The following is a 57,671-nucleotide window of genomic DNA, read 5'->3' as shown; positions in this document are numbered from 1 at the left end:
GCATTCGCTGTTTACCTTGTAGTTGCTCTGCATCTTCATAGCTTCAATCACTACTACGATATCACCAGCCTGCAGACGGTCGCCTGCTTTCACCGGAATCTTGACTACCTTACCCGGCATCGGAGAAACAATCTTATCCTGCTGTTTCTCGTCACCACCCTTGCGCATGCGCAGGTATTTAGCCTGTGAATCGATGATGTCAATGTTATATGACTGATAATGTGCATTTACAGTATAGCTTTTTCCACCTTCCTTACGAATCAGTTCGGCATTGTACGACTTTCCTTCGTGCAGAATGGAGCAGCTACCATTTTCGGCCATCACGATGTCTACATCGTATGGAACACCGTCAATGGTCAACTGTACCTTGTTGCCTTCTTTGCTGACCAATGTCACATCCGCAACTCTGTCTCCTATATGTATTTCCATAATCTTCTACTTTAATTCAAAATACTTAGATTCTCAGCACACCTTTTTTCAGGCCAAACTCACGCCAGCGGCTGATAGGACGGTTGTCGCTTGATGCCGACTTGTTTTCTTCCAGGTTCATCAGGTAGTCAATGTAAGCCGCAATCATGGCGATGTTTTCAGTTTCCTCTTCTTTCTGTCCGGCCCACTCACGCAGCATGTCCTGATGTTTCGGGATGAACAATGTGTTGTAATGTCCTTCTACAAAATCGGGCACGTTCATGATGTGACGCAGGTAACCGATATTGGTCTTCAAACCGGTAATCTTGTATTCGTACAACACGCGACGCATACGTTCGATAGCAAACTCACGAGTAGTAGCCCATACAATCAGCTTACCAATCATCGGGTCATAATAGATAGGAATTTCGTAGCTTTCATACACATAACTATCGATACGCACACCGATACCGTTCGGTTCCATCAGCTGACGGATGACACCCGGTGAAGGCATGAAGTTGTTTTCTGAATCTTCTGCACAGATACGGCATTCGATGGCATGTCCGCGCTGTTTCAAATCTTCCTGCTTGAAGTGCAACGGCTCGTTATTGGCAACACGAAGCTGTTCTTTTACCAGGTCGACACCTACCACTTCTTCTGTAATAGGATGTTCTACCTGCAAACGGGTATTCATTTCCAGGAAGTAGAAATTGCGGTGCTTATCGACCAGGAATTCAATTGTACCAGCTCCTTTATAGTGTACAGCCTTGGCTGCTGCTACAGCTGCCTCACCCATTTTCTGACGCAATTCAGGAGTTACAAAAGGAGAAGGAGTTTCTTCTACGATTTTCTGGTTACGGCGCTGGATAGAACATTCACGCTCGAACAGGTGTACGGCATTTCCGAAATTATCTCCCAGAATCTGGAATTCGATATGATGCGGTTCTTCCACAAATTTTTCCAGATAAACGGTGTCGTCACCAAATGAAGACATAGATTCTGAACGGGCAGTATTATATGCTTCTTCTACTTCATCTTCGCTGTGAATCAGACGCATACCCTTACCACCGCCTCCCATAGAAGCTTTCAGCATGACCGGATAACCGATTTTATTACAGATTTCCTTTGCCTCTTCTACACTCTGCAACGGCTGTTCTGTACCCGGAACGACCGGCACTCCAGCTGCAATCATGTGTTTACGGGCAGAAATCTTGTCACCCATCGCATCCATCGTCTCAGGATCCGGACCAATGAAGATAATACCTTCCTGACGGCAACGGCGTGCAAATTCTGAATTTTCAGACAAGAAGCCATATCCCGGATGAATAGCATCTACTCCATGACGTTTTGCAGCCATGATAATTTTATCTATGTTCAGATAACTTTCGCGAGATGCTGCCGGACCTATCAGGCAAGCCTCATCTGCATAAAGTACGTGGCGAGCCGTTCTGTCGGCTTCGGAAAAAACTGCTACGGTACGGATACCCATTTCACGGCAAGAACGCATCACGCGCACAGCAATTTCACCACGGTTAGCGATTAATACTTTGTGTATCATGCTTTATGTTTTAATAATGATTTCTTTTGATGCAGGACTATTCTCATATAGTCCAATAAATAGAGCATCTGTATGCCCCTCATAGTCAGTTCGGCACAGATGCCCCAAAAACTGTGCAAAAATAGCAAAAAAAGAGACACCGTTCCAACGAATGTCTCTTTTTTTGCCAAATTGCTACTCTTTCCCTCAAAAATACCTAAAAATGAGGAGAGGATTATCTATTTAAAAACAATAACGCAAAGTCGAGTTTGCGAAACAATGAAAACAAACAGAAAGCCGCATTAACGGGCCTGTCTTACTGTATGCAACACTTTGCCTTCCTTATTAATCATATACAGGCACAATTCTTTCTTATCGGCAGAAATCAAAGAGAAACCTGTCTCTCCGCTACAGAACACAGTGCCTTCTACAGCTTTTACCTTGCGGCTTAAAGATGCGGAAGTGTTCACTACATAATCGATCTTGCTTCCTGCTTTGCGAATATGCTGGAAGTTATGGATATGTCCGCACAAGTACATGTTTACATTGTTATGCTTGCGCAAAATGCTGTCTACTCGTTTTTCCATATCCAAGCGTTCCGAATCATTCTTGTCTGTATCCGCATAAATAGGATGATGACCTACGACCAGCACCCAGTCTTCTTTGGCAGATGTCAGTACAGAATCCAGCCATGCCAATTGCTTGTCCATATCTTGCTTGCATGCATCCGGATATTTCTCCGTATCCTCACGGTATTTATCCAACAGAGGAGCTGTGTCAATCATTACCAGGCGCACTGTAATATCATCGTTCTCCAGCACCTTTGTGTAATAACGTGCCGGCATCTCCCAACGGGCACTCACCTGACTATAGTCCAATACTGCCTGCGTATTACCACGATATTCATGATTACCCAATATAGGATACCATGGAATCATCAGTTCCGGATGGCTGTACACCAATTCGTAGTTGGTCATCCACAACGGGTCGTTTACACTGCGTACGCCTTCAAAGTGATGCACATCGCCAGCAGCTACTACAACTTCAATATCTACATTCTCTGCCATCTGACCCATCAATTCGGCAATAGGTTTCTGGTCGTAATATCCATTACGGCCCAAATCATTTGCCAGATAAAAATTCAAGGGTTTCTCCAATGCCTTCCACTCAGAAGGACCTTGTGCAAAAACTGCCCATACCGATAAAAGCAGACAACATGTACAGAAAATTCTTTTTAATGAGATCATAATCATTTTAGTTTTATCAATTATTTATTTGTTGTTGCAAAGGTAAATCCCAATTCTGAATAAAATCAGGAAAACTCTTCTGCAGAAAATTTTCAAAAAATAAGTCCGAAACACAACTGTCCGGACTTATTCGTCTAAGGAAAAATGCAGTTTCACAACTGCCTTAACAAAACCTAGAAAAGGATGTTATTATTTTGTACCGTATGCTCCGAAGCGAGCTTCCACTTTCGGAGAGGTATAAGTCACTCCATTTACTTCCAGACCTGCTGCGAAATAAGGCTGCATAGCTTCATCATTACCATTGTAAGCACCAGTCAGTACCGGTGAACCAGCCTGTACATGGAAGTCCCATGCATCCTGATATACATAATCAGTCAAACCAACTTCATTAATCGGATAGTTTACAAATTTCGGATCATTAGTAGCGCATGCCTCCTGTGTCTTTGTAATTATACTGTGTGCATCTACCACTCCTTCATTATAATCTTCATGCGCATAAGCATATCCTTCCCAAGAGTAAGCCACACCTGACTCATCAGCAAACACTACGTCACTTTTCTGTGTACCTGAAGCATAGTAGTTATAGTCAATAACCGACTTATCATTGTATCCTTCTTCCGGATCATTCGGAATGTCGAAGCTAGGAGTCATGGCTCTGAACTTACAGTTCACCATCAGGTTATTGAACACATTAGCCAATGCATTCTTTTCTACATACACGCCACCACCTTTTTCACCGTCACGACGCCATCCTGCATTAATAATGGTATTGTTGTATGCCTGGATTTTTGCCATATCACGTGTTTCACTCTGACCTGAGCTGGAAAGTTTCAAGCCGTTGGTGTTCGGGCTAAACATTACGTTTCCAGCTACATCGACCACACATCCTGCTTTTACGTTTACAGCTTCTGCACCATCATATCCGTTTGCAGCAAACACATTGTTAGCAATAATGGCATTTCCACCCATCAGATAAATACCATCTGACCATCCGTTGCGCAATACAGAGTTGGTAATGACATAATGTCCATTGATGTTATTGGTTGTAATCTGCGGATATGCATCATCTCCAGCGGTATATACTTCAGTTGCAGCAGCAGGAGAACCTTCTACAACCTGACCTCCTGTATACTCAATGATTGTATGGTCAATCAACATTTCCTCACAAGTAGATGAAGCCACAATACCTCCCCAAAGACCTGCGAAAATATTTTCTTCTGTACGTTCATCTTCCGGAACAGAGAACAAGATAGGCTTTTCAGCAGTACCTTCACAATACAAGTTCCCGTTTACGGTAAATTCTACCGGAACATGATTAGCTCCTACTCCCGCTGTACTTACAATAATTTTCACACCTTCTTTGATTACAAGGCTTTTACCTTCGGGTACTGTGTAATGGTTAGTCAGATTTACTGTAGTATCTGCAGGCCAGACAATGATGTCGCCAGTTGTCTCTCCATTTCCACCATCGGTATTTTCATCGTTATTTCCATCATCATCGTTTCCGGGAGTCTCAGTTCCATCCCCATTTGCAATCGGGTCTTCTTCTGTACAAGCAGCCATAAAAGACAATGCTATCAGAGCCGTTCCGGCCAACAAATAATTCTTCAGTTTCATTTTGTAATAATTTAGAAATGTTAGTCAATATAGTTCTTTATCTCTTTATTATAGTTTGTATCTGATTCCCAGCATAAATGACTGTCCGTGCCATTCCTTACGTTCTATCACATTGCCATTATTACGTTCGGAATTGACATTCTCCGTACGAGGGCCACTCTGAATAAAGCGAAGCAAAGGAGTATCCAGCAAGTTAGATGCCTTGGCAAAAAGGCTGATACCGTTCTTAAAACTTTTCTCTACAGAAGCATCCAACTGCATATAGCCATCTTCCCAAATATCATCATCATACCAGTTAGAAATATCGCTCAAGCGCTTTCCGGTATAACTTCCGGCAATCTGTCCTTCCCAGCCATATTTGGTGCTTTTGAACAGCAATGACAGGTTAGCTACATGGGCAGCCTGACCAAACAACGGACGTGTCTGAGTGCATGCCTTCACATCATTTCCATCCATAATTCGCTTTTCGGTCGTAATGGAAGAATGCGTGTAAGTATAATTGGCTTTTATTCCAAACCAGTTAAAATATTTCATTACATCCACTTCTACTCCCAAGTTGGTAGCATTACCAAAATTCATCGGCTTATAATAGGTATCCTGTCCTTCGTTCAGCAATCCGTATTCAATCGGATTCTTCAGTTTCTTGTAAAACATACCCACCATGAACTGCTCGGATGATTTCGGGAAGAATTCATAACGCAAATCGAGGTTATCGGCTACCGTATGCTTCAAATCCGGATTTCCTTTTTCTTTATAATCTTCATTGATAATGCTGTAAGGAACAATCTCAAAGAAGCTGGGACGATTGATGGAACGGGCATACGAGAAACGCAGGTTCGCATTTTTATGTACTCCATATTTTGCATGGAAGCTCGGCAATACATCCGTATATTTCTGGTATCCTTCAGGATCTGTATTTTCTGTAGGGAACTTCAAAGTGTAACCTTGATTGGTATGTTCCACACGAACTCCGACAATAAATTCCCATTTCTGGTATGTGTATTTCACCATTCCATATCCTGCACCAATCTTTTCAGTGGCATCATAGTTTAACGGGTCACTGATGTTACCGTATTTAAGCGGGGTAAACAAGATTTCATCGTAGTTATTCCAGTCCTCTCCCTGATACTGCGGATCTTTCACTCCCGTTGCAGAATTGAAAGTATATTCATTGAAAAAGCTGTCACGTTTCTTATCACGGTACATACCTCCTACCGAGAAGTCGAATACAGAACCTCCATCCAGTTTCAACTTATACATCAAATCAAGGTATCCTGCCTTGTCCTTATCGGAGTTATGTTCCCAACGGCGGATTGCTGCTCCAGAAGTCTGTACATGATTACCCAGAAAAAAGATTTCCGCATTATCCGGTGTTTCACTGTATGCCTTTGAAAGTACAGCCGACCAATTCAAACGAAGCACACCGCCTTCCAGAAAGGCATGCTCACCTTTCAGCGTGGAATTGATAATATACTGATGATTCCACTTCATACGTACAGCTCCTTCCTTATCGTCATGCCCGTCACGTACTTCTGCTTCTCTCATATCCATATATCCATTGTACCAGGTCAGTTTATGATTGGCATTGATATGATAATCCAGCTTGGCATGTGCCCCGATACGAGTCTGTTGCGAAGAATAATTTCGGTATTCGATACCATTGTGGGTTGTTCCCGGCTGATAATACAGCTGGCTTTCTTTTCCTCTATACGTATTCAGGTAACTACCTGCCAGCATCACACCCAATTTATTGTTAAAGAAGCGGTCACCGTAAGATAATCCGGCAGTCAAATCGGGCAACGGCTTGTTCCATTTCATCCGCAAATTATCTGTCGTAAAGTTATCCATTGTCACACGGCTGTCTTCCGGCATGCCCATCTGCTCGTAAGGAGATTTCTTCACAATCGCTCCATGATTGAACGACTGGAAATCGCGGTCAAAATACATTGCATTGTAACCGGTTGACAGATTCGCTGTAAACTGACGTTCAGAAGGCGCATCCTTCATAATCAGATTAACAGCTCCACCGATTCCGTCACCCTCCATGTTGGCAGTCAAAGATTTGGTCACTTCCAAACGGTCCAGCATTTCTGACGGGAAAATATCCAGCGGTACAAAACGGTTCTTGTTGTCCGGACTCGGAATTTTTACTCCGTTTACCAAGGTATAGTTGTAACGCTTATCCATACCACGAAGAATCGCATACTGTCCTTCACCGCTACTGTTACGTTCAATTGTCACACCAGACATTCGCTGAATCACGTTGGCTACCGTAATATCCGGAGAAAGCTCTATCGCCTTCGCACTCATCACATTCACCACGTTCATAGCCTGACGTTCGATACCTCTTGCACCAGCTTCCGTTCTTCCCGGATTAGAAGCTACCACCACCACTTCATCCAAAGCGACGTCGTCACTTTTCAAAGGAATTACAATTTCTTTCTTATCTGCTGCTATGCTAACTTCATATTTTTTATAGCCCACATAAGAACAGACCAGCGTATATTTGTCTCTGTTCACCGACAGATTAAAACTTCCGTCCAATCCGGTTACCGTTCCTTTTCCTGGGTCTTCCTTTACAATCACCGATGCACCTATAATCTCCTCTCCAGTCTGTGCATCCTTAATTTTACCTTTTATCACACCAGCTTGAACTCCAGCCGACATCAGTGATAACAATACCAATACAATCTTAGATTTCATTTGCTTTCCTTATTTGCCGCAAAAGTATCCCGTATGATTTTCATAGGTATTGCATAGAGATTTCTATTGTGTTACATTTACACCCAATATCCTTTACAATAAAAAAGAGGTACTTCCAGGTTCAACCCGCAAATACCTCTTTTTACAAACATATTACAAATACGATTATTTATCCTTACTCTCTGGAAGGGAAATTCCTTTTACAACCCGCTTCCAGTATTCCCTTACATCGTTCCAATGATAATAAGGTGAGACATCTGTCTGCAAAGGGAGTGCGACTTCACGCTCATTCAGCAGCAATTTCACCAAAATATCCTGACTACCTCGTTTTCGATAGAAAATAAGCTGAACATTACCACACATCGGAATCAGGCGATAAGTGCGATATGTATCCGCTATTTTATTCCAATCGGCAGTTTCCTTTTGCAGTGCATTTATCCCCATCAACGTAGCCAGCGGAGCCAGGTTCGTGTCATGCCCGTAACGTAATGTCACTGCATTTTTCCGGGAAGCAATTACCGTATCGGCTGTTTCTATGAAATTATTCAGTAGATTTCTTTCCAGCTTATACATGCACGCATCGCTCAACGGAGAAGGCCCTTTTTCGTAATACCATTCAAAATTATTCCGCTGCCACAAATCATATTGTTCTTCGGGAGTAAATAAAAAAGAAAGATCCGGTTGCTTGTAACTACTTTGACTGATGCCATGAAGTTCAAACAAGTCCATCATCAGTTTTGCGGCATCCACATGCTTTTCCACATAAACAGAGTCACGGAAAATCTGTTTCATCAATCGTTCCGGATGTACATAAACACTATCGGCAGCACGATACACAGAATCCACATTCTCCAAATGCTGTGCTTCATACAAAGGATTCTTATACTTTATATAATAAGCATCCGCTTCACTGGTCTGTGTCGTAACATTTAGTTTAGGGTTCAAACCTTTCAATTCCACGCATCCGGCAGCCATGGAAAGAAAAGCACGGGTCTTGTATGTGGAGCGTGCATCCACATGCGTACCGTCACTGAACACCTCAGGGTAACGGTGGAACATCCGGTCTATCAACTCCCGATGCTGCTGTGCTCCCTTCGGAGTCAACTCTCCATAACGTCCCTCTGCCTCCTGGGCCAGAGAAGCCACCACCTTCAGCACACGCTTTCCATCTGGGGTCAACACTCCCTCCTCGTCTGCCTCAAGAAGGAGTGACAACGGCGCAGCATATTTCTTCTCTTTTGTAAGATACCGGGAGCCATGCCGGGCAAACATGGATATATAAAAAGGTTCATATCCAGCAGGAGCCGGAGTCAACTTCTCCTCCGGAGCCTGATAAGCATAATATTTTCCTGCAGCCAATGCCGGATTCTTTCCAATCTCCTCACGTGCACTTTGTCCCTGCACCCACAAAGGAAAAGCCAGGAACAGCACAATCCATCCTCTTTTCTTCATATATTTTCCAAATTTTAGGCGTGAAGTTACACCATTACTCCACTTAATCCTCTCTTATGCAACTTGGAAAATCATGAAAACACTTCCCATGAAACAGAAATGAAATCCTCTTGTCATTACTTTGAGAAAACGGCTACTTTGCTTCTATGCTGACAATTTCCTGCAAGATGCTTACCGCACTCTTCACATCTGTCACTTTCGATACCACCATGCTGCGCCGTCCGTTCTGCTCTCTCAGATTGCAATAACGAGGATTCTTGGCCATGTAATCAATAAACTTGCCGAAAGCCATACTCTGATAATACGGACTATCCAAGTTGCTGACGAAGTAGAGCGTCATCCGTTCTGCCTTTAATACCACTTTTTCCACGCCCAAACGCTTAGCCAGACGTCTCAATGGAACAATACGCAACAACTCTTCCCCTTCTGGCGGTATTTTCCCGAAGCGGTCAACCAGCTTGGCCTTAAAGGTTTCCACATCCTTATCCAGTTCAAGTTTATCCAGTTCACGATACAGCAACATTCGCTCACTACTGCTTGGAATGTACTCATTCGGGAAGAGCAGCTCCAGGTCACTTTCCACCGTACATTCATCCACAAACTCCTCTCCGCTGATTTTTTCTTCGCCCGCTTTGATTTCCTCGGCATACAAATCGGCAAATTCCTCATTCTTCAGTTCTGTAACCGCTTCATTCAGAATCTTCTGATAAGTTTCATATCCCAAGTCAGCAATAAAACCACTCTGTTCTGCACCCAACATATTTCCAGCTCCACGGATGTCCAAATCCTGCATGGCAATGTGAATGCCACTACCCAAATCGCTGAAATTCTCAATGGCCTGCAAGCGACGTCTGGCTTCCGGTGTAAGCGACGACAAAGGTGGTGCCAGCAAATAACAGAATGCTTTCTTGTTGCCTCGTCCCACTCGTCCGCGCATCTGATGCAAGTCGCTCAATCCAAAATTCTGCGCCTGATTGATAATGATGGTGTTGGCATTAGGTATGTCAATTCCACTCTCAATAATCGTTGTGGCCAACAATACATCATAATCATAATTGACAAAGTCGAAGATAATCTTCTCCAGTTCTTCCGGCTGCATCTGTCCATGCCCGATACATACCCGACAATCCGGTATATTCCGCAGAATCATCGCCTTCAGCTCCACCAGATTCTGAATACGGTTGTTCACAAAGAAAACCTGCCCGTTGCGGCTCATTTCAAAATTGATGGCTTCGGATATAATTTCTTCATTGAATGTATGCACTTCTGTCTGAATAGGGTAACGGTTGGGAGGAGGCGTCTGGATGACAGACAAGTCTCTGGCCCCCATCAAAGAGAACTGAAGGGTACGCGGAATAGGAGTTGCCGTCAGTGTCAGCGTATCTACATTGACCTTCAACTGGCGAAGCTTTTCCTTCACGCTTACGCCAAACTTCTGCTCCTCGTCAATGATAAGCAGACCCAAATCCTTGAATTTGACACTTTTGCCAATAATCTTATGCGTACCGATAAGGATATTGATTTTACCGTCGGCCAGCTCTTTCAGAATACGGCTTGTATCCTTTGCCGTACGTGCCCGGCTCAGGTATTCCACCTTACAAGGCATATCCTCCAAACGTTTCTTGAAAGTCTGGAAGTGCTGATAAGCCAGTACCGTAGTCGGCACCAGCACCGCCACCTGCTTGTTGTCAGTCACTGCCTTAAATGCGGCACGGATAGCGACCTCTGTCTTACCAAAACCCACGTCGCCACAGACAAGACGGTCCATCGGCTTATCACTCTCCATGTCCGCCTTTACTTCCTGAGTAGCCTTTAACTGATCCGGAGTATCTTCATACAAGAAACTGGCCTCCAGTTCGTGCTGCAAAAAGCTGTCCGGACTATATTTAAACCCTTTCTCCTGTTTACGCTGAGAATAAAGTTTAATCAAATCACGGGCAATATCCTTGATTTTAGTCTTCGTCCGTTCCTTGATTTTTTCCCAGGCTCCTGTGCCCAGCTTACTGATACGGGGCTGTTCTCCTTCTTTTCCTTTGTACTTGGAGATTTTATGTAATGAATGAATGGATACAAACACCACATCCTCATTCTGGTATACCAGTTTGATGACTTCTTGCGTAGTGTTCCCGTTCGGAATACGCACCAGTCCTGCAAAGCGTCCGATACCGTGGTCGATATGTACCACATAATCGCCCGGTTCAAACATATTCAGTTCCTTGAGCGACAATGCCACTTTTCCACTACGTGCCTTATCACTGCGAAGGTTGTATTTATGGAAACGGTCGAATATCTGATGGTCCGTGAACACACAAATCCGCAACGCATGGTCCACAAACCCTTCATGCAACGTACGGTCTACCGGTTCAAAGGTAATGTCATCGCCTCTTTCCTTGAATATATCTTTCAGACGTTCCGTCTGCTTCATGCTGTCCGAGCAGATATACAGACGGTATTTCCGTTGCAGAAAATCGGTGAAAGAACTTGCAACCAAATCAAAATTCTTATGGAAAATTGGTTGTACGGAGGTCTCGAACGACAAGCGTGCCTGCGGAGTTCCTAAGGCCTTATGTCCGAAATCTATCCGGAAGAAATCAAGGGCACGCACCGTAAATTCGGCTCCGTCAATCAGTTTTTTGGACAAATTCATCAGTTCCGTCTGCTCGCCTTCATACGCTTTCAGTGCCTGAGGAGAAACTGCCTCATCGTGTACGGCCTGAATGCGTTCACGTACCCAAAGCAAATCTTTTACCCACAACGTAGCGTCTTTATCCACGAAATCCAGAAAACAGATATCTGCTCCTTCCGTTCCCGAAAGTTCAGGTACAATACAGATAGAATCTTTCTTTTCTTTTGACAACTGAGTCTCTACTTCAAACGTACGCAAACTATCAATCTCATCTCCGAAAAAGTCAATTCGGTACGGATATTCCGATGCAAAAGAATACACGTCAAGAATGCTGCCGCGCAAGGCAAACTGTCCCGGCTCATAGACATAGTCCACATGCTCAAACCCATACTTGGAAAGCGTCTCCATCAGTTTGACCGTATCTTCCTGCTGTCCCACTTTCAGGGTCAGCATCGCATCCGAAAGCCGTTTCCGTGAAACCACTTTCTCTGCCAAAGCTTCCGGATAAGTAACTACCGTGACCGGCTTCTTCTGCTCCAGTCTGCTCAGCACTTCCGTGCGAAGAATTTCATTGGCTGCATCTTTCTGTCCGTATTTGATGGCACGACGGTAAGAAGACGGGAAAAACAGAATATCAGCCTCTCCGTCTACCTGTACCAGGTCATGATAAAAATACCCGGCTTCCTCCAAATCATTCAGTATAAACACATGAATTCCCGGCATCGTCTTGACCGATGCCGAAGCAAATAAGGAAGCACACGAACCGTGCATGCCTTCCAAATAAACAGTCTTTATATCCTTATTTTTACGTAAAGAAGCCAAGCCTGCCACATTAGGATGCTGGGCATATACCTCTTGAAGCTCTTTTATACTCATTGTCTCATCAATAGATGCTGCAAAAATAAGCAATCTCGTTTGAATATGCGCACAAAAAACAAAGAATACCGCAGCAACTCTTCCTTAAAATTTGAAGCTGATGCTTCCGTACGGCAAACAATTTCCTCTCCAGTGCACGGAATAAAAACTCAAAATATCCTCTTCGGAAGGGTTTCCCACGACATTATACACGCCCAAACGAAGCAACAGCAATTTCTCACCGAATGATTTCCGGTAAGAATAGCCCACATCTACCCGGTAGTTCAGCGGCTCACGCTTTTCACGAAAATCTTCCACCGACAAAGGCTCATAATCTTCATTCAAGAACCGGACTTTTCCGGAACGCAACATCCCTCCAACAGAGAAAGAAGAACGAGTCGTCAGCTGATACGACAAAGCTCCTCCCAACTGATGAGGTACATCGTACAAAGAGGGCACCTTCCCTTTTTCCGGCAATTCACCAAACCACTCTCGGCTTCGGGAGTAAGCATACGACAGTTGCAGGCTCCAACGCTTCCAACGCTGATACAAATATCCCTTTACCCCATAACTGTCTCCATTTCCTACCATCAAGTATTTCTGCCAGCTCTCATCTTCAACCCACGTGTCCGGGCGCAAAGCCAGCACATTCCGTCTTGTTTTATAGTACACAGAGACTTCACACTGTCCCGAATCCATAAAATGTTTCCAACCCATCTCATAATGCTCGGAAGAGCGAGGCTTGAAACCGTCAATGCTGGGCATTCTGAAATCTGTGGGCAAAGAGAAGCTGTCGAAACGAAGGAAATGATAAAATTGCTCCATCTTCGAAAAGTTCAGATAAAGCAGATTTCTTTCCGACGGGAAGTATTTTACCGACAGACGTGGCTGAATACTATAGTACGACCGGTGGTGCTGTGGGCAATAGGCTACTCCATGCACACCCACCTGTACTGAGAATTCTGGAGAAATACGCAACAGGTTGTCATAATAAACCGACACTTGATTCACCGGTTCATGCCGTACCCGCATCTCCTCACCTTGCGACACCAAATCGTAGACTTCATACGCATATTTCACTCCCCAGCGCGCATGATAAAGATTCTCCAGCGAATAGCTAAAATCCGTCGTCACGTTGAGCGACTTGATACCGCTATGTATATATCCGTCCGTATCCTCTTTTATCTCTCCCATATAAGCCCGATTGGTATGAGCTGAATAAAACACTGCTGTCGAATTTCCCAATCTTCCCTTCTGCGTGGCAAACGAGAGCTGATAGGCCTGATTGTCCCAACGCAACACTGACACATTTTCTCCGTTTTCCTCGATGGGTAAATGAAAATCATCCCGGGCACCGTAGGCCAGAAAATTCATCGTGGTAACAGGAGACAAGTTATACGATAACTTGGCATTATAATCATAAGTAGAGTGATTCAAACGATTTTCCTCCGACAAAAGACTGTCAAAGAAATCCAGCCAGCTTCTACGTGCACCAACCATGTACGATAGTTTATTCTTGATAATCGGTCCCTCGAGCATGACGGAGGCAGCCGGCATGTCCAACGTCAATGTACGTACATGCTCCTTTTTATTTCCTTCTTTCAAATTAACTTCCGTGACCGACGAAATACGCCCCTCCAGAGGAGTCGGGAAAAAACCTTTATGAAAGACCATATTCTTCACAGCATCTCCATTGAACACAGGTAAAAGCGAACTGAAATGTCCGGGATGAAAAACCGGCACGCCATCCAGCAGTAGCTGATTTTCACCATATCCTCCTCCATCAACCATAAAATTCTGGCCAGCCAAGGAAGAAGTCACCCCCGGCAGAATCCATATCTGTGAAAACAAGTCACCTCCACTAAAAGCCAGCAAGTTGGATGGAGTCAGTTCTCCCAATTCATTTTCCCGTTTACCCGACTCCACGGTAACCTCTTCTATCTCAAACAACAACGGTTTCAGACAAGTACGCACAAAGCAATCTCTCGTTACCTTAACCGACTGTGACTGCGGAGCATAGCCCATATAAGAAGTTTTCAACGTGTATGTTCCTTCGGGTACATGCAAACGGAAAATACCTTTCCCGTTCGAAATAGTATTCCATTGTTTTCCATCTTTATCCTCCAATGTAACGACCGCCCCATACAAACGTTCTTCGCTGTCCTCTTCGGACACCGTACCGCTGACATCATAACTTTCAATCTTCCGTGCATGAATCACCAGCTTCCGAGGAGGTACTACAGCAATTTTCACCTGATAACCGGAGAGAATGCGACGCACAAGTGTCTCCACAGTCATTTTTCCTCCATGCTCTATCCGGCATACATCCCCCAGTTCCATCTGTGCCGGATTATATGACAATACGATTCCCGTACTTTTTTCAATCCATTCAAACCACTGCAATACGGTAGCGGAAGAGGAGCTCACCTGTATCCACTCTTCCGCTACCGTATTCGCTGATTTGACTTCCTGTCCCCATGCTTCCGGCCGTACTATCACGCACATCCACAGCAAGAGGAACAGCCATTTACTTTTCATATAATCTGTAATGTTTTCCTTTCACCAATGTCTCGCATTTACATCCACAAAGAAAAGCCAGTTCTCCGGCTATGTCCGGTTCATCGATATTTATCCGGGTCGTAATCTGATTTTTCTCCAGACCTTTGGCTAAATCAATCTGTATACCCGTCTTTTCCTGAATAATCTTTACGACCTCGGTGACAGGCGTCTGTTCAAAAACCAGTACCGAATCATCCATATTGAACACCTCTTGTGGACGAAGAATCGTATCCGTTTTCAACATGCCATCTTTCAGTTCTGCCTTTTCATTGGCTTGAATCACAACTTCATGTTCAGCTGCCTCTACACGTACCTTTCCGGTTTTTACAAACACCCCGGCTTTTTCTTTCCGTGCTACGTCAACCAAAAACGAGGTACCTAACACTTCCACATCCAGGAAATCGGTTTTTACCTTAAAAGGAATCCCATGCATTTTTTTCACCTGAAAGAAAGCCTTTCCTTTCAACGCTGCCATTCTTCCTTCACCTTTATCCGAATAGTAATAAGACAATGTAGCTTCAGGATATAACATAACCTCTGAACTATCGGGAAGAAGTACCTGTTTTACCGAATTTTCCGCATTGGCGTAATACATTGTTGCATCCTCCGTCGGTGTACGGAAAAGATAAAAAGCACCGATACCTAGCAGCACCAGCAACGAAGCCGCCACAGAAAGGAAAAAGGTAATTTTACGTTCAAATGCCATTATCCGTTTCCGGTTTTCCAGGCGCGGCTCGATTTTTTGCCAGGCCTTACCCGCATCAAAATGAATTTCTGCAGAAGCCTCCATCGGAGCATTCATCAATCTGCGCATCTGCTCAAATTCCTGTTGATGCGACGCAATCCATGCATCCAGTTCCTGTTGCTGAACAAGACTCAGCGTTTCACCCGTAAAATAGCGGGCCAGTAGTTGGTTGATATCTTCCTTGTTACTCATAGTCTTATTCACAATTTATAATAATGGACAATATAATGACAGCCACTGTCACCAGCAGTGCTCCATGCTCTGCCACATACATACGAAGCAACTTGACAGCCTTTGTCATCTGATTTTCCACTGTTTTCTCTGACACTTCCAGTTTTTCAGCAATTTCACGATATTTCAGTCCATGGAGTTTAGCCAGCAAAAAAACTTCCCGGCATCTGGCAGGTAGAGTATCTAGCGCCGATTCCATTATGTCCTGAAGGGTTTTACCTTCTTCTGGACCTTCGTCCGGCATGCAACTGGCAGAAGCCGGATATGCGTCTATCGACACCGTATCATCCCTACGCTTCCGCAGAAAGGATACACAACTGTTTCTCACGGAAGTCGTCATATAGGCAGCAAACTCCTTTTCAGGCATATCATCCAAACGCTTGTTCCATACGCTGATAAACAGTTCCTGCACAATATCTTCCGCATCATCCTGGTCAGAAACATATCCATAGGCTATACGGCACAGCCTTGAATAATGTTCCTGAAACCGAGATTTGAATATGTCCTTTCTATCGGCACTCATTATCATGATTCTGTCAATACAAATAATCAGAATTTCAAACTTACACCTGCTGTCAAGAAGCCTTTATTTCCTAATCCTGCTTCTACAAAACCACCAATCCGGTCATTTCCTACTCGCAAGGCTATCGGATTTACCTGGTAAGCAAAAGAAGTGCTCAAATCGGCTTTCTTTGCGGCCTTTTTTCCTGTTTCCGTCAAAGCTGTTTCTTTGTGACGACTCAGGTTTACACCGGCTGCCGCTGTTCCATATAATTCAAACAAGCCTCTTTTATAATATACAAATTCAGCAGCAGGAAGAACCAGGAAGTTTACATTGCTTTCTTTCAATGAAGGAGTCTGCTCACCCGCCAATGCCAACTTACTGCTGGAAGTAGAAAAGCCCAAATCAGTTCCTACCTTGAAACGCCCTAAAGAATAGCGATAGCCAAAGCCATATACCAGACTGTAATTTTCATCGGTCCGCTTGCTTCCTGTCACTGCATCAACTAATCCCATTCCCAGTATATCTACCGTACCCTGAGTCAACCCGTCACTGACAGACAAACGTATTTCGTGTTTATTTTCAGAAGGAGTAAAACCCTGTCCTTTTACCAGATTTGTACTTGCCAACATACACAAAGATAAAGCAATCAATTGAATTTTCATAATGTCTAGTTTTTTTAGTTTTAAAAAGTCTTACGTCTAATTCTCTGTTGTTTCACCCGGCCTGGTGGTTTTGTCTTCATAACGCAGTTATTAGGTAAAACCCCTATCCGAAAAATCATTTTTTTTGAAAAAAAATCTCCACATCCCATTAAATACCTGATAATGAAGCTTAAATAAAAACATCTGTAACTGATTTTTTTTCATTTATCAATATTCTACCGGCAAAAAGTGAGAAATAATTATTACTTTTGTCTACAGGAAAAAGTTTTTTACTAAGGTATTTTTCTGATTGTATTTTATAAGACTTCTGAAACGACATCATGCATAAGGAAATCATTCAACTGTTAAACGAGAAAAGATTAAAAGAAGCGTTTACCCAAATTAAGGAATCGGCAAACACGCTTAATAACTGGGAACTAAAGTCGCAGATTGAAACCCAACAGACGACTTATGAATATATGCTTCAATACATGGCAATGGGCACACAGGACCCACAACGTGAAACAATTTATAACCAGTTACTTTGCAAGGGATATGAACTGGCTGACAAGACTTATTTCCTGAAAGACTGGGAAAAAGCGTATGGCTATTTTGCCGATAAATTCCGTAAATTTTCTCAAACTCCTCCACACTCATTCAAGGAAATCGGCTTCATGCTGGAAGCAGCTAAGCACACGTCTGCCACTCCCCAAAACACAGAGGAAGAAGAGGCTCAAAAATTACAATGCTACACGCTTCACAAAAATACAGTCGATGAATTATTCAATAAGATATGGGTATCTACACAATGGAGTGAAGAAGACTATCAGGAAGCCCGTGAACTTCTACTTTCTCCGTCTATGGCCACCAACGACAAAGCAGTAATGATGAGTGCCGTCACGCTCAATCTGCTTCAGCTCTTTGACAGCCGAAAATTCCTGCTGTTACTCACAGCCTATCAGCAAACCCAAGAACCGGCTGTTACCCAGCGGGCATTGACAGGAATTGCTCTTGCCACCTATTTCCAGACTGACCGGATTAAACTCTATCCGGAACTGGTTTCTGCCTTGAAGCTGATGGAAGATGACCCTACAGCATTGAAACAATTGCACGATATACAGATTATTTTCCTTCTTTCACGCGAAACGGAGAAAATAGATAAAAAAATGAGGGAGGAGATTATTCCCCAGATGATGCGCAATCCCAATCTCAGAAATTCAGAGTCAAAAGTCATTGAGATAGAAGACATCGAAGACCTCAATCCGGAATGGCAGAAGGACATGGAACAAATAAACAGCCACATTCGTGAATTAGGAGAGCTGCAAATGGAAGGAGCTGATACCTACATGACTGCCTTTTCACAACTCAAGACCTTCCCGTTCTTTCAGGAAGCAGCCCACTGGTTTTACCTGTTCAGCATGAAAGTGCCCGATTTATACCAGATTTTCAAAGACAAGGAATTCAATGAAAAATCGTTGTTCGGACTCATGATTAACTCACAGATGTTCTGCGATTCCGATAAATTCTCTTTCTGTCTGGCCATGCAGTCGTTGCCTCATGACCAGCAGACATTCATGCGTTCGCACATGAAAGGAGAAGAATTGATTCCCAAGGAACTGGAAACAAGTGAAAATCCGGAAGAACAGAAAATCAATGCCATACAACGGCAATATATCCACAATTTATACCGGTTTTATAAATTATGGAGATTCAAACAGGAAATGCAAGACATTTTCCGTGAAAAACTGGACTTCTGGAACAACACCTTGCTCCGCCCCTTGATACTGAAAGGAACGTATCACAACCAGATTGCCGGATATCTTTTTTCAAAGGGATACATGCAAGAAGCTGCCGAACTTTATGAAAGCCTGGCTCAACAAGATCCGGCAAATGCAGAAACCTGGCAAAAACTAGGATTCGCCTACCAGAAAAACAAGCTTTATGATAAAGCGGTAAAAGCATACGTGCAGGCAGACGCACTAAAGGCCAACCATTTATGGACACTCAAGCATCTGGCACAGTGTCACAAATTGTCGGGTAATTACTCTCAAGCAGCTTTCTGCTTTCAGAAAGTGCTTGAGTTCGATCCAGACAACCTGCACATCCTGATGCAAACCGGACAATGCCTTGCGGCACTGAAGAATTATCCGGAGGCCATTAAGGTTTTCTATAAGGTAGAATTCCTGGAAACACATCCGGAAAAGGCACGGCGTGCCATCGGATGGTGCTACTTCATGTCCGGGAAATACGAAGAAGCTGTCCGGATGTATGAAAAGTTGCTCGCTTTGGAAAACCCACAAGCCAATGACTGGCTAAACTCAGGCCACGTGTATCTGGCTATGGGGAATATACCTCAGGCACTAATTCACTACCGGAAAGCGGAAACGGCCTGCAAATCGGACGAGGAGTTCATCTCACAGTTCCTGGCCGACAAAGATGCGCTGACGGCACAGGGTCTGTCAGATAGTCAGGTTTACCTGATGGCCGATATCCTGCGCCAGAAATAACAGCACATAAGATATACCAATAGAAACAAGTCCGATAAAGCTTATCACCCTACCGGACTTGTTTCTATTTTTTTGATATAAGCCAATGCAGCTCCTATGGCCGTCTGATATTCCGCGCTTGCCGGAATGATAAAACGCACATCGTACATCTGCGCAATGGTATCGAAAACCGGACGGCATTGGGGCAATTGTGTCAGATTGCCAATCAGCACAAAATCACGTATTCCCATTTCCAATGCTGAAAGTACGGCTGCCTGCCCGATGGACTGCAATACCATGTGCATCAAGCCCAAAGCCAAATCTTCGGGAGATACATTGTTATCTAATTTTCCCAACAAGGAAGCCGTGGCATCAAGCGGCAATCCGGGCAAGGAAGTCTGACAAATATCTTGAATCTGTAAGTCCACGTTCTGCAAATTACCCTTTCCAGCCAGTTCTGACACCCACAGAATGTCCTGCGTATGCAACAACAGACGCGACAATCCCATCAGTGTACCTCCCCCGATACCGATTCCGCCCACATGGCGAATCACATCGTGTTCCACTTTCACAAAGGAAGTGCCCGTTCCCATACTCACCACCATGAGCCGGTCCAGCCCCGTGGCATACTGTGCACTCAGGCCGTTGGCGATAAATTCATCCGTACGAGCCGTAGGCAGACCGTACAAGGGCTGCTGAATGTATGAACTTCCCACTCCGGTCAGCATTACCTGCTCCACCTCCGAAAGCTGGATGGAATGGTCGTATATATATTTTCCGAATGCACCAAACAACGAAGTGACAGGGTCCTTGGCAGTCACAAACATCGGATGCTTAATTTCACCGTCTTTCACCCCGACAATCTTGGTGGTACTTCCTCCTACATCTATTCCTATTATCATAACTTATAAGATTTTGCTATTTTTACAATATGGGCGCAAGTCTACAAACTTTTTTCGGGAAAGCAGACACTTCTGTTACTTTTTTTATAAAAATTTGAAAGCCTTTCCCTATGTAGCCCACTTTCGAATGAAAAGACACTTTGCTTTTTTGCAAAGTTCCGAAAAGAAAAACGCTTATTTTCAAGACTTTTCAAGAGCACTTAAACGCATGTTCCCAAACGTCCAAGCGTTTTGAATCAAACGCACTTACGCTTGATTCAAAATGTACTTGTGTTTCAACTAAAACACTTAGGCGTTTGCTCTTAAACGCACTTGCGTTTTTGGAAAGAAAAATTCGGAGCACGAAAAGGAATCACATTTTTATTTCTATCTTTGCAAAGATATAAATGAAACACCATGCAGACAAGTGACAGTATTGTGATTATTCCTACTTACAATGAGAAGGAAAACATCGAAAATATAATCCGGGCGGTATTCGGACTTGAGAAAACATTCCACATTCTAGTCATCGAAGACAACTCTCCCGACGGAACAGCCGACATCGTACGCCGTCTCCAAAAAGAGTTTCCCGAACGTTTGTTTATGATTGAACGAAAAGGCAAACTCGGGCTGGGAACTGCTTATATTACCGGCTTCAAATGGTCTATCGAAAAGGGATATGACTACATTTTTGAAATGGATGCCGACTTCAGCCATAACCCCAATGACCTGCCAAGACTTTACAAGGCTTGCCATGAAGAGGGAGCTGATGTATCCATCGGTTCACGCTACGTAAGTGGAGTAAATGTGGTCAACTGGCCCATGGGAAGAGTACTGATGTCCTACTTTGCTTCTAAATATGTGCGGTTCATTACCGGACTGCCCATTCATGACACCACCGCCGGCTTTGTATGTTACCGCCGTAAAGTACTTGAGACCATCCACCTGGACCATATCCGCTTCAAAGGGTATGCTTTCCAGATTGAAATGAAATTTACCGCTTACAAATGCGGTTTCCATATTACAGAAGTACCTGTTATCTTTATCAACCGCGAATTAGGTACTTCCAAAATGAACAGCAGCATCTTTGGGGAGGCCGTATTCGGTGTCATCCAACTGAAATGGGACAGCTGGTTCAAGAAATATCCTAAACATGCTAATTAAGAAGTATTTATGAAACGTACGTGGATACATCATGCAATCATCGTAAATGAAGGACGCCGCTTTGCCGGTTCTGTGGTGATTGAAGGAGAAAAGATACAAGAAGTCATTGAAGGAGACGGCAAACCCGCTGCCGACTGTGAAGAAGAGATTGATGCACAAGGATGCTTTCTGTTGCCAGGAGTGATAGATGACCATGTGCATTTCCGCGATCCGGGACTTACTCACAAAGCAGACATGGCTACCGAAACAGCTGCGGCTGCGGCTGGAGGAGTAACTTCGTTCATGGACATGCCCAACTGTAACCCGCAGACCACAACCCTGGAGGCATTGGAAAACAAGTTTAAGGATGCGGCTACCAAATGTATTGTCAATTATTCTTTCTATTTCGGAGCCACAAACAACAACGCCGACCAGCTGAAAGCATTGGACAAAACACACGTATGCGGTGTGAAACTGTTTATGGGAGCCAGCACCGGGAATATGCTGGTCGACCGCATGGAAGCCTTGAAAAAAATATTCTCCGAGGCTGGTATGCTGATTGCAACTCACTGTGAAGACCAGCAGATTATCCGCGAAAATACCGAACGTTTCAAACAGCAATATGGCGAAGATCTGGACATTTCTTTCCATCCGCTGATACGCAGCGAGGAAGCCTGTTACCATTCTTCGGCACTCGCCGTACAGTTGGCGAAAGAAACAGGTGCCCGCCTGCACATACTTCACATCAGCACGGCACGTGAATTGGGTCTGTTAGAAGACCGCCCGCTCCAAGAAAAGAAAATTACGGCAGAAGCCTGCGTATCGCACCTTATGTTCTGCGATGAAGACTATGCGCAACTAGGGGCACGCATCAAGTGTAATCCCAGCATCAAGACAAAAGCCGACCGTGATGCGCTGAGAAAGGCTCTGAGCACTAACCTGATTGACGTCATCGCTACCGACCATGCACCTCACCTGTTGAGTGAAAAAGAAGGAGGAGCACTGAAAGCCGTATCAGGCATGCCGACCCTGCAGTTCTCATTGGTCAGCATCTACGAACTGGTACACGAAGGTGTCCTGTCTATCGAACAGTTAGTTCAGAAAATGTGTCACGCACCGGCCCAGCTTTACCAGATTAGCCAAAGAGGGTTTATCCGACCGGGCTATCAGGCCGACCTTGTTCTGCTGAATCCACATAAAGAATGGACTGTAACCACCGACTGCATTGAAAGCAAGTGTGGATGGAGTCCGATGGAAGGCCGTACCTTCCATGCACAGGTAGAAAAGACATTTGTCAACGGTACAGTAGTTTATGAGAATGGAACAGTAAACAAAGCGCACCGTGGACAAGCCCTTCGGTTTGAACGTTAAAAGAAAGCGAATGAAAACAGACATCACGACCGTCCGTTACGACATACACGACCTGGCTGAATACATCAACTGGATTTATTTTTTCCACGCATGGGGGTTTCAGCCACGCTACGCAGCCATTGCCGACATTCATGGCTGTGATGCCTGCCGCGCCGGGTGGCTGGCTTCATTTCCCGAAGCTGAACGCGCCAAAGCTGCCGAAGCCATGCAACTGCACAAAGAAGCAGTACGCATGTTGAACAAAATCGACGGGAAATACAAGGTCTATGCCATTTATCGCCTGATGGAAGCCAATGCCGAGGGCGACAACCTATGGTTAGAGGGCACTTTATTTCCTCTGCTCCGCCAGCAGACCCGCGTCCGCCCCGACGACCCGTTTCTCTGCCTGAGTGACTTTGTCCGTCCCCTTTCTTCCGGTATCAAGGATACGGTAGGAGGATTCGCCACGACCATCAATCCGGCCATGGAAGAAGAATTCAGCCATGACGACTACCAGTCCTTGCTCATCAAAACACTTGGGGAAAGACTGGCAGAAGCCGCTGCTGAAAAGATACACGAAACCCTGCGCAAAGAGGTATGGGGATACGCCAAGGACGAAAAGCTGACCATGAAACAGCTGCTCAATGAAGACTATCAGGGCATACGTCCTGCTGTGGGCTATCCTTCCCTGCCCGACATATCAGTCAGTTTTCTGCTCGACAAGCTTATTGACATGAAACGCATCGGCATACATCTGACAGAGAACGGAATGATGCAACCTCATGCCTCGGTATGCGGACTGATGTTTGCCCATCCGGCTTCACGCTATTTTTCGGTTGGAAAAATAGACGAGGAACAACTCATGGACTACGCTTCCCGCCGGAATATAGATGCCGACGTACTGCGAAAATACCTCGCAGCCAATCTGCAACCCTAAAATGAATAGCAAATATGATTCTACTAAGAGTGTCACTGATATTTTTGGCCTTGTTTCTGCTACCCGACTGGTATATATACAAGACCTATTTGACCAGCCTGCACGATAAGAAGTGGAAACGTGCCTACTGGCTGCCCACCTTATTACTATTGCTCGCATTAGTAGTTTTCCTTGTTGGACATGACAGTTTACATGAATATTTTGGGACTTACCTGATTGTTGCTCTATGCTTCACTATTCCTAAAATGATATTCATGCTGACCAGTATTCTGCTGAAACTGATCAGAAGATTGATAAAGCGCCCTATTCCTCATGGATGGATTTCACTGGCACCCGCATTGTTTGCTTTCGGATATGTATTGTTTGGAGCCATTAAGGGAAAGGAAAATTTTCAAGTAAAAGAAGTTACATTCTACTCGCCCGACCTTCCGGATGCATTCGATGGCTATCGCATTCTGCAATTGTCGGACATCCACTCTGGAAGCTGGAAAGGAAATGGAAAGGCACTTCAGGAAGCCATCGATATTTGCAACCGGCAAGATGCCGATTTGGCTGTATTCACTGGCGACCTCGTGAACAGTCGCGCTGACGAATTGCTGGAATTTATGGCTGTGTTCTCACAACTGAAAGCGCGCGACGGAGTGTATTCCGTATTGGGTAATCACGACTATGGTTCCTATGTAAAATGGGAAAACGAGCAGGCCCGTCTGGCTAACGTAGACAGCCTGATTGCACGCGAAAACCGTATGGGATGGTTCATGCTGCAAAATGACCACCGTATTATATATAAAGGTACTGATTCCATTGCTATAGTTGGTGTGGAAAACAGCGGGAAACCACCTTTCCCTGACAGAGGCGACTTACCCAAGGCTCTACAAGGCACAAACGGCATGTTCAAGGTCCTGCTAAGTCATGACCCGACACACTGGCGCCGGAAAGTGCTTCCGGAGACCTCGGTACAGCTTACCTTGTCAGGTCATACCCACGACATGCAAATCAGTCTGTTCGGCTTTTCAGTGTCCAAGTTTATCTATCCGGAACACAGAGGTATGTATCTGGAAGGCAACCGGGGACTATACGTCAACATTGGGTTAGGCTATGTGCTGTTCCCCATGCGGCTGGGTGCCTGGCCGGAAATTACCGTCCTCACATTAAAAAAAGGAAATAACAAATCAATCCAATAAAATCTATCACACTTATGAGATTCTTATACATCATTTATCAAATCTGTATCGGGCTTCCCATTTTTCTTGTGATGACCATTCTGACCGCACTGACCACCATGCTGGGATGCTGGCTGGGCAACGGACACTTCTGGGGATATTACCCAGGGAAAATATGGTCACAACTCACTTGTTTTCTGTTTCTGCTTCCGGTGAAAGTGGAAGGACACAAAAACATTGACCACAAAACATCGTATGTATTCGTAGCCAACCATCAGGGAGCGTTCGACATATTCCTTATCTACGGATTCCTGGGAAGAAACTTTAAATGGATGATGAAGAAAAGCCTGCGCAGCATTCCTTTCGTCGGAAAAGCCTGCGAATCGGCCGGTTTCATTTTTGTAGACAAATCCAGTCCACGCAAAGTGTATGAAACCATCAAGCGTGCAGAAAAAATCTTACAAGGAGGTACTTCACTCGTGGTATTTCCGGAAGGCAGAAGAACCTTTACCGGTCGCATGAACGAGTTTAAGAAAGGGGCTTTCCTGCTAGCTGACCAGTTGCAACTTCCGGTCGTACCGATGAGCATCAGCGGTTCTTTCGATATTCTGCCACGCACGGGCAAACTGCTCTCCTGGCATCCGTTGAAGCTGACCATCCATCAGCCCATCTATCCGCAAGGAAAAGGACAAGAAAACCAGACCATGCTGATGGAAGAATCCTATCAGGCCATTGAAAAAGGTTTGCCGGAAAAATACAAAGGAGAAAAGAAAAGTGGAGAATAAAAAATAAATATCGGGTAGGAAGAATTTCTTACCCGATTTTCTTTTTAATGAAGGGGAGCATGCGACATATTTTCACGTGCCACAGACACATATTCCTTCACCATGTAATTGTTCTTGAACGCTTCAGGAGCCGCGTCAACGATTTCCTGCATCAGCGGAGTCATGAAGGGATAAGGCATGCTGTTACCCAACATAATGAACAATCCCGGTCCCAATACGTTCTCGTAATTGTCCTGAATAAAAGTCTTGGCCAGCTGGTTCATCTCCGTAGCTATCTCGTCACGTTTTTTCTGGATTTCCTGATGCACCGTCTGCAAATCCTTTCCATCCATAATCATGCGACTTTCCTCGCGCTCTACTTCGTAAGCACGGTCATCGAGCGAGTTTTTCTGTACCACAAAATCATTGAAACAGTCGTTCAATGGAGTCCCCTTGATGGTAATTCCCGCATTGTCTATCTGAATATCAATGTGGCCCGGTTCTATCACTAAAGGCATGATGCACTCATCATCCATATACAACGAAGCTAAAACCGTGGAATCAACCTTTCCCTGCATTTCGAATAAGCCATGAATTACTTCTGCCGAATCAATGTTGACCAATTTATCACCCACCGGGATTTTTATAAAAAGCATTTTACCGTCCAACATAGAAACAGACGAAGTACCTTCTATCTTATATTTCTTACTGCAAGAGGTGCAAAGCATGGCACACAACAGGAAAAAATAAAGTTTATACATGCTGAAACCTTTTAAATTTGTGGGCAAAGGTATAATCTTTCAAGGAAGCGCCGAAATATATTATCAAAATTTATACTAAGATAGTGGTTTATTACCTTTTAAGTGAGCCGTGTGAGAATGGTGTGCGTTTTTTTACTATTTTTGTGCAATCTATATTTTAACACTATACATAACAATGAAAAAACTGAAAGTACTCGCACTCGCACTTGTTTGTGCTGTATTCTCTCCGGCCAAGGCCGATGAAGGAATGTGGTTGCTCCAGCTCATGCAGGAGCAGAACCTTGCGGACCGAATGAAAGCGCAAGGACTGAAAATGGATATCATGGATATCTACAACCCTGACCAAATTACATTAAAGGATGCTGTCGGAATTTTCGGACGCGGATGTACGGGTGAAATTATCTCACCCAACGGATTGATTCTGACCAATCACCATTGTGGATACGATGCCATCCAACAACATAGCTCGGTGGAACATGACTACCTGACCGACGGATTCTGGGCAAAAAGTTATCAGGAAGAACTTCCTACACCGGGATTGACCTTCAAATTCGTAGACCGTATTGTGGATGTAACGGAAAAAGTAAACGAAGACATCCGTAAAGGAAAAGTTTCTGAAGCAGAATCTTTCGGAAGCAAATACCTGAAGAAACTGGCTGCCGACGAACTGAAGAAAAGTGACCTGAAAGGCAAACCGGGCATCTCTACACAGGCTCTTCCGTTCTATGAAGGTAACAAATTCTACTTGTTCTTTATCAAGACTTACAGCGACGTGCGTATGGTAGCCGCTCCTCCTTCATCAATCGGTAAGTTTGGAGGTGAAACCGACAACTGGATGTGGCCGCGTCACACAGGTGACTTCTCTATGTTCCGTATCTATGCCGACAAGGATGGTAATCCGGCTGAATACAGCGCAGAGAATGTGCCTTTGAAAGTAAAGAAACACCTGACTATTTCACTGAAGGGATTACAGGAAGGCGACTATGCCATGATTATGGGATTCCCCGGAAGCACCAGCCGCTACCTGACAGAAAGTGAAGTACGCCTGCGCATGGAAGGCATCAACGTGCCGCGTATCACCGTACGCGAAGAACGCCAGAATATTCTCCGTAAGGAAATGGCTGCCAGCGACAAGGTACGTATCCAGTATGCCAGCAAGTTTGCCGGTTCAAGCAACTACTGGAAAAACTCCATCGGTATGAACAAGGCCATTGTGGACAACAAGGTTCTGGAAACAAAGGCAGAACAGGAAGCTAAATTTGCTGCTTTTGCCAAAGAAAAACAGAATGCTGACTATGCAGCCGTAGTAGGAAAAATTGACGAATACGTGAAGCGTGTTACTCCGCTGCGCACACAGCTGACTTATTTCACTGAAACCTTCAGAAGCGGTATCGAATTTACCCTGACTTCGAAGATGGAAGCACTTCAGGACTTGGCTACTGCCCTGCAGAAGAACAAGAAAAAAGATGTAGAAAAAGCCATCGCTACCCTGAAAGAAGCCTACGCTGACATCCACAACAAGGACTATGACCATGAAGTAGACCGCAAGGTGGCTAAAGTACTGCTGCCGCTTTATGCAGAAAAAGTACCGGCTGAAGCATTGCCTGATTTCTATCAGACTGTTAAGAATGCATTCAAGGGCGATTACAATGCTTACGTAGATGCCCTCTACAACAACAGCATCTTCGCCAATGAAAAGAACTTCAACGCTTTCATCGAGAATCCTACTGTAGAAGCAATCAACAAGGACTTGTCGGCTGAATATGCTGCTGCAGTGAACAAGAAATACAAGGAACTGGCAGACAAGCTGGATCAAGCCAACGGTGACATTAACCTGCTGCACAAGACTTACGTACGCGGTCTTTGCGAAATGTATGCACCGACTCCGAAAGCTCCGGATGCCAACTTTACGATTCGTCTGACTTACGGAAACGTAAAGGCTTACGATCCGAAAGACGGTGTACACTACAAATATTACACTACACTGAAAGGGGTAATGGAAAAAGAAGACCCGAACAATCCGGAATTCGTGGTACCAGCCAAGCTGAAAGAGTTGTATGCTACGAAGAACTACGGACGCTACGCACTGCCGAACGGGGAAATGCCGACTTGCTTCCTGACCACCAACGACATCACTGGCGGTAACTCAGGTTCTCCGGTCATGAATGGAAACGGTGAACTGATTGGAGCCGCATTCGACGGTAACTGGGAATCTCTTTCCGGAGACATCAACTTCGACAATAACCTCCAGCGTTGTATTGCCGTAGATATTCGCTACGTGCTGTTCATCGTAGAAAAATTGGGAGGCTGCAAGAACCTGATTGATGAAATGACAATTGTAGAATAATGAAGCATAAGTTATTATTATCCTTATTTGCCACACTTTCCCTCACCGCTCATGCGGATGAGGGGATGTGGATGCTGACCGACCTGAAACAGCAGAATGCTGCCGTGATGCAGGATTTAGGACTGGACATCAGCATTGACCAGGTGTACTGCCCGGACAACATCAGCCTGAAAGATGCCGTAGTGCATTTCGGAGGCGGATGTACGGGGGAAGTCATCTCCTCGGAAGGACTGGTGCTGACCAACCACCACTGCGGATACGGTTACATCCAGCAGCACAGTTCAGTGGAACATGATTACCTGACCGACGGCTTCTGGGCGATGACGCGTGAACAGGAGCTTCCGTGTGAAGGACTGAACGTGACCTTTATCGACCGGATACTTGACGTAACGGAATACGTGCAGAAGCAGTTGAAGAAGTCCAAAGACCCGGACGGAACCAACTACCTCTCTCCTTCTTTCTTAGCCAAGGTGGCTGAAAAGTTTGCCAAAAAGGAACGTATCCGTACCAACGAATTTACGACTTTGGAACTGAAACCGTTCTATGGAGCCAACAAATACTACCTGTTTGTCAAGACATCTTACAAGGATGTGCGTATGGTAGGTGCTCCTCCCTCTTCCATCGGTAAGTTCGGAGCAGATACCGACAACTGGATGTGGCCCCGCCACTGCGGTGACTTCTCTATCTTCCGTATCTATGCCAGCAAGGACGGAAAGCCAGCCAATTACAGTGCCGAAAACGTACCTTTGAAAGTAAAGAAACACATTGCCATCAACCTGAAAGGAGTGAAGGAAGGTGACTTTACCTTCGTGATGGGATTCCCCGGACGCAACTGGCGTTACATGATCAGCGATGAGGTGGAAGAACGCATGCAGACTACCAACTTCATGCGCGACACCATTCGCGGCGTACGCCTGCGGGTGTTGGGAGAAGAAATGGCTAAGGATGCACGTACCCGTATCCAGTATGCAGCCAAGTATGCTTCATCGGCCAACTACTGGAAAAATGCCATCGGTATGAACGAAGGACTGGTACGTCTGAAAGTACTAGACCGCAAGAAACGGGAGCAGGAACAATTGTTAGCTTTCGGAGATTCTATCGGAAATGATAATTACCGGAAAGCCTACGAAAGCATCAAGCAGATTATAGCACAGCGTCACGATGCAGTGTACCACCAGCAGGCGATTTACGAAGCCTTGATGCTGGGAACTGAATTCTTTAAAATACCCGATACGGATGCCTTGAGAGTGGCACTGGAAGGCCAGAAACAGAAAGACATTGACGAAGCCGTAGCTGCCCTGAAGGAAGCCGGCCAGAAGTTCTTCAACAAGGACTACAATCCGGAAGTCGACCGTAAAGTCTCCAAACAGCTGATTGCCTTGTATGCCCGACTGATTCCGGCTAACCAACGGATTGACATATTCCAGACCATCGAAAAGGATTTCCAGGGAAATACCGATGCGTTTGTGGATGCCTGCTTCAACCAGTCCATTTTCAGAAGTCCGGAAGCACTGGATGAGTTTCTGAAGCAGCCCGATGCACAGCAACTGGAAAACGACCTGATGGTGAGATATGCCGCATCCGTACGCAACGGATACCAGGCTACCAGCGATGCCATGCAGGAGGAAACCAATGCATACAACGCAGCTCACAAGACTTGGGTAGAAGGTGTATTGCAAATGAAGAAAGCCAACGGACAGCCTATCTATCCGGATGCCAACTCTACTCTCCGATTGACTTACGGAAAGATTGGCTCTTACGAACCGGCTGACGGAAAGGAATACCTTTACTATACCACCTTGAAAGGAGTGATGGAAAAGGAGGACCCGAACAATCCGGAATTTGTGGTACCAGCCAAGCTGAAAGAGTTGTATGAAAAGAAAGACTTTGGTCCCTATGCCATGCCCGACGGACGAATGCCGGTCTGCTTCGCCACTGCGACAGACAACACAGGAGGTAACTCCGGTTCTCCGGTATTCAACGCGAAAGGGGAACTAATCGGTACCGGATTCGACCGCAACTACGAGGGACTGACCGGTGACATTGCCTACAACCCGCAACTGCAACGTGCGGCTTGTGTAGACATCCGCTATACCTTGTTCATCATTGACAAGTTTGCCGGTGCTTCTCATTTGCTCAAAGAAATGACTATCATCCGATAAACAGAAAAAGCCAGACTTTCCGGTCTGGCTTTTTTGTTTCAGGCTTGTGCCTCATTATCTTCTTCCAAGATTTTCTTTATCTCCGCATCAGCCTTGTACAGCTTGTTCTTGCAGAACTTTATCAGCTTCTGGGCTTCCTGCAAGTATTCGCCCAACTGGTCGATATCCAGTTCATTGCTTTCAATGCGAGACACTATTTCCTCCAGGCGTTTCATCGCCTCTGAATAGGTTTCCTTCTTTGCTGCCATATCACTTATTTATTACTTTACTCCTAAATTTACCTTTTGCCAGACGGGTCTCCACTTCATCTCCCGGCTTCAGTTGAGAAGCATCCGTCACCACCTTTCCATCCAGCAGAGTAAGGCTGTATCCTTTTTTCAATAACTTCTCCGGAGAAGCCGAATCTACCCGCTGTGCCAGCAGTTCCAGCCGGTGTGTCTCACGCTGTACACGGTTCTGCAAAGCAGAAAGCAAGCGAGGCATCAATTGCAAACGGTAGTTTTCTTGCAACAAGCGCGACTGCCAGGCTGTTTTCATCCGGTTTTGAAATTTCTCCTGACGGAAGTTTTCCCGCTGCAACCGCATCTGTACCTGTCCCGGAATCCGGGTTATAAACGAATCCAGCCGTTGTTTTTCCTGTTGCAGTAAACGAGGCACCTCCTGATAGATAACCTCCTCGTATGTTTCCAGCTCCTGTGCCGTCTGTCTTACATGATTAATCAGAAACTCAGCCGCAGCTGTCGGAGTCTTGACACGTGTATGTGAAATCATATCCAACACCGTATCGTCTCGTTCATGACCGATTCCGGTAATAATAGGAAGCGGGAACTGTGCGCAGTTTGCCGCCAAATCGTAGGTATCAAAACCTGAAAGGTCGGAAGTGGCTCCTCCTCCCCGGATAATCACCACCACATCCCAGTTATCGCGTGTCGAATTAATACGGTCGAGTGCCTGAATGATGGACTGTTCTACCTGCTCTCCCTGCATAATGGCCTGAAAAAGCCGAGGATAAAATACAAAGCCGAAGGAATTATGCAACAACTGATTACAGAAATCGCCATACCCGGCAGCCGTAGCCGATGAAATGACCGCAATACGCTGCGTCAGTACGGGAAGCTCCAGTTCCTTATTCAATGTCAGGATTCCCTCCTCATCCAACTGCCGGAGAATTTCCTTACGACGACGTACCATATCGCCCAAGGTATAGGTGGGGTCAATATTGACTACCGTCAGCGAGTAGCCATACAGCTCGTGAAAATCGACCGTGACTTTTACCAGTACCTTCAAGCCTGAAACGAAGGCCTGCCCCGTTTCCCGTTCAAAATAACTCCGCAAACGGGTAAAAACATTTGCCCATATAATTCCTCGTGCCTTGGCCAGGAGCGCATTGCCGGTAGCATCTTTCTGTACAAACTCCAGATAGCAATGTCCGGAATAATTTACGCGTACATCGCTTAATTCAGCCTGCACCCAATATTCATCCGGCAGGCAGGAGGTGATGCTCCGTCTGACCAAGGAGTTCAGTTCGAGTAAGGAAAGAGGCTTATTTTCCATCAGTATCCGCTTTCAGTTTCATGGCCAGCTGGTAGGCTTTCCACATATCCGTCACTCCATATCCGTATATATTATCGGGATAAGCATTACGGTCGCTGGCTTCATGCACTACCTGAATAAGCTGACGCACCGTAAGCCAAGGACATGCCTGCCACAAACAAGCCACCAGTCCGCAGAAAATAGGCGACGCAAAAGAAGTACCATTGGCAAAAGCGGTACCTCCATCCACTCCTATCACTGCCGAGTGTACTCCCATTGCCATGACATCGGGTTTGATACGCCCGTCCGCCGTATTACCGATGGAAGAAAAAGCGGCATTCACTCCCATATTATCGATGGCACCTATGGTCAATATATCTTCCGCATCGGCCGGAGGAGTGATTTTTTTCCATTCATCCATACCGGAATTTCCGGCACTGCAAACTACCAAAAGCCCTTTCTTTGCTGCATACGAAGCAGAAGCGGCCATCAAAGAAGTATGCCCGTCCAACTGACGATACGTATAATTATCAATCGGGTCGTCAAATGAATAATATCCTAAGGAGGTATTAATAATATCCACTCCTACACTGTCGGCAAATTCCACCGCTGCAGCCCAGTTATCCTCTTCCACCGGCTGTTCCGTATCATTATCTTCACTTCTTAACAGCCAGTAGCTTGCTTCGGGAGCTGTTCCCACCATGACATGAGGCGTATTTACAGCCATACACGACAAGACTTTCATGCCGTGATTATGCTCCCCATAAATATCTGAAGAAGGATTGACAAAATCATGTGTGCCTAAAATCGTCGTATTTTTGAAGATTTTCATGGCATCCACATTATAAAAGCCAGCATCAATGACTGCAATCTGCATCCCTTTGCCTTTAAAGCCGGCCAAATGCAGGCTGTCTCCATGGTGAATCTTGATTTGTTCAGCCCCCATTCCATAGTAATCATCCTGCTTTTTCCACTGATTCTTCACCTGCTCCTTTCTGTCTTTGTTGCGGGGCATAATGGAATCTGGAGATACCCATACTTTTTTGATGGAGCGGACAAATGAATTATCCAGGAAGCGCAAGGCAACGGCCTCATCGGGTACTTGCATCAGCACGGTATTGTTCCATTTGCTGGATGAGATGTATTTTCCTCCCTGCGACTCCAGGCGCTCAATATAGGCACGGCAAACAGGCAAGTCGGTAGAATCGACGGCTACCCCCTGACTGGCACGACGGGCAAGCGCCCTTTCTGACAAAAAAGTTTCAGGATGTTCCAAAGAATGTACAGACTTTGACTTATCAGTCAATTGCACTCTGTATTTATATAAACTCTCTGCCGAGACACTACTTCCGCAGAGCAAAAAGAGAAGAGCTAATCCTATTCTATTCACTTTCATCCACATAGCTTTTATTTTGGAGCGCAAAGATACACAAAGTTTTCCCTGAATGCGGAAAAAAGTTTACCTTTGCACGATTTTTTAGAAAATCTAAAGATTTCTGGATAACAATTAATAAGGTAAATAATTATGTCGCAAAAAGGAACAGCCACAGAACTTGGCACTGAACGAATTGGAAAACTATTGATGCAATATGCCATTCCGGCCATTATTGCCATGACTGCTTCTTCGCTTTACAACATGGTAGACAGTATTTTTATCGGACACGGAGTAGGTCCCTTGGCCATATCGGGACTGGCCATCACCTTTCCGCTGATGAACTTGGCCGCTGCTTTCGGTTCGCTGGTGGGAGTCGGTGCCTCTACCCTTATCTCTGTTAAACTAGGTCAGAAGGATTATACTACCGCCCAGCAGATTTTAGGAAACGTCGTATCATTAAACCTGATTATCGGGGTGCTGTTTACCATTGTCTGCCTCTTGTTTCTAGACCCCATCCTATATTTCTTCGGCGCCAGTGAGGCTACACTGCCCTATGCCAAGGATTACATGGTAACCATTTTATTAGGAAATGTAATCACCCACATGTATTTAGGACTCAACTCTGTGTTGCGTTCTGCCGGACATCCTCAAAAGGCCATGGCCGCCACCATACTGACCGTTATCGTCAACACTTTGCTGGACCCCTTGTTCATCTACACCTTCCACATGGGAATAAAAGGAGCAGCCGTGGCAACTGTCCTGGCTCAGGTGATTTCACTCTGCTGGCTTATCCGAATTTTCTGCAACAAGAATGAACTGCTTCACTTCCGGAGAGGGATTTATCGCCTAAAAAGAATACTGGTAGAAAATATCATCGGTATCGGGCTGGCTCCGTTTTTCATGAACCTGGCCTCCTGTTTTATCGTCATTCTGATAAACAAAGGGTTAAAACTATACGACGGAGATTTGGCCATCGGTGCGTTTGGAATCGTCAACCGCATCGTATTTTTATTTGTCATGATTGTGATGGGGCTCAACCAAGGAATGCAACCCATTGCCGGATACAACTTTGGTGCACAGAATTATCACCGTGTAAACCAGGTAATGAAATATACCGTCATTGCTGCTACCATCGTTACCACCAGTGGCTTCTTAGTGGGCGAACTGATGCCGGAGCTGGCCGTAGCCGCCTTCACCACCGATTCACAGCTCATCCAGCTAAGCGCCAAAGGTCTAAGGGTAGTGGTCATGTTCTTCCCTATCATCGGCTTCCAGATGGTTACTTCAAACTTTTTCCAAAGTATCGGAATGGCCAAGAAAGCCATCATACTTTCTTTAAGCCGTCAGGTACTGATTCTGATTCCCTGCCTGCTTATCCTTCCACTTTTCTGGGGAGTAGACGGAGTGTGGTACAGTATGCCGATTTCTGACATAACCGCCAGCATCATTGCCGGAAGCATGCTCTACAGTCAGTTCCAGAAATTCAAACGACACGCTGCCGAAACTGGAATCGAAATAAAATAAAAGACAAAAAAGTGACATTTTTCCGCAGAAAGAATTATATTTGTTGTGTATCAACTAAAGAGTTACACTATGGACGGACACTATGTTATCAATCTCGGACGCCAGCTGGGCAGCGGCGGAAAAGAAATAGGTGAAAAATTAGCGAATGACTTAGGCATTGCCTTTTACGATAAAGAGCTTATCAACTTAGCTTCTGAAGAGAGCGGACTTTGCAAGGAATTTTTCGAAAAAGCCGATGAAAAAGCTTCTCAAACTATTTTAGGAGGATTATTCGGAACCCGCTTCCCGTTTATTACAGAAGGAGCTTATCCGTACAACTCTTATCTCAGCAACGATTCTCTGTTCAAAATTCAGAGTGATGTCATCCGCCATCTGGCAGAAAAACAATCGTGTCTTTTCGTGGGAAGATGTGCCGACTACATTTTGCGCGACCATCCCAGATGTGCCAACATTTTCGTGTCAGCTTCACCGGAAGCCCGCATTGAACGACTGATGAAACTGCACCACATCAGTGCGGAAGATGCAGAAGACTTAATGGAAAAAGCAGATAAGAAACGTTCGTCTTACTACAACTACTATAGTTACAAGACATGGGGATCCGCTGCTACCTATCATCTATGCATCGATTCTTCTGTATTAGGTATTGATGGTACCGTGGAATTCATCAAGAATTTTGTCAAATTAAAACTTAAACTATAGAAGATATTCAGTAAACATTATATAGATTAGTTTGTTATATAATTCATTTTGTGACTGATTCTGAAGTTGTGTAATCCACAAGCAATAAGAATCACCATATTTTCGAAACTGAATTTATGGCATCTAAATTGTTCTTTGACAATACGGCCTTTTTTCATACCACCTATGGCATGCTCCACTTTAATTCTGATTTCAAAAATCTTTTTATCATGGACATGACTTTCGTATATATAACTCAACCATACAGCTCTGAAATTACTGGTACACAATAGGTTGTATCAGCTTGTATGCTCTTAGTAACAGCACACGTAAGATTAGTGATTGGATTAGAAGAGAACCTTGGTAATCGTATATCGGTAGATACAATCAGTACCATTACAGACCGTGTACTTCCGGAAATAAAGGCATGGAAATCACGTATGCTTGAGAAAGGTTTTACTGAAGCAATCCAAAGTGTTTATCCCAATACGTCTGCTTTGTTTTGTACATCAAATTCGTAATTCCATCAAATATAATCAAAAGGAATTTCTGAAGGATTTGAAATGCGTTTATCAGGCTGTAAATAAAGAAGCGGCAGAATATGAACTTCTTAAGTTGGAAGAAAAATGGGGCGAACAGTATCCTATCGTTATTTGTTCCTGGCAGAATAATTGGGATAAGCTACCCGAATACTTCCAGTACACTCCAGTCATCCGTAAAGTCATATATACACAAATACTGTTGAAGGGTAGCACCATCAAATCCGTAAAACAACAAGAAACAAGGGCGTGTTCCCGTCGGATACAGCTCTTGAGGAACCGGTTTATCTTGCATACCGCAATATACGGAAAAAGTGGAGTATACCCTTTGCCAATTAGGCTACAATCTCACAGCAACTGACCATAAAGTTTAGAGAACGATTTAAATTATTGTAATTTTATGCGCGTCGGGACGGGTAGTCTCGCCCCGACACATTGGACGTTCCCCAGACAATGAGTTTTTTAATGGAAAATAATGCGTGACACAGTTATCTTTACACTACCCTCCTTCTACTATGGTATAATATTTAACATATCCACTTTGGAGCCACCTCACAGAATGAAGACAGCCTCTCTTTCATAATAAACCCTTAGTAGTTATTCTTTTTCATCTTCTGCATCATACCAGCCATCTTGCTGCCAGTTACCATCTTCATCATCTTACGAGTCTGGTCGAACTGCTTCAGAAGACGGTTTACTTCCTGAATACTTGTTCCACTACCCTTTGCGATACGTGTACGGCGTGTTCCGTTCAGAATTTCCGGATGAGTACGTTCTTCTGGAGTCATAGAATAAATAATGGCTTCAATGCTCTTGAACGCATTGTCGTCGATATCAATGTCCTTAATGGCTTTTCCTACACCCGGAATCATGGAAGCCAATTCCTTCAGGTTACCCATCTTCTTAATCTGGTGAATCTGAGTCAGGAAGTCATTGAAGTCGAACTGGTTTTTCTGAATCTTCTTCTGCAAACGTTTCGCTTCTTCCTCATCGTACTGTTCCTGCGCACGTTCTACCAGTGACACGATATCACCCATACCCAAGATACGGTCGGCCATACGAGCCGGGTGGAACTGATCTACGGCATCCAGTTTCTCCCCGGTACCCACGAACATAATCGGCTTGTTGACTACCGTACGGATAGACAGGGCCGCACCACCACGGGTATCACCATCCAACTTAGTCAATACTACACCGGTGAAATCCAAGCGTTCATTAAACTCACGAGCTGTATTTACCGCATCCTGTCCGGTCATGGCATCTACCACGAACAGCGTAGCATCCGGATTGATAGCTTTCTTGATAGCTTCAATCTCGTTCATCATCTGTTCATCAATAGCCAGACGTCCGGCAGTATCAACAATTACCAAGTCATACCCTTTTGCTTTTGCTTCCTGAATGGCATTCAAGGCAATCTGTACAGGATCTTTGCTGTCCAGTTCACTATATACAGGAACTTCTATCTGCTGGCCGAGCACTTTCAACTGCTCAATTGCAGCCGGACGATATACGTCACACGCTACCAGCAAAGGTTTACGGTTCTTCTTTGACTTCATCATACGGGCCAGCTTACCAGAGAAGGTAGTCTTACCTGAACCCTGCAAACCTGACATCAAGATAACAGCCGGACGACCTTTCAATTCAATTTCGGCAGTATCCCCACCCATCAAGGTAGTCAGCTCATCGTGTACAATCTTCACCATCAACTGACTGGGCTTGACAGCTGTCAATACATTCTGTCCCAATGCCTTTTCCTTTACCGTATCTGTAAAGTTCTTGGCTACTTTATAATTCACGTCCGCATCCAGCAATGCACGACGTACATCCTTCAAGGTTTCGGCCACATTGATTTCGGTGATTTTACCTTCACCTTTCAATATCTTAAACGACCGTTCTAGTCTTTCACTTAAATTATCGAACATATATGTTGCTTTTTTATTTATTATCAAAAATTTCCAACGTGCAAAATTACAAAAAAATCAGTATGCTCAAATCTTTTTGTTCTGCCATTTTGCTTTTTTCAGATAAATGAGACTGGAACCTAACATCAATACGTAATAAATTACTTCCGTAGTGAAACATACGTCCACTGGAGCCTGGATGACCATGCCCACTACAATGATATAAAGTGCATAAAAAACTTGTACAAAAATTTCCAATACCAGCGCCGCCTGTGTATTGCCTGTTCCAGATATGCCATTGAAGTACACATTGGCCAGTGAAGCAATCAACATGGCCCCACATACCACGTACAATGCCGACACAGATTCTACCAGCAAGGCTTCTTCATTTGTATAGACCGACAAGATACTTCCGGGAAACGCCACGCACAAGCCTACGCACACTACCATAATCAAGAACGACATCCGGGATATTTTATGCAATAAGGTGACTACCCCAGATGAACCACCGGCACCTATCAGATTGCTCACCAGCGTATTGGCTGTAGTGGAAAGTGCCTGCACGGGAATCAGCAGTACTACATATACACTTCGCACGATATTAGCCACCGCCAGCTGCCGCTGTCCGAGTCGTTCAAGGGCCATAAAGAAGACAAACCAGATGGCCATGGCCAGAAAATACTGTACCATCGTAAAACAAGATATGCGAAGGATACGCAGCACCATACTTAAATCAAACTGTCCAAAACGATTCAGTCCATATTTTTTCAGGTCTACTTTATAATAGGTATAAAGCAAAAAGAAGAGCAACGAAGAAGCTTCGGCTATGACAGACGCCAAGGCGGCACCACGCACCCCCATTTCCGGTAAACCTAACTCTCCGAATACCAAAGCGTAATCAAGTACCACATTCACCAAAGCCATCACCACCGCATTCATGGTCAGCACTTTGGTACGCGTAATGCCGATATAAAGTCCACGAAACATCACGTTTACAAAAGCAAAAAGGAACCCCCAGATACGCCAGGTAAAAAATTCATACGTAGCCCCGTAAATAGAATCAGAAGTAATCAGTAACCGAATCAACGGAGCGGCAGAAAAATACATCAGTATCAGCAGACAAACCGCCATCCCGAAACTGAAAGCCGTTCCCTGCCACATGATAGGGCCCACCGCCCGATAGTTTCCTTCTCCATTGCGACGGGCTATCAGAATCTGCGAACCGACACTAAAACCAAAAGCAATAGTATAAACACAAATGTAGAGCAATCCGCCCATGGCAGCTGCCCCCAAAGCGACTTCACCCACACGTCCTAAGAAGGCCGTATCGGTCACATTTATCACATTTTGCGCCAATAAGCCCAGAAAAATAGGATAAGTAACACGCCAAATTTCCTTATTGGTGTACATATTTCAAAATAATAAAAATGATTGGGAATTGCATACTTTTGCAAAGATACACTTTTAAAACCAGAACTACACAAAAAGCACTTAAATACCTTCCCTACCACTTAGTTTCAAATAAAACAATTTCAAATAGAATAATTTTTACTCATTTCGTTGGTTTGTGTGCAATTTAACACTATTTTTGCAGCCGATTTTTAACAAACAACCTAGAAACGAATGAAAAAACTTCTATTCATCAGTGCAGCGACACTGTGTATCTCTTTCCCGACTTTCGCGGGAGATTATCTGACCAACACCAATCAAAATGCCGCATTCCTCCGAATGATAGCGCGAGGAGCTTCTATTGATATAGATGGCGTGTACAGTAACCCCGCAGGACTTTCTTTCCTTTCGCACGAGGGATTCTACCTGTCACTGACCGGACAAAGTGCCTACCAGACCCGTGAAATTGACGCTACTTTCCCACTCTTTCAGCAAGCTGACGGAACCAACGGCAGCCGACTGTACAAAGGAACGGCCTCTGCCCCTTTCATTCCAAGCTTTCAAGGACTATATAAAAAGGACAATTGGGTAATCTCTGCCAGCTTTGCCATTACCGGTGGTGGAGGAAAAGCCTCATTCAGCAACGGTCTTCCAATGTTCGATGCATTAGCTATGGGAATGATTCACCAACAAACTGGCGGACAAGTAACTCCCCAGATGTATGACATTAATACTTCTATGGATGGAAAACAATACATTTACGGAGTACAGTTGGGATTGAGCTACAAAATCAATGACTGGCTGAGTGTGTTTGCCGGCGGCCGAATGAACTACGTAAAAAGTGGTTATGAAGGTTACCTGAAAGCCTACATGAAAGAGAATTTAGGCGGAGCTCAGTTAGCAAACCTAGAACTGGACTGTGACCAAAGCGGATGGGGACTGACTCCCATCATTGGTGTAGATGCCAAACTAGGACGCTGGAACTTGGCTGCCAAATATGAATTCAAGACAAACCTGAACATTGAGAACCAGACTCACACGCTGGAAGTGCCTACAGGTACTCCAGAAGCAGTCATAAAACCTTATGCAGACGGAGAACAAACTCCCAGCGATATTCCCGCTTACCTGAGCGTAGCTGCCGGATACGAAATTTTGCCTAATCTTCGTGCTTCTGTAGAATATCATTTCTACGATGACAAACATGCAGGTATGCTGAACGACCGACAGAAAACCCTCAAGCACGGTACTCACGAATACCTTGCCGGTATGGAATGGGACATTACCAAACGACTGACCGTCAGTGGTGGTTTCCAAAAGACGAACTATGGTTTGAGCGATGATTTCCAAACCGACACCAGTTTCTCATGCGACTCTTATTCATTGGGATTTGGTGCCAGAGTCAACCTTACACAGGCATGGAGTATTGATGTAGCCTATTTCTGGACACATTACAACAAATACACCAAAGAAACAGATAACTACAATGGTACAGGTCTGAAAGGAACCGACATTTACAACCGCACGAACAAAGTATTCGGATTAAGTCTGAACTATAAATTCTAATTACCCCCCTCTTCTGGCTTCTCCTTTGCACAAAAAAGAAGAGAAGCCAGAAGTTAACCTTAAAAAAACTTTACTTTCCCCTTCTTATTAGAAAGAAAACAGATAGTTTTTGTTATTTTTGTCAAGTAAAACCTTGTACTAATTCTCAAAAATTAAACTATGAACAAAAAACTATCATGGCTACTGCTTTCCACTTTATTGGGAGGAGCCGTACTAACCGGATGTTCGGAAGAAAATCCAAAACCGACAAACGGAGAAGGTGATCAGAATCCCACATTGAAGAACCCCACAGAACTCTATTATGCCAACATGTTCGGCAAGGAGGCTATGAGTACCTACTATTACTGGAATAAGGAAATCAGTAGTGACCTGGACAACTGGAACATCGAGACCAACAATGACCCAATCGGCACCGTTGACCGGATAAGGTACCACCAAGGGGATAAATACATTGACAAATGGTCCATGCTCACCGATGACATGGCTTCCTTCAACAGCAGTGTGGAAGGTGTTTCTACTACATTTGGATGGAATCTGACCTTTTACTTGGTAGAAAAAGAAACGAATCAATATGTAGCAGTAGTAAACTTCGTTCATGAAGGGACTCCTGCCGCAAAAGCAGGATTTAAACGAGGAAACATTATCCTTTCTATAAACGATGAAAAAATTACCCCCGACAACTATACGGATTTATACTACAAACCTACCTTAAAGGTTTCCCTCGGAGAACTGAAAGAAAATACCATCGTCAGCCAAAACAAGTCAATAGAGCTAACAGCCGTCAACATGTACGAGAATCCCATCATCTGTGACTCCGTATATGAATTCAACGGAAAGAAAGTGGGCTATCTGGCCTATACCGGCTTTGACCTGAAATCCATCAATCCACTAATTGAAATCGGAAAAAAGTTTAAAGCCGAAGGTATAGAGGAACTGGTTTTAGACCTCCGGTACAACGGAGGAGGTTATGTTATTACTGAAAATGTGTTAGCCTCCATGTTTGCTCCGCAAGAAGCTGTCAGCAGCAAGAAAGTATTCGAAAAAGAAATCTACAACAGCTATTTGAGCGAAATCTACCAGAAACAAGGAGAAAATCTGGAAACCCGTTTCACCACAGAATTCAATTATCCGGAAGTGGAAGTCAATGCAAGCACCAAAGATGCCAACATCGGATTAAAGAAAATCTATGGATTAATCGGTTCCGGATCAGCATCGGCCTCCGAAGCACTGCTTGGTGGATTAATGCCTTATACAAACGTACGACTCATCGGTACACAGACACACGGCAAGTACTGCACCGGATGGATGCTCAGCGCAGAAGATATGTATGAAAAATGTCCGCAAGAGCTGAAGAACTGGGGAATCTATGTAATGGTCAGCATTTACCAGAATGCCGATGGAAAAACTCCCTGTATGCCTGATGGGCTCATTCCGGATATCCAAATTGAGGATGACCCGATACAGGCTTATCAAATAGGAGATGTCAATGAGCCTCTTTTGAAACAGGCACTCACGGAAGCCGGACGTTCATACGAAACTGACGGCGTACGCAGCCGTAGTGCGGTTTCCCCACACTTCAAGGCACTTCCGCCTGTAAAAACACCACTTTTTGGAAAACGTATCCAGCTGATTCCATCATTCGTTGCTTCACACTCCAAATAATGGTTCAATAAAAAAGTTCGCCAGACTCCGTAAAAGAATCTGGCGAACTTTTTTATGAAATCATCTATGATTCAAACATAGTCTCATTCTTCCCATACCAGATAAGCAGACACCAGCCAATGATTCAATTCATCCTTATTTACAGGCTGGGCTTCAGGTATGCTGACAGTAAATGTGTGCTTTCCTGCTTGCAAGCCTGGAAGCTCAATTACCTCCGGCAATACATCCGACCCGGGACACCAGTTAGAACGCGATAAATCAGAAGATGCCAATGGTTCCTCTACCTCCTTGGTCTTATAACCATCTTCACTAATATAGGCCGCCAGACGTTTGATAAGCCAGACACCAGTAGCCGGATTGAAACGACGGAAAGAAGCACAGTCATCTCTCCAAGGAACAAAGCTATAAACCTCTTTTCCATCCACGGAAAGAATATTGCGCTTCTGCACAAATTCATCACCACCGGAATGGCCTCCATGACCGGTTACAATATATTTCAAACGCACATTCTTCGCGTTCTTCGGAAGCAGAAAATCAGTAGAAACAGATTTACGGGCAAAAATGTCCGGATAAGACTGACCGATATAATATACCGTATTCATCAGAGGTTCCACATGACGACGGACAAGCTTTTCACATGTAACCGGAGTCTCCTTGATTTTCAGTTCCATGCTAGCTACATAACCTTCTTTTGTCCATGTGTCAATAAAGATACCGACATACACTTCACCTTTAAGGGCCGAATATAAATCGGTAATGTCCTGCTCCCATTGTACACATTTCTCCCACTTAGGAATATAAACCGGACGACGCTTGCTGGACAAAGAATCATCATCTTCACTGAAATGCCCTACCCCGAAAGGTGTCATGAAACGCATCAGCTCTATTGTAGGCAAATAGTCCTTTCCCGGTACAATTCCAATCATATTTTCCAGTTTCAAACTGTCTATTTCCGGAAATTTTCTCTTTCCCTGTGCAATACTCAGCAAATTCACAGCCGAATTCTTGGGAAGCACAAAACAAGAACCGGACTTATCCCAACGGTCACCATTAGAGGCTACGGTCAGCTTCAAGCTGACTGTCACATCCCGCTGGTAATCGGGAATCTGAATCTTCTTCAAAATAATACGACCGTTCACCAGGTGAATAACTCCATCCGCACCCGCTGTAGAATACCCTGCATAGGTATCTGGTACAAAATGAATATTCTCCTTGTCAAATACCGTCAAATTCAAATCTCCTTTTGCAGGAAGTTCCTTATGTCCTGCCGCACATACGTTCAACGCCACGAATAAGGAAACAAACATACTAACTATCTTCATATACTCATTTTATTATTTTGCAACATCAAAACCTCTTTTATCCAAATAAGCCTTAAACTTATGCAGATACTCTTCGTCCGGCCCGTCAAAGAAGGAAACCCCTGAAGCTCCATTGTTGAAAGCCTCATCCAATGCCTGCTCAAAGGTATTCTTAATATCAGGGAACATCAATCCGGCATAAATTTTAGCCCGGCCATTGATTGTCTGTACACTTTCCTTCACCGAACGTCCAATCCACTCCGGCCCTTCATAATAAAAGCCATTGTAAATCATCGGGAAGTATGCATCGAGCGACCACTGTCCCCAATCCTGACGCACCATTTTGCGAGCCATAGAAGGTCCCGGGAATACCGCAGCAGAGATACATTTGCCATCTGCCTTGATGGTCTGCGTAATCTTATTGACCACACGTGTAATGGCATCCAGACGGAAATTTATCCATGACTGGTCTTCCATTGGATACTTCAATTCCAGCGGGTCTTTTCCGGTCTGCTCCTTAAACATCTTCCGGCATACCTCACAATAACAATAATCATATTCCGGCAATTCAGAAGTCTGCTCAATTCCGTAATTCTTCCATAAGCTTACCGGTAACACGACATCTGGGAAACGCACATAATCCAAATGCACTCCATCCACATAAGGCAGATTCGCTTCTTTCAGGTAATCTGCAGCCAAATATTCAGCCACACCTTCATGGTTCGGACACAAGAAGCGGTAATAATCTACATAAGCAGGTTTGTCATAGCATGACTCCCCTTTACGGTTCACGGCAAACCAGTCGGGATGTGTCTCACGCACTTCTCTGCGGTTCATGGTCCACTTCCAATAATGTGCCTCCAGACCCGCTTCCTTACACATCCGGTAAGTAGCCTCATCATAGCCTTCAAACATTACTCCACTGATGCCGCATTCTTTCATCAGAGCAAAGTATTTCTTATAGTACGTATCTCCCTTTTCCTTATTAATGCGCATCCATACCCAGTTCTTTACCTGACGGGGAGTAATGGCTTCACGAGTAAACCTACCGTTATGGTCTACCACATAACGCACTTTCTCTTCAGGCACGCTTACTGACATACAGAATGTACGCTGTGTAGCCTCTACCAAGATTTCAGCACCAGCGGGCAAGTCCTTCAATTCCGCCTCGGTCAGGAAGAAATTCTCTTTGGAACGAATGTAATTTTTCTCCTTGGCATAATTATCCAATTGTGCATAGAACATAGCCCAAAGCAACTTATAGGCAGCCATATTGTAAGGATACTTGAAGGAATCAGTACCCTTTCCTACCACCTTATCCGACAGATACAAGAACCCCCATCTGTCGGGCATATGCATATCGATGCGTCCGGTAGGCATCCATACCCAGTTTTCTTCACGCTGTCCAGGCTTCAACCACTGTACACGTGAGAAGTTGATACGCCAGCAGTTTCCAACCTGAGCCGGGTTAGAGAAATTCACTGTCAACGCTTTATGAGGAATAGCCATCTCCACACTCCACTGTTTGTCCTTATCTTTCGACTTGTTCAAGGTTCCTTCACGATGAATAGCCAGCTGAAGTCCCGGACAATCCCACTGAATCATAAAATTACCCCCCGAACGGTAAGGTTTGTCCAGCATCAAGTCAAAAATAACTCCCTTCGCATTGGTTTCTATTTCAAAGTAATTCTGCCCGTCTCCATCCGGATCCAGGAAAACTTCAAAGTCATTATCATAATAAATAATCGTATCCCGCTGACTGAGTTTCGCCTTGATGTCATCCTCCTGCAACACGGCTCCTACATAGAGATAATTATCATCCCACAACATTTTGGCAGAAGTATCATAACAAGGTTTGGCAAATCCTTCCCCACTTATATCTACAAAAGAAGAAGTGGACTGCGCCTTTTGCCAGTCTGCCTCATTCAGTTTTCCATCTACTTTAATTTTTCCATCCACACGATAGCATACATAGCCTTCGGGAAGCGTCAGCATACGTTCATACTTTTCATACAACCCCTGCCCCCAGAGCTGTCCTGCCATTGCAAATGCAAACAAACTACCTATCAATTGTTTTCTCATAATCAGTTTTTTTCATTAATTACTTTCAATAACTTGTCCCGCCCCCCGATACAATTTAACCGGTCCATCCAGCAATACGGCAATTACCGTAATTTGTGAATCAAGCACATGATCGGGCACATCAATATAAAGATTACCAGGCACCTCACTCCAATAGTTCTTATTATATACCTTATAAGACAACATGGAACCATTACCTACTACCCATACCCGGTTGACTTTATTCATCAGCCCTTTCACTTCAATGGGGCCATTAGGCTTATAAGGTAAGTAAAGATACAAGATATCTCCCCCTTTATTCAGTGTTGTATATCCCTGGAAGTGTTCTGCTGGAATACCGGCACGGGTATCATAAATCGCCTCCTTGTGCTTTTTCGTCCAACGCCCGAACTCTTTCAAAATAGCTACCTGCTCTTCTGGAATTGTACCGTCCTCTTTCGGTCCGATATCCAATAACAAATTACCTCCCATGCTCAGGCAATCCACAAAAGTCCGTAATAAAATATAGGGTGATTTATAGTTGGAATCTGTATGTTGGTAGCCCCAAGAATCATTCATGGTCATGCACAGCTCCCAATATTTATCCTCAGGACGCACAATAGGAACACCTTGCTCTGGCGTAGCATAATCACCATATCCCTGAATACGTGAGTTGATGATCACATTCTTATTGTCCGACCGAAGCAAATCTACAATTCCTTTAGAGTTCCATGCCTCCGCAGTTTGCTCCCAATCTCCATCGAACCAATACAAGTCCGGCTTCCAAGTCTTGTTCAACTCTGCCAATTGTGCCATATTAAAATCCACGAAGCGCTGCCAACGTACAGGGTCATTCGTATAACGCACCTCCGTACGTGTCATGTTCGGATAATCAGGATGCGACCAGTCCAACAAGGAATAATAGAATCCCAACTTCAACCCCTGCTTGCGGACCTCCTTTACAAATGGACTGATTAAATCTCTTTTAGCCGGTGTACACTTAACCGTACTCAGCTCACCCGCTTTTGTATCCCATAAAGCCATCCCATCATGATGCTTCGTTGTAATCACCGTATAACGGGCTCCACTTTCTTTAATCAAGTCCACCCAAGCCTTAGGGTCGTATTTTGAGGCAGTAAAACCATCTTTTTGACTCATATATTCCTCATAAGGCAGATACTTATTGAAGAAAGACCAGCTTTCGGAAACCCCCTTCACCGAATAAATACCCCAATGAATAAAAATACCCAACTTAGCATTTGAGAACCACTCCATCCTTTTTTCTTTCATAGCATCCTGCTGCGTTTTTTCCGGTGTCTGACTAATGGCAGGCGCAACCGAACAACAAAGAGCCGTACATAAAGCTATAATTTGCTTGTTTAGCATATTGATAAAAATAAAAGATTAATACAATTCAATCGACAAACCACAAGGAACCTCTGTTATTCCAAAAACTGCTTAAACATAAGGTTAAACAAAGCATCTATCCAAATCATAGAAATATTCTATATATGGCAAATATAGCAAATTTTCAAACATTTCTATTATAATTAGCCTACAAAAGGACATAAAAAAACTCCGCCAATTAGCGGAGTTCTATAACAAAAGCGGAAGCTGGGGGATTCGAACCCCCGGTACGGTTACCCGTACGGCAGTTTAGCAAACTGCTGGTTTCAGCCACTCACCCAAACTTCCAGTAGCCGACTGTAGCGCATACGGGAATCGAACCCGTGTTTCAGCCGTGAGAGGGCCGCGTCCTAGGCCACTAGACGAAAGCGCCATTCTCTTTTCTCAACCGAAGCGGAAGCTGGGGGATTCGAACCCCCGGTACGGTTACCCGTACGGCAGTTTAGCAAACTGCTGGTTTCAGCCACTCACCCAAACTTCCAATCTTCTTTGGGAACGCATTTTCTCTCAAATGCGGTGCAAAGATAGAGCGAGTTTTTGAGTTGTGCAAACTTTTGCCGAGATTTTTTCACAAACACATTTTACTTCCAGCTTTATTCTAAATCTTATACCACTTTGTAATTAATGCAAAATGATAATATACCACAAACTAGGTATTGTACAAAACAAGGTTTTTCACTACCTTTGCACTCGGTTTAGAAAACCACATTTACATAACTTTTTAATATTTCAAATTTATGGCAATGAATTTTAAAGAAGGTCGTTGGAACCATGAAATCAACGTCACCGATTTCGTAAAGACAAACATTACGCCTTACGAGGGCGACGCTTCATTCCTGGTCGGTCCTACTGAACGTACAAAAGCTGTTTGGAACAAATGTTTGGAAGCGCTAGCTGAAGAACGTGCAAACAATGGTGTACGCTCACTCGATCCGTCCACAGTATCAACCATCACTTCTTTCGCACCGGGATATATTGATAAGGAAAACGAAGTTATTGTCGGCTTGCAGACTGACGAAGTGTTGCGCCGCGCAATCAAACCTTTTGGAGGTATCAAGGTAGTAGAAAAAGCTTGCCGTGAAAACGGAGTAGAAGTTGACCCGAAGGTTAAAGATATTTTCACTCATTATCGCAAAACTCATAACGATGGGGTCTTCGATGCATACACAGAAGAAATCCGTTCTTTCCGCTCACTTGGTTTCTTGACAGGACTTCCTGACAACTATGCACGTGGACGAATCATCGGTGACTACCGTCGTCTGGCACTGTACGGTCTGGACAGACTGATTGAAGCTAAACAGAATGATTTACGTCATCTGACAGGCCCAATGACCGATGCCCGTATCCGCCTTCGCGAAGAAGTAGCTGAGCAGATTAAGGCGCTGAAGGAAATCAAGGTCATGGGAGAGCAATATGGTCTTGAACTGGGACGTCCGGCTCACAATGCACAGGAAGCTGTTCAGTGGGTATACATGGCTTACCTAGCTGCCGTAAAAGAACAGGATGGTGCTGCCATGTCATTGGGTAACGTATCGTCTTTCCTGGATATTTACATCGAATACGATATGGCTCATGGCCTGATTGATGAAGCACACGCTCAGGAATTGATTGACCAGTTTGTCATCAAACTGCGTATGGTACGCCACTTGCGTATGCAGGCTTATACTGACATCTTTGCCGGTGATCCGACATGGGTTACAGAATCCATCGGTGGACGCTTCAACGACGGACGTACAAAAGTAACCAAGACTTCATTCCGTTTCTTGCAGACATTGTACAACCTCGGTCCTTCACCAGAACCGAACTTGACCGTACTGTGGAGCCCGGAACTGCCGGAAGGTTTCAAGAACTTCTGCGCACAGGTTTCTATCGATACATCTTCTATCCAGTACGAGAACGACGACCTGATGCGTGAAGTACGTAACTCTGACGACTACGGTATCGCTTGCTGTGTATCTTATCAGGACATCGGCCGTCACATCCAGTTCTTCGGTGCACGCTGTAACCTGGCCAAGGCATTGCTGCTGGCTATCAACGGCGGACGCTGTGAAAACACCGGTACACTGATGGTGAAGGATATTCCGGCATTGAGCGGTGATGTATTGAACTTTGAAGAAGTGCTTGCCAACTATAAGAAAGTGCTGAAAGAAATGGCACGCGTGTACAACGAAGCCATGAACATCATCCACTACATGCACGACAAGTATTATTACGAAAAGGCTCAGATGGCTTTCGTAGATACTGATCCGGTCATCAACCTGGCTTACGGTGTAGCAGGTATGTCTATCGCTGTGGATTCACTTTCTGCCATCAAGTATGCGAAGGTAACAGCTCGTCGTAACGACATCGGACTGACAGAAGGATTCGACATCGAAGGTGAATTCCCTTGCTTCGGAAATGACGATGACCGTGTAGACCACCTGGCTGTAGACTTGATTTACTACTTCGACGAAGAGCTGAAGAAATTGCCGGTTTACAAGAATGCCAAACCGACCTTGTCTATCCTGACCATTACTTCAAATGTGATGTATGGTAAGAAAACTGGTGCAACTCCCGATGGCCGTGCCAAAGGTGTGGCATTCGCTCCTGGAGCCAACCCGATGCACGGACGCGACAAGAACGGTGCCATTGCTTCTCTGAGTTCTGTAGCTAAATTGCGCTACCGCGACTCACAGGATGGTATCAGTAACACCTTCTCTATCGTACCGAAATCTTTGGGAGTAGATATGGAAAACCGTATCGAGAACCTGGTAACGATGATGGACGGTTACTTCGTGAAAGGTGCGCACCACCTGAACGTAAACGTATTGAACCGGGAAATGCTGGAAGATGCCATGGAGCATCCGGAAAAATATCCTCAGCTGACAATTCGTGTATCTGGTTATGCGGTGAACTTCATCAAACTGAGCCGTGAGCATCAGCTGGAAGTAATTTCACGCAGTTTCCACGAACGCATGTAATTCTTGCATAAAGAGTATATAATTTTAACTGGACACAAACTACCCGGATTTCAGTCCGGTAGTTTGTGTCTATTATTTTTATCCTGTCATGATTAGAGTACATTCATACGAATCATTAGGCACTTACGACGGTCCGGGAATACGTCTCGTTGTTTTCTTGCAAGGCTGTAATTTCCGATGCCTTTATTGTGCCAACCCCGATACCATTGACGCCAAAGGAGAAAGTAAAGAAACTGCTCCTGAAGAGATTCTCAAGATGGCTGTAAGTCAGAAACCTTTTTTCGGGAAGAAAGGAGGTATTACTTTCAGTGGAGGAGAACCGACCTTTCAGGCCAAAGCCTTGGTTCCCTTATTCCGCATGCTGAAAGAAGCGGGCATTCATATCTGCGTGGACACAAATGGAGGAATCTGGAACGAAGATGTAAAGGAACTGCTTTCGCTGGCAGACCTCGTTCTGCTTGACGTAAAAGAATTTAATGACGAACGCCATAAAGCACTCACTGCCAGAAGCAATGCACAGACCCTGAAAACTGCTGCTTGGCTTGAAGAAAATCAGAAACCGTTCTGGCTGCGCTATGTATTGGTACAGAAATACAGTTATTTTAAAGAAGACATAGAAGCACTTGGTGAACATTTCAAAAATTATCGCATGATTGAACGGGTTGAAATACTTCCCTATCACACCTTAGGCGTACACAAATACGAAGCTATGAAACTGGACTATCAGTTGAAGGATGTGAAACTCAACACGCAAGTTCAATTGGTCGAAGCGAAAGAGTTGTTCGAAAAGTATTTCAAGACAGTTTACGTAAACTAACAAATTAGTTTACAATGCCTTATTCATCCCCAGTACTTCTTAAGAAGTACTATAGTACTTTCAAGCAAGTACTGAAGTACTTCCCCGGCAGTACTACGGTACTTTTTAGGAAGTACTGAGACCATTCCTAACCGCGTAAAACAGAAAGTCACAACTTTTTCTGAAAAAATTTATCATCTCCATGCAGTAATTACATCTATGTTTCATTTATTATACAAACAACAAGAAACAATAAGACTATAATTACTATATGGAAAAAATAAGGTTAGTGAACAGTACCGAGATGGGAAAAGAAAATTCAAAAAGAATTTCCAGTAAACAGCTGGAAGCAAAAATTACAGCTTTCACCATTATATTGGCTGTAATCGTCATGAATATATTGTGGTGGACAGGTACCCAGTTCTTGGAGTTGAACAATAACCACAATATAACAGAAACTGCAAGACCTTTTAGCCAACAGGCCATGCAGCACAAATAACCCTTTTCAAGGAAAAAGGCAAAAAAGAAGTCCTGGCACCTCAACTCAAAATGCCAGGACTTTTTTTTTGTATTCTATTAGCATCTACAGCAACAAGACTGTCAGTTCACGAGCTCCATGTGCTCCCATTACCAACGCTTGTTCAATATCTGCAGTTTTTGAAGGACCTGAAATGAAAACGCCGTAACCATACTCTCCTGTATCTATTTTCTGATAGGCCTCGTGCATGTTATTTACCAGATTTTTCCGGTCAAGCAGAAGAATTAAAGCTTCAGAAATAAAATACACCGCACGCTGTTCCACATCCTGCTGCACCCAGACAGCCCCATTCTCACACACTCCGATACGTCCGTCTACTACAGCCAGGTCTGTGCCATCCAAATCGGCAGAAGCAGCCACATCATCAGGGTGAAAAGTGGCACAGGTAATATTCTTCAGATTGGAAGCGATGCGTTTGGCATCCGGATACAATTTACAAACCAACTCGTTGACATCTTCTCCCTCATTGACCGTCACCACACGTCCGCCGACCTCTGCCACAACCTTACAGAATTGTGCTACCGGATCAGCGTACGTAATTGCCCCTTGCTCCAATGCAGACAAGTCCGGCTTTTCATAACGTACTCGCGTATTACGACGTATGTTCTGCAATATATCTTCTCTACTACTCATAGCTTCCCTATTTTACTTTACCCTTTTTCCACATTTCATTAAAACTTTCCTTGGCAAACTGTGGCATTTCATGCTCTTTTCCCCAGTCATTCAACCCATTGTACACCAATGAACGAGGGAAAGAATTCACCCACGATGCCCGTGCCAGAGCCAAATTAAATAAAGACGGATGTTCCATCAGCACTTTCATTCCACCCGACATCAAACGCTTGGACGAGCTGGCTACTCCCAAACCATCCAGTTTTTGTCTCCAACGATAAATCTGGTCTGCCAAATCTACTTTCGCCGGACACACATTCTGACAAGAGTAACACAAAGAGCAAGCCGACACATTATCATAATAATGTAGAGGTGCTTTCAGCATTCCCAAGTTAATGCCAATCGGGCCTGGAATAAAATAGGTATAAGAATATCCGCCAGAACGACGATACACCGGACACGTATTCATACAAGCTCCACAACGCAGACAGTTCAGCGTCTTCACATGCTCCTGATCGGCCAGAATATTACTACGTCCGTTATCTACGATAATGATGTGCAGTTCACCTCCTTTGCGGGGTTTGCGATAATGTGAAGTATAGGTAGTGATGGGTTGTCCAGTACCAGAACGTGCCAGCAAGCGGGTAAATACACCCAGTGCTTCACGGTCGGGCACAATCTTTTCCAATCCGAAAGCAGCAATCTGCAATTTAGGTTGCGAGGTACCCATATCCGCATTACCTTCATTGGTACACACCACAAACTCACCCGTAGAAGCCACGGCAAAATTAGCACCTGTCATGGCAGCTTCTGCTTCAATAAACTTATGACGCAGATTCTTACGCGCCGCATGGGTCAAATAAGTCTGGTCATTGTTGCCCGGCTCCGTACCCATCTCTTTCACAAACAGTTCACCGATTTCTTCCTTCTTGATGTGGATGGCCGGCACCACGATGTGACTGGGTTTCTTATGCATCAGCTGAAGAATTCTTTCTCCTAAATCACTTTCTACCACATCAATCCCTTTCTGAATCAGGAATTCATTCAGTCCGCATTCTTCGGCCAGCATAGATTTACTCTTGATAAAGCGATGCACATTGTGTCCGTGCAGAATATTATAGATTATAGAACAATACTCATCGGCATCTTTCGCCCAATATACATGGGCTCCATTTGCCTGTGCGTTCTTTTCGAACTCCTGCAAAAGCAAATCCAGGTGACTGTTGCTGTACATCTTGATGGCAGAAGCCATGTCGCGCAACTGTTCCCATTCCGGTACCTCCCGGCTAATCTTATCTCGTTTGGCACGCATCATCCACAAGGTCTGGTCATGCCATCCCGCCAGTTCCTTATTTTCCTGAAACTTCTCGGCGGCTTTTGAATGTTTCGTACTCATAGTCCTGCAGCTAAAACTTCTACAATATGAATGGTTTTGATAGGCAACTTCTCTCTGGCAATTATCCCGTTCTGATGCATCAGACAGGAGCCATCGGCACCTACGATATATTCTGCACCCGTATCCATGTGACGTTTCACCTTATCACGTCCCATCTGTCCGGATACGGCGTGTTCTTCCACCGCAAACATACCTCCAAATCCACAACACTCATCCGGTCTTTCCGGCTCTACCACTTCAATGTCTTTCACCAAGGAAAGCAAATCACGAAGCTTATTATAATACGGGATATTCAATTCGCTCGGTGAAGAAAGGTGCATCAGACGCACTCCATGACAACTGTTCTGGATACTGACCTTGTGAGGGAAAGAAGCCTGCAAGGAAGTGGGTTTCACCACGTCATGAATAAATTCGCAGATATCATAAATTTTGCCTTCGCTGGCACAACGATGAGGTTCCTTGGCTAATAGCTGTCCATAATGATCACGCACAAATACCACACAGCTGGCCGACGGGCCTACAATGTAATCATACTGTTCAAAAAGACGGTCAAAACGTTTGGCCAATTCTACTGACTCTTCTTCAAATCCTGCATTCGCCATCGGTTGTCCGCAGCAAGTCTGGTCCAGCGGATAATCTACATCCACCCCCAGGCTTTTCAGCAACTTAAAAGAAGCCACTCCCACCTGCGGATAAACGGCATTGATATAACAGGGAATAAATAATCCTACTTTCATATACTTAAAATCTGTTATTCGTCTTCTTTCGAGCAAAAGTAAAAGGTTTTCTCCGGAAATGAAAACTTTATTTCAGATTTTGAAAACGATTTAAACCACCATAACAAAATGTAAAAAATGCGTGCGCCCCGCGAATCACTTCGCAGGGCGCACCCAACTAATAACTAACTTCTTTTACTTTTGTGGTTTACGTAATTTCTATATGACTAACACTGCAAAGATAGGTGTTAAAGGCTGCACCCGCAATACCCAAATGTAGGTATTTTAGAATTAATCCAAATAACAACCTTTCTAAAGATTCATTTTCACTTCACTCAACTCTACCAACTTATTTACGATGGCATAAATGGTCAGTCCGGCAGCCGAGTGAATCTGTAATTTTCGCGTAATGTTCCGGCGATGCGTAATGACCGTATGCACGGAAATATAGAGTTTTTCGGCAATTTCCTTATTGGTCATTCCTCTCACCACACAACCTACGATTTCTTTTTCCCGCTGGCTCAATGAGTCCTGATCGCTTTCTTTCTCATTCGCTACGTTCATCAGCAACGAAATTTTATGCGACAAAGAATCCACGTCGTCAAATAAATTGACCGAGTCATCGTAGCCTTTGAGCTGGTTGGCATCCACCATCGTGTAAATCAGCGATACGAATTTCATGGCAGCTTCCGGATATTCCTGCTTGAAAGCAGCCACATCGAACCATCCTCCAAACTGAGGGTTGATAATCAAAATTTGTGGAGTATGTGCCTCCATACAATGCTTCAGGCCCTCTTCTGAAGAAACCTCGATTACCTGTACCGGCAAATCAGGCAGACGCCTCAACACAGACACGAGTCCGCTGCGAATAATCATCGACGTATCTGCCACAGCAATGTATATTGTTTCCTGCGGTTTCATTTTATCTCCTTTTCCAACTCCATGATTGCGGGCACGAAGATAAAGTCTTCCACCCGGTTGTGCGAAGCCAAATCCTCCTCACAACTAAATATATCGAACAAGGTAGCATTCAACAGCTGGTTATCCCCGCCCGACGGATAATATTTGATAATGATATTTTTCAGCTCGGTCAACTTGGCATTGATCTGGTCATGGTGACGGGCAAAAACTCCGATGCTGTAATCTTTCAGCCGTTCTCCCTTCAGCAAATGTTCCACATAAGTAAATACCTTTTCATTCTCATATTCCATGTGCTTGCGTACCTCGTGCACGTACGCATCGAAGAACTTCACAATCAGAAAAGCGACTTCATTCTCCGATGAACAATCGATTGCCTCTATCAGTTTCCGGCGGATAGAAGGCAACTGGAAATCCAGAAAATAGGAATGAGCCTTTTTAAGGTATTCTACCAGTGCAGGAATGGAAAGCCCCTGCAAATGGTCGTGAATATGATTGCTCTCCTCGCCCAGGAAATTGACCACTATCAGGAATGTATTGCAATCCACCTGATTCATGTCGCACACTTCCTGCACGGACTTGTCACCAAACCCTAATGAAATGCCAAAACGGCTCATCACCTGCAGAAGAGCATAATTCTCACAAATCAAGTCGCCCATCTTGTCGGTGGGTTTATACATTCGCGTAGTATTGTTACACATAAATATCGTATTCATAAATTCACATTGCAAAATAAGAGAATCCTTTCAACACCCGCAATCACCATTTGTAGGTATATTGTCTGAAACATATCTGTCAGGCAAAGATAAGGCAGGCACCGCATTTCTACCAGTCGAAAATACACAAAAATCCCTAAAGAAAAGAGAGAAAACGAGCCATCATATCCAGAAAAAAAATACCTTTGTTACATAAACTTTAAAATTATCATATTATGTATACCATACAGACCAACGCTTCCGGCACACGCAGCATGGAAATTTCTGAAAAGCATCTGGAAACTATCGAAAAATATTCGCTCTTCCAACAGCTTATTGACAGCAACGGAATTGTGGACGAAACCGTACTTGACAAACTGAAACTGAACATTCGTTCGCTCATTGCGTCCATGGAAGAAAACAGCAAGGACTTGCTCGATTTGTGCATTGACGTGATTTATCACAACAACATGAAAGCGTTCGGCTTACACCAGCTCATCCTTCTTTATATCAAATGGGAAAGAGAAAAAGAAGAGAAAGAGGAACAAGAAGAAACTGAAGAAAACCACAATTAAAGAAACGCCTTGAAAGAATACAAGCTGACCGACTGGTTGCCTACTACCAAGAAAGAGGCTGAACTGAGGGGATGGAACGAACTTGACGTCATCATCTTCAGTGGAGATGCGTACGTGGACCATCCATCTTTCGGTGCTGCCGTCATCGGACGAATGCTCGAAGCTAAAGGACTGAAAGTAGCCATCATCCCCCAACCTAATTGGCGCGATGACCTGCGCGACTTCAAGAAACTAGGAAGACCAAGACTGTTCTTCGGCGTATCTGCCGGATGTATGGACAGCATGGTCAACAAGTACACTGCCAACCGACGGCTGAGAAGCGAAGATGCCTATACACCTGATGGACGCCATGACATGCGCCCTGAGTATCCCAGCATTGTCTATACGCAGATTCTGAAAAAACTGTACCCTG

General features: G+C 44.5%; 43 protein-coding genes, 3 tRNA genes and 1 pseudogene (2 of these 47 only partly in view). 18 read left to right on the top strand and 29 right to left on the bottom strand.

All coding sequences use genetic code 11. The annotated features are described in order from the left end of the window. From BACPLE_RS09650 to BACPLE_RS09600, 11 genes are all read right to left on the bottom strand, one after another. A protein-coding gene (locus tag BACPLE_RS09650; protein ID WP_007561315.1) for a biotin/lipoyl-containing protein crosses the window boundary here: on the bottom strand, positions 1-429 show its 5' portion. Its footprint begins 93 nt before the window's first position; the window shows 429 of its 522 coding nt (coding positions 1-429); it begins with the start codon at positions 427-429; its stop codon lies beyond the left edge, outside the window. A gap of 25 nt (positions 430-454) precedes the next feature. Then, on the bottom strand, positions 455-1,966 hold the full coding sequence (gene accC / locus BACPLE_RS09645; protein WP_007561313.1) for an acetyl-CoA carboxylase biotin carboxylase subunit: 1,512 nt from the start codon (positions 1,964-1,966) through the stop codon (positions 455-457). Positions 1,967-2,247: 281 nt separating this feature from the next. Next, complete coding sequence (locus BACPLE_RS09640) at positions 2,248-3,192, bottom strand: metallophosphoesterase (RefSeq protein ID WP_040312943.1); 945 nt, start codon at positions 3,190-3,192, stop codon at positions 2,248-2,250. A gap of 189 nt (positions 3,193-3,381) precedes the next feature. Beyond that, positions 3,382-4,809 carry a right-handed parallel beta-helix repeat-containing protein gene (locus BACPLE_RS09635; protein ID WP_007561308.1) on the bottom strand — a complete coding sequence of 476 codons (1,428 nt, stop codon included), beginning with the start codon at positions 4,807-4,809 and terminating at the stop codon, positions 3,382-3,384. Between the two features lie 48 nt (positions 4,810-4,857). Beyond that, positions 4,858-7,512, bottom strand: a complete 2,655-nt coding sequence (locus BACPLE_RS09630; protein ID WP_007561306.1) for a TonB-dependent receptor domain-containing protein — start codon at positions 7,510-7,512, stop codon at positions 4,858-4,860. 165 nt (positions 7,513-7,677) lie between these two features. Beyond that, positions 7,678-8,964: a histidine-type phosphatase gene (locus BACPLE_RS09625; protein ID WP_007561304.1), complete on the bottom strand. Its 1,287-nt coding sequence runs from the start codon at positions 8,962-8,964 to the stop codon at positions 7,678-7,680. A 133-nt stretch (positions 8,965-9,097) separates the two neighbouring features. Beyond that, positions 9,098-12,466: a transcription-repair coupling factor gene (gene mfd, locus BACPLE_RS09620; RefSeq protein ID WP_007561303.1), complete on the bottom strand. Its 3,369-nt coding sequence runs from the start codon at positions 12,464-12,466 to the stop codon at positions 9,098-9,100. Positions 12,467-12,550: 84 nt separating this feature from the next. Further along, a complete protein-coding gene (locus BACPLE_RS09615; protein WP_007561300.1) occupies positions 12,551-14,983 on the bottom strand; it encodes a TonB-dependent receptor in 2,433 nt (810 codons plus the stop codon). Continuing rightward, entirely contained in the window at positions 14,973-15,941 is a 969-nt protein-coding gene (locus BACPLE_RS09610) for a FecR family protein (protein WP_040312803.1), read from the bottom strand. Before BACPLE_RS09610 ends, BACPLE_RS09615 begins: the two co-directional genes overlap by 11 nt. Before the next feature lie 4 nt (positions 15,942-15,945). Then, complete coding sequence (locus BACPLE_RS09605; RefSeq protein WP_040312802.1) at positions 15,946-16,503, bottom strand: RNA polymerase sigma-70 factor; 558 nt, start codon at positions 16,501-16,503, stop codon at positions 15,946-15,948. Between the two features lie 26 nt (positions 16,504-16,529). Continuing rightward, positions 16,530-17,147: a hypothetical protein gene (locus BACPLE_RS09600; RefSeq protein WP_007561294.1), complete on the bottom strand. Its 618-nt coding sequence runs from the start codon at positions 17,145-17,147 to the stop codon at positions 16,530-16,532. Positions 17,148-17,467: 320 nt separating this feature from the next. Between BACPLE_RS09600 and BACPLE_RS09595 the strand changes: the two genes are divergently transcribed. Continuing rightward, positions 17,468-19,633 (top strand): tetratricopeptide repeat protein, encoded by a 2,166-nt coding sequence (locus BACPLE_RS09595; RefSeq protein WP_007561290.1) that lies wholly within the window; start codon positions 17,468-17,470, stop codon positions 19,631-19,633. 44 nt (positions 19,634-19,677) lie between these two features. Here BACPLE_RS09595 and coaW read toward each other — a convergent pair whose 3' ends face one another. After that, on the bottom strand, positions 19,678-20,514 hold the full coding sequence (gene coaW, locus BACPLE_RS09590; RefSeq protein WP_007561288.1) for a type II pantothenate kinase: 837 nt from the start codon (positions 20,512-20,514) through the stop codon (positions 19,678-19,680). A gap of 396 nt (positions 20,515-20,910) precedes the next feature. On the opposite strand from coaW, the gene BACPLE_RS09585 reads away from it, so the two are divergent. The 5 genes from BACPLE_RS09585 to BACPLE_RS09565 are packed head-to-tail and all read left to right on the top strand — an operon-like array spanning position 20,911 to position 25,871. After that, entirely contained in the window at positions 20,911-21,657 is a 747-nt protein-coding gene (locus BACPLE_RS09585; protein ID WP_007561286.1) for a polyprenol monophosphomannose synthase, read from the top strand. A 9-nt stretch (positions 21,658-21,666) separates the two neighbouring features. Next, on the top strand, positions 21,667-23,007 hold the full coding sequence (locus BACPLE_RS09580) for a dihydroorotase (protein ID WP_007561285.1): 1,341 nt from the start codon (positions 21,667-21,669) through the stop codon (positions 23,005-23,007). Positions 23,008-23,017: 10 nt separating this feature from the next. Then, the gene (locus BACPLE_RS09575) at positions 23,018-23,923 is read left to right on the top strand and encodes a vitamin B12 dependent-methionine synthase activation domain-containing protein (RefSeq protein WP_007561283.1); all 906 of its coding nucleotides are present in this window, start codon (positions 23,018-23,020) and stop codon (positions 23,921-23,923) included. Between the two features lie 14 nt (positions 23,924-23,937). Beyond that, complete coding sequence (locus tag BACPLE_RS09570; RefSeq protein WP_007561281.1) at positions 23,938-25,107, top strand: metallophosphoesterase; 1,170 nt, start codon at positions 23,938-23,940, stop codon at positions 25,105-25,107. 14 nt (positions 25,108-25,121) lie between these two features. After that, positions 25,122-25,871 (top strand): lysophospholipid acyltransferase family protein, encoded by a 750-nt coding sequence (locus BACPLE_RS09565; RefSeq protein WP_007561279.1) that lies wholly within the window; start codon positions 25,122-25,124, stop codon positions 25,869-25,871. Positions 25,872-25,915: 44 nt separating this feature from the next. Here the strand turns inward: BACPLE_RS09565 and BACPLE_RS09560 are convergent, their stop codons facing one another. Continuing rightward, a complete protein-coding gene (locus BACPLE_RS09560) occupies positions 25,916-26,611 on the bottom strand; it encodes a DUF4369 domain-containing protein (protein ID WP_022054774.1) in 696 nt (231 codons plus the stop codon). 175 nt (positions 26,612-26,786) lie between these two features. Here BACPLE_RS09560 and BACPLE_RS09555 point away from each other — a divergent pair, with 175 nt between their 5' ends. Further along, a complete protein-coding gene (locus BACPLE_RS09555) occupies positions 26,787-28,958 on the top strand; it encodes a S46 family peptidase (RefSeq protein ID WP_007561275.1) in 2,172 nt (723 codons plus the stop codon). Then, positions 28,958-31,120 (top strand): S46 family peptidase, encoded by a 2,163-nt coding sequence (locus BACPLE_RS09550; protein WP_007561273.1) that lies wholly within the window; start codon positions 28,958-28,960, stop codon positions 31,118-31,120. Before BACPLE_RS09555 ends, BACPLE_RS09550 begins: the two co-directional genes overlap by 1 nt. Before the next feature lie 38 nt (positions 31,121-31,158). Here the strand turns inward: BACPLE_RS09550 and xseB are convergent, their stop codons facing one another. Genes xseB through BACPLE_RS09535 form a run of 3 tightly spaced genes read right to left on the bottom strand, consistent with a single transcriptional unit; the run spans position 31,159 to position 34,055 of the window. Then, positions 31,159-31,368, bottom strand: a complete 210-nt coding sequence (xseB, locus tag BACPLE_RS09545) for an exodeoxyribonuclease VII small subunit (RefSeq protein ID WP_007561272.1) — start codon at positions 31,366-31,368, stop codon at positions 31,159-31,161. A gap of 1 nt (position 31,369) precedes the next feature. Continuing rightward, entirely contained in the window at positions 31,370-32,674 is a 1,305-nt protein-coding gene (gene xseA, locus BACPLE_RS09540; RefSeq protein WP_007561270.1) for an exodeoxyribonuclease VII large subunit, read from the bottom strand. Beyond that, a complete protein-coding gene (locus tag BACPLE_RS09535; protein WP_007561268.1) occupies positions 32,664-34,055 on the bottom strand; it encodes a S8 family peptidase in 1,392 nt (463 codons plus the stop codon). The genes xseA and BACPLE_RS09535 overlap by 11 nt, the downstream gene beginning before the upstream one ends. Positions 34,056-34,178: 123 nt before the next feature. Here BACPLE_RS09535 and BACPLE_RS09530 point away from each other — a divergent pair, with 123 nt between their 5' ends. The 3 genes and pseudogenes from BACPLE_RS09530 to BACPLE_RS18865 all read left to right on the top strand — a co-directional run. Further along, positions 34,179-35,552, top strand: a complete 1,374-nt coding sequence (locus BACPLE_RS09530) for an MATE family efflux transporter (RefSeq protein ID WP_007561266.1) — start codon at positions 34,179-34,181, stop codon at positions 35,550-35,552. A 69-nt stretch (positions 35,553-35,621) separates the two neighbouring features. Continuing rightward, entirely contained in the window at positions 35,622-36,251 is a 630-nt protein-coding gene (locus BACPLE_RS09525; RefSeq protein WP_007561264.1) for a cytidylate kinase-like family protein, read from the top strand. 277 nt (positions 36,252-36,528) lie between these two features. Further along, positions 36,529-37,108: pseudogene (locus tag BACPLE_RS18865) on the top strand (transposase); the annotation flags it as partial. A 251-nt stretch (positions 37,109-37,359) separates the two neighbouring features. Here the strand turns inward: BACPLE_RS18865 and ffh are convergent. Together ffh and BACPLE_RS09505 are read right to left on the bottom strand one after the other, a co-directional pair. Then, positions 37,360-38,691: a signal recognition particle protein gene (gene ffh / locus BACPLE_RS09510; protein WP_007561258.1), complete on the bottom strand. Its 1,332-nt coding sequence runs from the start codon at positions 38,689-38,691 to the stop codon at positions 37,360-37,362. A 66-nt stretch (positions 38,692-38,757) separates the two neighbouring features. After that, positions 38,758-40,080: an MATE family efflux transporter gene (locus tag BACPLE_RS09505; RefSeq protein ID WP_007561256.1), complete on the bottom strand. Its 1,323-nt coding sequence runs from the start codon at positions 40,078-40,080 to the stop codon at positions 38,758-38,760. A 213-nt stretch (positions 40,081-40,293) separates the two neighbouring features. Between BACPLE_RS09505 and BACPLE_RS09500 the strand changes: the two genes are divergently transcribed. Together BACPLE_RS09500 and BACPLE_RS09495 are read left to right on the top strand one after the other, a co-directional pair. Further along, positions 40,294-41,622 carry an OmpP1/FadL family transporter gene (locus BACPLE_RS09500; protein WP_007561255.1) on the top strand — a complete coding sequence of 443 codons (1,329 nt, stop codon included), beginning with the start codon at positions 40,294-40,296 and terminating at the stop codon, positions 41,620-41,622. A 159-nt stretch (positions 41,623-41,781) separates the two neighbouring features. Further along, positions 41,782-43,284 carry a S41 family peptidase gene (locus BACPLE_RS09495; protein ID WP_007561253.1) on the top strand — a complete coding sequence of 501 codons (1,503 nt, stop codon included), beginning with the start codon at positions 41,782-41,784 and terminating at the stop codon, positions 43,282-43,284. Positions 43,285-43,367: 83 nt separating this feature from the next. Here BACPLE_RS09495 and BACPLE_RS09490 read toward each other — a convergent pair whose 3' ends face one another. The 6 genes from BACPLE_RS09490 to BACPLE_RS09465 form a co-directional block, all read right to left on the bottom strand. Then, positions 43,368-44,606 carry a PNGase F N-terminal domain-containing protein gene (locus BACPLE_RS09490; protein WP_007561251.1) on the bottom strand — a complete coding sequence of 413 codons (1,239 nt, stop codon included), beginning with the start codon at positions 44,604-44,606 and terminating at the stop codon, positions 43,368-43,370. 12 nt (positions 44,607-44,618) lie between these two features. After that, a complete protein-coding gene (locus BACPLE_RS09485) occupies positions 44,619-46,628 on the bottom strand; it encodes a sugar-binding protein (RefSeq protein ID WP_040312796.1) in 2,010 nt (669 codons plus the stop codon). 54 nt (positions 46,629-46,682) lie between these two features. Then, on the bottom strand, positions 46,683-48,032 hold the full coding sequence (locus BACPLE_RS09480) for an alpha-L-fucosidase (protein WP_007561247.1): 1,350 nt from the start codon (positions 48,030-48,032) through the stop codon (positions 46,683-46,685). Positions 48,033-48,254: 222 nt separating this feature from the next. After that, a tRNA-Ser gene (locus BACPLE_RS09475) sits at positions 48,255-48,341 on the bottom strand. A 12-nt stretch (positions 48,342-48,353) separates the two neighbouring features. Next, a tRNA-Glu gene (locus tag BACPLE_RS09470) sits at positions 48,354-48,426 on the bottom strand. 21 nt (positions 48,427-48,447) lie between these two features. Beyond that, positions 48,448-48,534 (bottom strand) — tRNA-Ser (locus BACPLE_RS09465). Positions 48,535-48,790: 256 nt separating this feature from the next. Here BACPLE_RS09465 and pflB point away from each other — a divergent pair. The 3 genes from pflB (at position 48,791) to BACPLE_RS09450 (ending at position 52,308) form a co-directional block, all read left to right on the top strand. Further along, entirely contained in the window at positions 48,791-51,013 is a 2,223-nt protein-coding gene (gene pflB / locus BACPLE_RS09460) for a formate C-acetyltransferase (protein ID WP_007561245.1), read from the top strand. Between the two features lie 88 nt (positions 51,014-51,101). Beyond that, a complete protein-coding gene (gene pflA / locus BACPLE_RS09455; protein WP_007561243.1) occupies positions 51,102-51,830 on the top strand; it encodes a pyruvate formate-lyase-activating protein in 729 nt (242 codons plus the stop codon). Between the two features lie 283 nt (positions 51,831-52,113). Next, positions 52,114-52,308 (top strand): hypothetical protein, encoded by a 195-nt coding sequence (locus BACPLE_RS09450; RefSeq protein ID WP_147351457.1) that lies wholly within the window; start codon positions 52,114-52,116, stop codon positions 52,306-52,308. A gap of 84 nt (positions 52,309-52,392) precedes the next feature. On the opposite strand, the gene BACPLE_RS09445 is transcribed toward BACPLE_RS09450, so the two are convergent. The 5 genes from BACPLE_RS09445 to BACPLE_RS09425 all read right to left on the bottom strand — a co-directional run bounded on the left by BACPLE_RS09445 (position 52,393) and on the right by BACPLE_RS09425 (position 56,705). Next, positions 52,393-52,980 (bottom strand): LutC/YkgG family protein, encoded by a 588-nt coding sequence (locus tag BACPLE_RS09445; RefSeq protein WP_007561239.1) that lies wholly within the window; start codon positions 52,978-52,980, stop codon positions 52,393-52,395. A 7-nt stretch (positions 52,981-52,987) separates the two neighbouring features. Continuing rightward, entirely contained in the window at positions 52,988-54,355 is a 1,368-nt protein-coding gene (locus BACPLE_RS09440; protein WP_007561236.1) for a lactate utilization protein B, read from the bottom strand. Continuing rightward, a complete protein-coding gene (locus BACPLE_RS09435; protein WP_007561234.1) occupies positions 54,352-55,092 on the bottom strand; it encodes a (Fe-S)-binding protein in 741 nt (246 codons plus the stop codon). The genes BACPLE_RS09440 and BACPLE_RS09435 overlap by 4 nt, the downstream gene beginning before the upstream one ends. Positions 55,093-55,383: 291 nt before the next feature. Continuing rightward, a complete protein-coding gene (locus tag BACPLE_RS09430) occupies positions 55,384-55,992 on the bottom strand; it encodes a response regulator transcription factor (protein ID WP_007561232.1) in 609 nt (202 codons plus the stop codon). Beyond that, positions 55,989-56,705, bottom strand: a complete 717-nt coding sequence (locus BACPLE_RS09425) for a hemerythrin domain-containing protein (RefSeq protein WP_081458119.1) — start codon at positions 56,703-56,705, stop codon at positions 55,989-55,991. The genes BACPLE_RS09430 and BACPLE_RS09425 overlap by 4 nt, the downstream gene beginning before the upstream one ends. A gap of 215 nt (positions 56,706-56,920) precedes the next feature. Here BACPLE_RS09425 and BACPLE_RS09420 point away from each other — a divergent pair, with 215 nt between their 5' ends. Both BACPLE_RS09420 and BACPLE_RS09415 read left to right on the top strand, forming a co-directional pair. Further along, positions 56,921-57,259: a hypothetical protein gene (locus BACPLE_RS09420; RefSeq protein ID WP_007561228.1), complete on the top strand. Its 339-nt coding sequence runs from the start codon at positions 56,921-56,923 to the stop codon at positions 57,257-57,259. A 9-nt stretch (positions 57,260-57,268) separates the two neighbouring features. After that, positions 57,269-57,671 carry the 5' end (the start) of a YgiQ family radical SAM protein gene (locus BACPLE_RS09415; protein ID WP_007561225.1) on the top strand. Its footprint extends 1,451 nt past the window's final position, so only the first 403 of its 1,854 coding nucleotides appear in the window; the start codon lies at positions 57,269-57,271; the stop codon falls past the right edge of the window.

The sequence above is a fragment of the Phocaeicola plebeius DSM 17135 genome (genome assembly GCF_000187895.1).
Classification (GTDB): Bacteria; Bacteroidota; Bacteroidia; order Bacteroidales; family Bacteroidaceae; genus Phocaeicola; species Phocaeicola plebeius.
Note: the sequence above shows the minus strand (reverse complement) of the source record. Positions and strands in the feature narration are given on the sequence as shown.

What these genes read in the sequence shown, in the direction of transcription:
- mfd (WP_007561303.1), bottom strand. Translation starts at nt 12,466, where the DNA reads ATGAGTATAAAAGAGCTTCAAGAGGTATATGCCCAGCATCCTAATGTG.
- xseB (WP_007561272.1), bottom strand. Translation starts at nt 31,368, where the DNA reads ATGGCAGCAAAGAAGGAAACCTATTCAGAGGCGATGAAACGCCTGGAG.
- BACPLE_RS09610 (WP_040312803.1), bottom strand. Translation starts at nt 15,941, where the DNA reads ATGAGTAACAAGGAAGATATCAACCAACTACTGGCCCGCTATTTTACG.
- BACPLE_RS09435 (WP_007561234.1), bottom strand. Translation starts at nt 55,092, where the DNA reads ATGAAAGTAGGATTATTTATTCCCTGTTATATCAATGCCGTTTATCCG.
- BACPLE_RS09605 (WP_040312802.1), bottom strand. Translation starts at nt 16,503, where the DNA reads ATGAGTGCCGATAGAAAGGACATATTCAAATCTCGGTTTCAGGAACAT.
- accC (WP_007561313.1), bottom strand. Translation starts at nt 1,966, where the DNA reads ATGATACACAAAGTATTAATCGCTAACCGTGGTGAAATTGCTGTGCGC.
- BACPLE_RS09560 (WP_022054774.1), bottom strand. Translation starts at nt 26,611, where the DNA reads ATGTATAAACTTTATTTTTTCCTGTTGTGTGCCATGCTTTGCACCTCT.
- BACPLE_RS09550 (WP_007561273.1), top strand. Translation starts at nt 28,958, where the DNA reads ATGAAGCATAAGTTATTATTATCCTTATTTGCCACACTTTCCCTCACC.
- BACPLE_RS09635 (WP_007561308.1), bottom strand. Translation starts at nt 4,809, where the DNA reads ATGAAACTGAAGAATTATTTGTTGGCCGGAACGGCTCTGATAGCATTG.
- BACPLE_RS09495 (WP_007561253.1), top strand. Translation starts at nt 41,782, where the DNA reads ATGAACAAAAAACTATCATGGCTACTGCTTTCCACTTTATTGGGAGGA.
- BACPLE_RS09585 (WP_007561286.1), top strand. Translation starts at nt 20,911, where the DNA reads ATGCAGACAAGTGACAGTATTGTGATTATTCCTACTTACAATGAGAAG.
- BACPLE_RS09640 (WP_040312943.1), bottom strand. Translation starts at nt 3,192, where the DNA reads ATGATCTCATTAAAAAGAATTTTCTGTACATGTTGTCTGCTTTTATCG.
- BACPLE_RS09600 (WP_007561294.1), bottom strand. Translation starts at nt 17,147, where the DNA reads ATGAAAATTCAATTGATTGCTTTATCTTTGTGTATGTTGGCAAGTACA.
- BACPLE_RS09500 (WP_007561255.1), top strand. Translation starts at nt 40,294, where the DNA reads ATGAAAAAACTTCTATTCATCAGTGCAGCGACACTGTGTATCTCTTTC.
- BACPLE_RS09595 (WP_007561290.1), top strand. Translation starts at nt 17,468, where the DNA reads ATGCATAAGGAAATCATTCAACTGTTAAACGAGAAAAGATTAAAAGAA.
- BACPLE_RS09420 (WP_007561228.1), top strand. Translation starts at nt 56,921, where the DNA reads ATGTATACCATACAGACCAACGCTTCCGGCACACGCAGCATGGAAATT.
- BACPLE_RS09555 (WP_007561275.1), top strand. Translation starts at nt 26,787, where the DNA reads ATGAAAAAACTGAAAGTACTCGCACTCGCACTTGTTTGTGCTGTATTC.
- coaW (WP_007561288.1), bottom strand. Translation starts at nt 20,514, where the DNA reads ATGATAATAGGAATAGATGTAGGAGGAAGTACCACCAAGATTGTCGGG.
- BACPLE_RS09570 (WP_007561281.1), top strand. Translation starts at nt 23,938, where the DNA reads ATGATTCTACTAAGAGTGTCACTGATATTTTTGGCCTTGTTTCTGCTA.
- BACPLE_RS09490 (WP_007561251.1), bottom strand. Translation starts at nt 44,606, where the DNA reads ATGAAGATAGTTAGTATGTTTGTTTCCTTATTCGTGGCGTTGAACGTA.
- pflA (WP_007561243.1), top strand. Translation starts at nt 51,102, where the DNA reads ATGATTAGAGTACATTCATACGAATCATTAGGCACTTACGACGGTCCG.
- pflB (WP_007561245.1), top strand. Translation starts at nt 48,791, where the DNA reads ATGGCAATGAATTTTAAAGAAGGTCGTTGGAACCATGAAATCAACGTC.
- xseA (WP_007561270.1), bottom strand. Translation starts at nt 32,674, where the DNA reads ATGGAAAATAAGCCTCTTTCCTTACTCGAACTGAACTCCTTGGTCAGA.
- BACPLE_RS09575 (WP_007561283.1), top strand. Translation starts at nt 23,018, where the DNA reads ATGAAAACAGACATCACGACCGTCCGTTACGACATACACGACCTGGCT.
- BACPLE_RS09485 (WP_040312796.1), bottom strand. Translation starts at nt 46,628, where the DNA reads ATGGCAGGACAGCTCTGGGGGCAGGGGTTGTATGAAAAGTATGAACGT.
- BACPLE_RS09525 (WP_007561264.1), top strand. Translation starts at nt 35,622, where the DNA reads ATGGACGGACACTATGTTATCAATCTCGGACGCCAGCTGGGCAGCGGC.
- BACPLE_RS09425 (WP_081458119.1), bottom strand. Translation starts at nt 56,705, where the DNA reads ATGAATACGATATTTATGTGTAACAATACTACGCGAATGTATAAACCC.
- BACPLE_RS09505 (WP_007561256.1), bottom strand. Translation starts at nt 40,080, where the DNA reads ATGTACACCAATAAGGAAATTTGGCGTGTTACTTATCCTATTTTTCTG.
- BACPLE_RS09535 (WP_007561268.1), bottom strand. Translation starts at nt 34,055, where the DNA reads ATGTGGATGAAAGTGAATAGAATAGGATTAGCTCTTCTCTTTTTGCTC.
- BACPLE_RS09450 (WP_147351457.1), top strand. Translation starts at nt 52,114, where the DNA reads ATGGGAAAAGAAAATTCAAAAAGAATTTCCAGTAAACAGCTGGAAGCA.
- BACPLE_RS09530 (WP_007561266.1), top strand. Translation starts at nt 34,179, where the DNA reads ATGTCGCAAAAAGGAACAGCCACAGAACTTGGCACTGAACGAATTGGA.
- BACPLE_RS09445 (WP_007561239.1), bottom strand. Translation starts at nt 52,980, where the DNA reads ATGAGTAGTAGAGAAGATATATTGCAGAACATACGTCGTAATACGCGA.
- BACPLE_RS09440 (WP_007561236.1), bottom strand. Translation starts at nt 54,355, where the DNA reads ATGAGTACGAAACATTCAAAAGCCGCCGAGAAGTTTCAGGAAAATAAG.
- BACPLE_RS09480 (WP_007561247.1), bottom strand. Translation starts at nt 48,032, where the DNA reads ATGCTAAACAAGCAAATTATAGCTTTATGTACGGCTCTTTGTTGTTCG.
- BACPLE_RS09430 (WP_007561232.1), bottom strand. Translation starts at nt 55,992, where the DNA reads ATGAAACCGCAGGAAACAATATACATTGCTGTGGCAGATACGTCGATG.
- BACPLE_RS09565 (WP_007561279.1), top strand. Translation starts at nt 25,122, where the DNA reads ATGAGATTCTTATACATCATTTATCAAATCTGTATCGGGCTTCCCATT.
- ffh (WP_007561258.1), bottom strand. Translation starts at nt 38,691, where the DNA reads ATGTTCGATAATTTAAGTGAAAGACTAGAACGGTCGTTTAAGATATTG.
- BACPLE_RS09580 (WP_007561285.1), top strand. Translation starts at nt 21,667, where the DNA reads ATGAAACGTACGTGGATACATCATGCAATCATCGTAAATGAAGGACGC.
- BACPLE_RS09615 (WP_007561300.1), bottom strand. Translation starts at nt 14,983, where the DNA reads ATGAAAAGTAAATGGCTGTTCCTCTTGCTGTGGATGTGCGTGATAGTA.
- BACPLE_RS09625 (WP_007561304.1), bottom strand. Translation starts at nt 8,964, where the DNA reads ATGAAGAAAAGAGGATGGATTGTGCTGTTCCTGGCTTTTCCTTTGTGG.
- BACPLE_RS09630 (WP_007561306.1), bottom strand. Translation starts at nt 7,512, where the DNA reads ATGAAATCTAAGATTGTATTGGTATTGTTATCACTGATGTCGGCTGGA.